This is a genomic window from Pseudomonas sp. W2I6, from assembly GCF_030815935.1.
Classification (GTDB): domain Bacteria; phylum Pseudomonadota; class Gammaproteobacteria; order Pseudomonadales; family Pseudomonadaceae; genus Aquipseudomonas.
In genome coordinates this window covers 2174784-2231301 of the sequence record NZ_JAUSXJ010000001.1, presented here as the reverse complement: position 1 = coordinate 2231301, position 56518 = coordinate 2174784, and the positions used below count along the sequence as shown (strand labels likewise).

At 60.8% G+C, this 56518-nt stretch carries 57 protein-coding genes, 2 tRNA genes and 2 pseudogenes (2 of these 61 only partly in view); 28 read left to right on the top strand and 33 right to left on the bottom strand.

All coding sequences use genetic code 11. From position 1 onward, the window contains the following. The 6 genes from QF039_RS10580 to deoR all read right to left on the bottom strand — a co-directional run. Window positions 1–401: the start of a sugar ABC transporter ATP-binding protein gene (locus QF039_RS10580; protein ID WP_003207752.1), read on the bottom strand. 1096 nt of this gene lie to the left of the window's left edge; the window shows 401 of its 1497 coding nt (coding positions 1–401); the start codon lies at window positions 399–401; the stop codon falls past the left edge of the window. Beyond that, window positions 394–1380, bottom strand: a complete 987-nt coding sequence (locus QF039_RS10575) for a sugar-binding transcriptional regulator (RefSeq protein WP_102606040.1) — start codon at window positions 1378–1380, stop codon at window positions 394–396. The genes QF039_RS10580 and QF039_RS10575 overlap by 8 nt, the downstream gene beginning before the upstream one ends. Continuing rightward, window positions 1377–2897 carry a ribulokinase gene (locus QF039_RS10570; RefSeq protein WP_087693921.1) on the bottom strand — a complete coding sequence of 507 codons (1521 nt, stop codon included), beginning with the start codon at window positions 2895–2897 and terminating at the stop codon, window positions 1377–1379. Before QF039_RS10570 ends, QF039_RS10575 begins: the two co-directional genes overlap by 4 nt. A 93-nt stretch (window positions 2898–2990) precedes the next feature. Further along, window positions 2991–4007 (bottom strand): galactitol-1-phosphate 5-dehydrogenase, encoded by a 1017-nt coding sequence (locus QF039_RS10565; RefSeq protein WP_256579610.1) that lies wholly within the window; start codon window positions 4005–4007, stop codon window positions 2991–2993. 93 nt (window positions 4008–4100) lie between these two features. Beyond that, on the bottom strand, window positions 4101–5075 hold the full coding sequence (locus QF039_RS10560; protein ID WP_177049025.1) for a substrate-binding domain-containing protein: 975 nt from the start codon (window positions 5073–5075) through the stop codon (window positions 4101–4103). Between the two features lie 171 nt (window positions 5076–5246). Then, a complete protein-coding gene (deoR, locus tag QF039_RS10555) occupies window positions 5247–6005 on the bottom strand; it encodes a DNA-binding transcriptional repressor DeoR (protein ID WP_134326557.1) in 759 nt (252 codons plus the stop codon). Window positions 6006–6148: 143 nt separating this feature from the next. On the opposite strand from deoR, the gene deoC reads away from it, so the two are divergent. Continuing rightward, on the top strand, window positions 6149–6829 hold the full coding sequence (gene deoC, locus QF039_RS10550) for a deoxyribose-phosphate aldolase (protein ID WP_003207741.1): 681 nt from the start codon (window positions 6149–6151) through the stop codon (window positions 6827–6829). Between the two features lie 138 nt (window positions 6830–6967). Here the strand turns inward: deoC and QF039_RS10545 are convergent, their stop codons facing one another. From QF039_RS10545 to arr, 5 genes are all read right to left on the bottom strand, one after another. Beyond that, window positions 6968–7369, bottom strand: coding sequence for a TonB family protein (locus QF039_RS10545; protein WP_003207740.1), 402 nt, complete (start codon window positions 7367–7369; stop codon window positions 6968–6970). Window positions 7370–7501: 132 nt separating this feature from the next. Next, window positions 7502–7924, bottom strand: a complete 423-nt coding sequence (locus QF039_RS10540; protein WP_003207738.1) for a hypothetical protein — start codon at window positions 7922–7924, stop codon at window positions 7502–7504. A gap of 104 nt (window positions 7925–8028) precedes the next feature. Next, complete coding sequence (locus QF039_RS10535; RefSeq protein ID WP_008435061.1) at window positions 8029–8397, bottom strand: VOC family protein; 369 nt, start codon at window positions 8395–8397, stop codon at window positions 8029–8031. 48 nt (window positions 8398–8445) lie between these two features. Then, window positions 8446–8652: a DUF1737 domain-containing protein gene (locus QF039_RS10530; protein WP_008435062.1), complete on the bottom strand. Its 207-nt coding sequence runs from the start codon at window positions 8650–8652 to the stop codon at window positions 8446–8448. A 71-nt stretch (window positions 8653–8723) separates the two neighbouring features. Next, a complete protein-coding gene (arr, locus tag QF039_RS10525) occupies window positions 8724–9140 on the bottom strand; it encodes an NAD(+)--rifampin ADP-ribosyltransferase (RefSeq protein WP_023658807.1) in 417 nt (138 codons plus the stop codon). 92 nt (window positions 9141–9232) lie between these two features. On the opposite strand from arr, the gene QF039_RS10520 reads away from it, so the two are divergent. Further along, window positions 9233–9691, top strand: coding sequence for a GNAT family N-acetyltransferase (locus QF039_RS10520; RefSeq protein WP_003207728.1), 459 nt, complete (start codon window positions 9233–9235; stop codon window positions 9689–9691). A gap of 51 nt (window positions 9692–9742) precedes the next feature. Here QF039_RS10520 and QF039_RS10515 read toward each other — a convergent pair whose 3' ends face one another. From QF039_RS10515 to QF039_RS10505, 3 genes are all read right to left on the bottom strand, one after another. Then, window positions 9743–10060, bottom strand: a complete 318-nt coding sequence (locus QF039_RS10515) for a hypothetical protein (protein ID WP_032899360.1) — start codon at window positions 10058–10060, stop codon at window positions 9743–9745. A 5-nt stretch (window positions 10061–10065) separates the two neighbouring features. After that, on the bottom strand, window positions 10066–10227 hold the full coding sequence (locus tag QF039_RS10510; protein ID WP_166742167.1) for a hypothetical protein: 162 nt from the start codon (window positions 10225–10227) through the stop codon (window positions 10066–10068). A 124-nt stretch (window positions 10228–10351) separates the two neighbouring features. Beyond that, window positions 10352–11251, bottom strand: a complete 900-nt coding sequence (locus tag QF039_RS10505) for a LysR family transcriptional regulator (protein ID WP_102370266.1) — start codon at window positions 11249–11251, stop codon at window positions 10352–10354. Window positions 11252–11434: 183 nt separating this feature from the next. Between QF039_RS10505 and QF039_RS10500 the strand changes: the two genes are divergently transcribed. Further along, entirely contained in the window at window positions 11435–12445 is a 1011-nt protein-coding gene (locus QF039_RS10500; protein ID WP_102368990.1) for an NAD(P)-dependent alcohol dehydrogenase, read from the top strand. 242 nt (window positions 12446–12687) lie between these two features. Beyond that, window positions 12688–13506, top strand: coding sequence for an exodeoxyribonuclease III (gene xth / locus QF039_RS10495; protein WP_102368989.1), 819 nt, complete (start codon window positions 12688–12690; stop codon window positions 13504–13506). 73 nt (window positions 13507–13579) lie between these two features. Here xth and QF039_RS10490 read toward each other — a convergent pair whose 3' ends face one another. Continuing rightward, a complete protein-coding gene (locus QF039_RS10490) occupies window positions 13580–14608 on the bottom strand; it encodes an alpha/beta fold hydrolase (protein ID WP_307517910.1) in 1029 nt (342 codons plus the stop codon). Between the two features lie 436 nt (window positions 14609–15044). Here QF039_RS10490 and QF039_RS10485 point away from each other — a divergent pair, with 436 nt between their 5' ends. After that, on the top strand, window positions 15045–15872 hold the full coding sequence (locus tag QF039_RS10485) for a hypothetical protein (RefSeq protein WP_307517908.1): 828 nt from the start codon (window positions 15045–15047) through the stop codon (window positions 15870–15872). A 165-nt stretch (window positions 15873–16037) separates the two neighbouring features. On the opposite strand, the gene QF039_RS10480 is transcribed toward QF039_RS10485, so the two are convergent. The 3 genes from QF039_RS10480 to QF039_RS10470 form a co-directional block, all read right to left on the bottom strand. Further along, window positions 16038–16124: transfer RNA gene (locus QF039_RS10480), tRNA-Leu, on the bottom strand. Between the two features lie 822 nt (window positions 16125–16946). After that, complete coding sequence (locus QF039_RS10475; RefSeq protein WP_177039929.1) at window positions 16947–17555, bottom strand: LysE family translocator; 609 nt, start codon at window positions 17553–17555, stop codon at window positions 16947–16949. 176 nt (window positions 17556–17731) lie between these two features. Then, window positions 17732–18055 carry a helix-turn-helix domain-containing protein gene (locus QF039_RS10470; protein WP_177028201.1) on the bottom strand — a complete coding sequence of 108 codons (324 nt, stop codon included), beginning with the start codon at window positions 18053–18055 and terminating at the stop codon, window positions 17732–17734. A gap of 85 nt (window positions 18056–18140) precedes the next feature. Between QF039_RS10470 and QF039_RS10465 the strand changes: the two genes are divergently transcribed. Both QF039_RS10465 and QF039_RS10460 read left to right on the top strand, forming a co-directional pair. Next, window positions 18141–18461 carry a hypothetical protein gene (locus QF039_RS10465; protein WP_177070483.1) on the top strand — a complete coding sequence of 107 codons (321 nt, stop codon included), beginning with the start codon at window positions 18141–18143 and terminating at the stop codon, window positions 18459–18461. 239 nt (window positions 18462–18700) lie between these two features. Further along, window positions 18701–19081 carry a DUF1090 family protein gene (locus tag QF039_RS10460; RefSeq protein WP_177021944.1) on the top strand — a complete coding sequence of 127 codons (381 nt, stop codon included), beginning with the start codon at window positions 18701–18703 and terminating at the stop codon, window positions 19079–19081. Window positions 19082–19248: 167 nt separating this feature from the next. On the opposite strand, the gene QF039_RS10455 is transcribed toward QF039_RS10460, so the two are convergent. The 3 genes from QF039_RS10455 to QF039_RS10445 all read right to left on the bottom strand — a co-directional run bounded on the left by QF039_RS10455 (window position 19249) and on the right by QF039_RS10445 (window position 21844). Then, a complete protein-coding gene (locus tag QF039_RS10455; RefSeq protein ID WP_177020016.1) occupies window positions 19249–19836 on the bottom strand; it encodes a hypothetical protein in 588 nt (195 codons plus the stop codon). Window positions 19837–20164: 328 nt separating this feature from the next. Continuing rightward, entirely contained in the window at window positions 20165–20701 is a 537-nt protein-coding gene (locus QF039_RS10450; protein ID WP_032899364.1) for a spore coat protein U domain-containing protein, read from the bottom strand. Between the two features lie 264 nt (window positions 20702–20965). Then, window positions 20966–21844, bottom strand: coding sequence for a GlxA family transcriptional regulator (locus QF039_RS10445; protein WP_307517898.1), 879 nt, complete (start codon window positions 21842–21844; stop codon window positions 20966–20968). A gap of 252 nt (window positions 21845–22096) precedes the next feature. On the opposite strand from QF039_RS10445, the gene QF039_RS10440 reads away from it, so the two are divergent. The 4 genes and pseudogenes from QF039_RS10440 to QF039_RS10425 all read left to right on the top strand — a co-directional run. Next, window positions 22097–22912 carry an alpha/beta hydrolase family protein gene (locus QF039_RS10440; RefSeq protein ID WP_307517896.1) on the top strand — a complete coding sequence of 272 codons (816 nt, stop codon included), beginning with the start codon at window positions 22097–22099 and terminating at the stop codon, window positions 22910–22912. Beyond that, window positions 22896–23030, top strand: a complete 135-nt coding sequence (locus QF039_RS10435) for a hypothetical protein (protein WP_307517894.1) — start codon at window positions 22896–22898, stop codon at window positions 23028–23030. The genes QF039_RS10440 and QF039_RS10435 overlap by 17 nt, the downstream gene beginning before the upstream one ends. A gap of 121 nt (window positions 23031–23151) precedes the next feature. Next, the gene (locus QF039_RS10430) at window positions 23152–23490 is read left to right on the top strand and encodes a hypothetical protein (protein ID WP_008435088.1); all 339 of its coding nucleotides are present in this window, start codon (window positions 23152–23154) and stop codon (window positions 23488–23490) included. Between the two features lie 28 nt (window positions 23491–23518). Next, window positions 23519–23617, top strand: a pseudogene (locus QF039_RS10425) (DUF159 family protein); the annotation flags it as partial. A gap of 63 nt (window positions 23618–23680) precedes the next feature. Here QF039_RS10425 and QF039_RS10420 read toward each other — a convergent pair. From QF039_RS10420 to QF039_RS10400, 5 genes and pseudogenes are all read right to left on the bottom strand, one after another. Continuing rightward, complete coding sequence (locus QF039_RS10420) at window positions 23681–23863, bottom strand: hypothetical protein (RefSeq protein WP_023658797.1); 183 nt, start codon at window positions 23861–23863, stop codon at window positions 23681–23683. Then, a complete protein-coding gene (locus QF039_RS10415; protein WP_003207680.1) occupies window positions 23860–25011 on the bottom strand; it encodes a PepSY domain-containing protein in 1152 nt (383 codons plus the stop codon). The genes QF039_RS10420 and QF039_RS10415 overlap by 4 nt, the downstream gene beginning before the upstream one ends. A gap of 69 nt (window positions 25012–25080) precedes the next feature. Continuing rightward, window positions 25081–27158, bottom strand: a pseudogene (locus tag QF039_RS10410) (TonB-dependent siderophore receptor). Between the two features lie 668 nt (window positions 27159–27826). Further along, window positions 27827–27900, bottom strand: a tRNA-Cys gene (locus QF039_RS10405). 214 nt (window positions 27901–28114) lie between these two features. Beyond that, complete coding sequence (locus QF039_RS10400; RefSeq protein WP_307517887.1) at window positions 28115–30412, bottom strand: acylase; 2298 nt, start codon at window positions 30410–30412, stop codon at window positions 28115–28117. A 243-nt stretch (window positions 30413–30655) separates the two neighbouring features. Here QF039_RS10400 and QF039_RS10395 point away from each other — a divergent pair, with 243 nt between their 5' ends. Next, window positions 30656–31033 carry a fe2+ zn2+ uptake regulation protein gene (locus tag QF039_RS10395; RefSeq protein ID WP_307517885.1) on the top strand — a complete coding sequence of 126 codons (378 nt, stop codon included), beginning with the start codon at window positions 30656–30658 and terminating at the stop codon, window positions 31031–31033. 1 nt (window position 31034) lies between these two features. On the opposite strand, the gene QF039_RS10390 is transcribed toward QF039_RS10395, so the two are convergent. Beyond that, window positions 31035–31229 (bottom strand): hypothetical protein, encoded by a 195-nt coding sequence (locus QF039_RS10390; RefSeq protein ID WP_003207574.1) that lies wholly within the window; start codon window positions 31227–31229, stop codon window positions 31035–31037. Window positions 31230–31402: 173 nt separating this feature from the next. Between QF039_RS10390 and QF039_RS10385 the strand changes: the two genes are divergently transcribed. Beyond that, window positions 31403–31540, top strand: coding sequence for a hypothetical protein (locus tag QF039_RS10385; protein ID WP_003207572.1), 138 nt, complete (start codon window positions 31403–31405; stop codon window positions 31538–31540). Between the two features lie 58 nt (window positions 31541–31598). Here the strand turns inward: QF039_RS10385 and QF039_RS10380 are convergent, their stop codons facing one another. The 5 genes from QF039_RS10380 to QF039_RS10360 are packed head-to-tail and all read right to left on the bottom strand — an operon-like array spanning window position 31599 to window position 36032. After that, window positions 31599–32357, bottom strand: coding sequence for an ABC transporter permease (locus QF039_RS10380; protein ID WP_177122370.1), 759 nt, complete (start codon window positions 32355–32357; stop codon window positions 31599–31601). A gap of 14 nt (window positions 32358–32371) precedes the next feature. Beyond that, the gene (locus QF039_RS10375; RefSeq protein WP_307517881.1) at window positions 32372–33571 is read right to left on the bottom strand and encodes an ABC transporter substrate-binding protein; all 1200 of its coding nucleotides are present in this window, start codon (window positions 33569–33571) and stop codon (window positions 32372–32374) included. After that, the gene (locus tag QF039_RS10370; protein ID WP_177020011.1) at window positions 33558–34361 is read right to left on the bottom strand and encodes an ABC transporter ATP-binding protein; all 804 of its coding nucleotides are present in this window, start codon (window positions 34359–34361) and stop codon (window positions 33558–33560) included. The genes QF039_RS10375 and QF039_RS10370 overlap by 14 nt, the downstream gene beginning before the upstream one ends. Next, window positions 34358–35419, bottom strand: a complete 1062-nt coding sequence (locus tag QF039_RS10365) for an acyl-CoA dehydrogenase family protein (protein WP_003207563.1) — start codon at window positions 35417–35419, stop codon at window positions 34358–34360. The genes QF039_RS10370 and QF039_RS10365 overlap by 4 nt, the downstream gene beginning before the upstream one ends. Before the next feature lie 52 nt (window positions 35420–35471). After that, window positions 35472–36032 carry a carboxymuconolactone decarboxylase family protein gene (locus QF039_RS10360; protein ID WP_003207562.1) on the bottom strand — a complete coding sequence of 187 codons (561 nt, stop codon included), beginning with the start codon at window positions 36030–36032 and terminating at the stop codon, window positions 35472–35474. A gap of 102 nt (window positions 36033–36134) precedes the next feature. On the opposite strand from QF039_RS10360, the gene QF039_RS10355 reads away from it, so the two are divergent. Then, window positions 36135–37040 carry an AraC family transcriptional regulator gene (locus QF039_RS10355; RefSeq protein ID WP_087692364.1) on the top strand — a complete coding sequence of 302 codons (906 nt, stop codon included), beginning with the start codon at window positions 36135–36137 and terminating at the stop codon, window positions 37038–37040. On the opposite strand, the gene QF039_RS10350 is transcribed toward QF039_RS10355, so the two are convergent. After that, the gene (locus QF039_RS10350) at window positions 37031–37948 is read right to left on the bottom strand and encodes a LysR family transcriptional regulator (RefSeq protein ID WP_307517875.1); all 918 of its coding nucleotides are present in this window, start codon (window positions 37946–37948) and stop codon (window positions 37031–37033) included. The genes QF039_RS10355 and QF039_RS10350 overlap by 10 nt on opposite strands. A 118-nt stretch (window positions 37949–38066) precedes the next feature. Here QF039_RS10350 and QF039_RS10345 point away from each other — a divergent pair, with 118 nt between their 5' ends. The 14 genes from QF039_RS10345 to QF039_RS10280 form a co-directional block, all read left to right on the top strand. Then, complete coding sequence (locus tag QF039_RS10345) at window positions 38067–39062, top strand: aldo/keto reductase (RefSeq protein ID WP_307517872.1); 996 nt, start codon at window positions 38067–38069, stop codon at window positions 39060–39062. A gap of 165 nt (window positions 39063–39227) precedes the next feature. Further along, window positions 39228–41222, top strand: a complete 1995-nt coding sequence (locus QF039_RS10340) for a methyl-accepting chemotaxis protein (protein ID WP_087692367.1) — start codon at window positions 39228–39230, stop codon at window positions 41220–41222. A gap of 81 nt (window positions 41223–41303) precedes the next feature. Then, window positions 41304–41759 carry an SRPBCC family protein gene (locus QF039_RS10335; protein ID WP_003207553.1) on the top strand — a complete coding sequence of 152 codons (456 nt, stop codon included), beginning with the start codon at window positions 41304–41306 and terminating at the stop codon, window positions 41757–41759. A 154-nt stretch (window positions 41760–41913) separates the two neighbouring features. Beyond that, window positions 41914–42360 carry a DUF411 domain-containing protein gene (locus tag QF039_RS10330; protein ID WP_003207550.1) on the top strand — a complete coding sequence of 149 codons (447 nt, stop codon included), beginning with the start codon at window positions 41914–41916 and terminating at the stop codon, window positions 42358–42360. A 3-nt stretch (window positions 42361–42363) separates the two neighbouring features. Beyond that, on the top strand, window positions 42364–42795 hold the full coding sequence (locus tag QF039_RS10325) for a YqaA family protein (RefSeq protein ID WP_307517868.1): 432 nt from the start codon (window positions 42364–42366) through the stop codon (window positions 42793–42795). Window positions 42796–42850: 55 nt separating this feature from the next. After that, on the top strand, window positions 42851–43864 hold the full coding sequence (locus QF039_RS10320) for an alpha/beta hydrolase (protein WP_307517867.1): 1014 nt from the start codon (window positions 42851–42853) through the stop codon (window positions 43862–43864). 26 nt (window positions 43865–43890) lie between these two features. Further along, window positions 43891–44844 (top strand): D-2-hydroxyacid dehydrogenase family protein, encoded by a 954-nt coding sequence (locus QF039_RS10315; protein ID WP_307517865.1) that lies wholly within the window; start codon window positions 43891–43893, stop codon window positions 44842–44844. A 440-nt stretch (window positions 44845–45284) separates the two neighbouring features. Beyond that, entirely contained in the window at window positions 45285–46844 is a 1560-nt protein-coding gene (gene glgA / locus QF039_RS10310) for a glycogen synthase GlgA (RefSeq protein WP_307517863.1), read from the top strand. Window positions 46845–46860: 16 nt separating this feature from the next. Continuing rightward, window positions 46861–48612 (top strand): malto-oligosyltrehalose trehalohydrolase, encoded by a 1752-nt coding sequence (gene treZ, locus QF039_RS10305; RefSeq protein WP_307517861.1) that lies wholly within the window; start codon window positions 46861–46863, stop codon window positions 48610–48612. Next, on the top strand, window positions 48609–50693 hold the full coding sequence (gene malQ / locus QF039_RS10300; RefSeq protein ID WP_307517860.1) for a 4-alpha-glucanotransferase: 2085 nt from the start codon (window positions 48609–48611) through the stop codon (window positions 50691–50693). The genes treZ and malQ overlap by 4 nt, the downstream gene beginning before the upstream one ends. Then, window positions 50690–53446, top strand: a complete 2757-nt coding sequence (locus QF039_RS10295; protein WP_307517858.1) for a malto-oligosyltrehalose synthase — start codon at window positions 50690–50692, stop codon at window positions 53444–53446. The genes malQ and QF039_RS10295 overlap by 4 nt, the downstream gene beginning before the upstream one ends. A gap of 23 nt (window positions 53447–53469) precedes the next feature. After that, window positions 53470–53736 carry a DUF2934 domain-containing protein gene (locus QF039_RS10290; RefSeq protein WP_307517856.1) on the top strand — a complete coding sequence of 89 codons (267 nt, stop codon included), beginning with the start codon at window positions 53470–53472 and terminating at the stop codon, window positions 53734–53736. Window positions 53737–53859: 123 nt separating this feature from the next. Then, a complete protein-coding gene (gene glgX / locus QF039_RS10285; RefSeq protein ID WP_003207536.1) occupies window positions 53860–56019 on the top strand; it encodes a glycogen debranching protein GlgX in 2160 nt (719 codons plus the stop codon). A 1-nt stretch (window position 56020) separates the two neighbouring features. Then, on the top strand, window positions 56021–56518 hold the 5' portion of the coding sequence (locus QF039_RS10280) for an acyl-CoA dehydrogenase family protein (protein ID WP_307517854.1). 501 nt of this gene lie beyond the right edge of the window; 498 of the gene's 999 nt are visible here — the first part of the coding sequence; it begins with the start codon at window positions 56021–56023; its stop codon lies off the right edge, out of view.

The window sequence follows — 56518 nt, the reverse complement described above, 5'->3', positions numbered from 1 at the left end:
AAGTTGGCCCCGACCCGCAACAGTGCGGCCTTGGCCAACGCACTGCGCTTGCCCCGGGAAATAATCCCGAAGCGCTGGGGCGCATAGCCGAGCATCAGGTTCTCTTCGACGGTCATCTGCGGGATCAGGTCGAGCTCCTGATAGATCATCGCGATCCCGGCCTGGCGCGCCTGTTGCGGATTCTTCAGTTCCACCCGCCGGCCCGCCACCGACATCTCGCCGCCATCCGGGCGATGGGCGCCGGCGACGATTTTCAACAGGGTACTTTTGCCCGCGCCATTGGCACCCAGCAGGCAATGCACCTCACCGGGCCGAACGTCGAGGGAGGCATCGGTCAGCGCCACCACATTGGGCGGAAAACGCTTGCTGACATGACGGATATCCAGGGCCAACTCACTCATGATCCTGCTCCAGCAAATAGCGGGCGGTGGCCGCGTCAGTGGCCAGCACATTGACATAGCCGGCCTTGACGCTGGCGTGGACGATGCGGTGCTTCTGCGCGCCGACGCACACGGCAATGGACCAGGCCTTGTCGCGCAAGGCGGCCAACGGCAGGCCCAGGGTGCGGGCGTCGAGTTCGGGCATCACCGGTTCACCGTCCATGCCGATAAAGCGGCCCATGATGTCGCCGACGGCGCCCAGGCGTTCCAGCTCTTCGAGCAATGGCCGGTCGATGTAACCCGACTCCATCAACACCGAATGGTCAGACAACTCCCCCAGGCTGAAACACGCCACCGGCGCCTGTTGCCCGAGGCGCAATACCTGGGCGATCACCGGGTCCTGCTCCAGCGCTTCGCGGGTATGCACATGCCCGAGAATCGCCGGCACCGGCAGCAACGTGGCCTGGCCACGGGCAGCCTGGGCGAAGCGCTCGGCGACGTTATGGCTGGACTCGCCCATCGAACGGGTATTGATCGCGCCGTTCAGCAGCACCACGTTGACCCCCTCGTTCCAGCGCGGCACCAGCCACTGGGCCATTTTGGTCAGGGTGCGACCCCACGACACGCCGATCAGCGCCGGCATCGGCTGCAAGTTGCACAGGTAACGGGCGGCGGCCTGGGTCACCACGTTCAGCGCGGTGTCGGCATCTTCCACATCCAGCACCAATGCTTCACGCAGGCCGAAACGCCGTTGCAAGGCCACTTCCAGCTGCGGCAAGCGCGCCGAGCGGGCGACGATATCGATGCGCACCACCCCGCAATCCCGCGCCTCGCGCAGCAAGCGGCTGACTTGCCAGCGGGTCAGGCCGGTCTCCCGGGAGATATCGCTTTGGGTCTTTTCCAGGTCGTAATACAGCTTGGCCACCTGGACCATCAAGTCATCACGCTGGGAATCGGCCGACAACCGCGTGGCAAACGTTTCTTCAGGATGGGCGCTCATGCTGCCGGCCTTACGCCGAGCGTGCGGTTCGCCGGTGGCTTGCAACTGATGGGCGCGACGCTGTCGGTGGCGGCGCGGTAGCGGCCCAACAGCTCGATGTATTGCTCGTGGGCGTAAGGGTCGGGCTCGATCAGCCGGCCGATGGTGGTGAAGTCGGTAGCGGCTTCCTGCAAGGTGCCGAACTCGCCGAGGGCGCAGGCGGCAGCGGCGGCGGTGCCGATCAGGGTGAGGTTGTCGTGGGGCACCATTTCGAACGGCACACCGGTGGCATCCACCGTGGCCTGCAACCACAACGGGTTCTTCTGGAAACCACCGGCGGCGACCACCCGAGTGATCTCGATGCCCTCGGAGCGCCAGGTGTGAAAGATGTTCGCCGAGCCCAGGGCAATCGCTTCCACCGAGGCGCGGTACAGGTCATGCCGGTCATGGTTAAGCGACAGGCCCATGATCGCCCCGCGCATGTCCGGCGAGCGGTACGGTGTGCGGTTGCCCATCCAGTAATCGAGCACCAGCAAGCCGGTGGAGCCGGGCTGCAGTTCTGCGGCCTGGCGGATCAGGCGCTGGTGCCCGGCATCGTCGAGGCCGAACATCTTTTGCGCCAGCCAGTTGAGGATCGAACCGGCGGAGACTTGCCCGCCTTCCATCAACCATTGGCCGTCGAGCAAGGCGCCGGGGTACGGGCCCCAGATGCCCGGTACGTCGATGCGTTGCGGGGTGTGCATCAGTTGCACCACCGAGGTACCGCCGATAAACAACAGCTCGCCGGCGCCAGTGGTGCCGGCACTGAGCATTGCCATGTGGGCGTCGATTCCGCCCTGGGCCACCAGCGTGTCGCGGCTCAGGCCCAGATGATTGGCAGCATCGGCGCTCAATGGGCCGATCCGCCCACCAACCTTGATCACTTCCTGAGGGAGTTTTTGCGCCAGTTCAGGCACGCCCAGTTCAGCGTACAATTCCACCGGAAAACGCTGCTGCAAGGTGTCGTAATTCCACTTGCAACTGGCATTCAATTGGGAGGCGACCCAGCGCCCGGTCAACTGAAAGTTGATCCAGTCCACGGCCTCGCAAATACGCTCGGCGCGCTGGTAAACCTGAGGCTCGTGCTCGGCCAGCCACATGGCCTTGGGCACCAGCCATTCCACCGCGTCACCGCCCTGGTTCATCATCGGGTGGCTGACGTGGGCGGTGCGCGCCGACTCGGCAGCGGCGCGGCAATCCATCCATAACAACGCCGGGGCCAGGGGTTGGCCGTCCGCCTGGGCAACCACCACGGTGGAGGCTGTGGTGGCGACGCACACCGCCGCCACCTGCGGGTGCCCGGCCTGGGCCATCAACTGCCGGCAGGCCTTGCCCAGCGCCGACCACCAGTCCGCCGGCGCCTGCTCGGCCCAACCCAACTGCGGGTATTGCGTGGCATACGGCGCCTCGGCGACGTGTACCAGTTTGTGGCTGTGCAGGTCATACAAACCAGCCCGCACCCCACCTGTTCCGAAATCCAGTCCCAACAACAAGGTCATCGGTAGTTCTCCTGCGTCTTGTAACAACGCTTTTTGTTTTAAGCCCGGCAACGCACAGCGTCGTCGGGCTTGGCGACACACAGCTGACGCGGCTCAGGGACGGAAAATTACCTTGGCCGCGACTTCGCTGCGATCGGCATAGCGCTTGAACATCGCCGGCAATTCATCCAGCGGCAAGTCGTGGGTAATCATGAACTGCCACTGCAATTCACCGGAAGCCAGCTTGTCGATGGAGGCCGTCCACTCATCGCCCGGGAACGGTGCCGAGAACGAGTTCCAGGCGCCGTGCAGGGAGATTTCCTGGCGCAGGAAGTGCGAGAACGTCGCAGTGCTGAGGGCCACGTCACTGGTGGGAATGCCGATAAACACCACATGCCCGCCAGCCTTGGTCAGTTGCACGGCCTGGTTGATCGAGCTGGGATGGCCTGCCGCTTCAATCACCAGTTGGCAACGGGGCAACTCGGCATCCGCCGCGCCGCTGAGCAGGGTGTGGGTGGCGCCGGCTTCGCGGGCCATGGCGAGTTTCTCTTCGGCGATGTCGATGGCGACGATGTCCTTGGCCCCCATGATCCGCAGCCACTGGATCGCAAACAGGCCGATCGGCCCGCAACCTACCACTGCCCCGCTCTGCCCGGCCTTGAAGTCGGCTTTCCAGATCGCATGCAGGGCAATCGCCGCCGGGTCCACCAGGGACGCGGCAATCGGGTCCATGCCTTGGGGCACCTTGATCAGGTTGCTCAGGGGCACATTGACGTACTCGGCATACGCGCCGTCGCGGCGGCTGCCGAAGTAATCGTAGCGCTCCGAGCGGGACGGAAAGCCTCGGGCATATTGGTCGCTGCTGACGTCCGGGATCATCGGCGGCACGGTCACCAGTTCGCCGATGGCATAGCCGTCGACACCGCTGCCGATCTCTTCGATAAAGCCTGCGAATTCATGGCCGCAAATCAGCGGCATCACATGGGCGCCCTTGCTCAGCATGCGCGGGATATCCGAGCCGCACACGCCGCAGGCGGCGACCCGAACCAGCGCGTGGCCGGCCTTGACCGCAGGTTTTGGAACATCTTCGACCCGGATATCGCCCGGTTGGTACATGACGGCAGCTTTCACAGTGAATTCCTCTGTTGAGTGACGAGTGCGTTCGACCAGGCACCTCCCGCAAGAGGTGCCCGCAAAAATCCATAGCGTGGCGGCGCAGATCCGTCAGAGCGCGCCGGGGCGGTATTCGCCGAAGGTTGAGTCATGCTTGACCTCGGCCACGTTGGCCTTGGTCACCACCTGGGTGCCGGCGTCGACAAAGTTCGGCACCGACTTGCCGGCCGCCAGGGCCCGCGCCGCCTCGATGGCGACCTCGCCCAGGTAGCGTGGGTCGTTGAGGGCGGTGGCCACGTATTGATCGCCGCTCTGGATGGCATTCAAGGCCTCGGACAAGCCGTCGATCCCGGCCACGAGGACGTCTTTCTTGCCGCTTTCGGTGAGCACTTGCAGCGCGCCCATGGCCATGTCGTCGTTATGCGCGATCACCGCCTTGAGGTCCGGGTGCGCTTGCAGCAAATCCTGCATTGCCGTGACTGCGTTGGCGCGCATGTACTCGCTGTAGGGGCCGTCGATGATCTTGAAGTCGGAGCCGGCCAAAGCGGTGTGGAAGCCCTTGCGGCGTTCTTTCATTACCGTACCGCCGGCGTCGCCCTGGATCTCGATGATCTTGCCCTTGGTCACACCGCGCTGCTTGAGCGCTGCAAGCAGCGCCTTGCCGGACAGCTCGCCCATCTCGGCATTGTTACGGCCAATGGTGGTGGCGACCGGGGCATTGATTGCGCGGTCGACGGCAATCACCGGCACCTTGGCGCGTTTGGCGGCGTCGAGGGCCGCGCCCACGGCGTCGGGGTTCACGGCGTTGATGATGAGGATGTCGACCTTGCGGGTCAGCAGGTCCTGGATATCGTTGTTCTGCTTGCTGATATCGCCGTTGGCGTCGAGGAAGATCAGCTCATCGCCGCCCTTCGCCGCTGCAGCCTTGGCGCCGTCGCGCAGTTGTACGTAGAAGGGAGATTGCAGGGTGACCTGGCTGAAACCGATCTTCAGATCCTTGGCCTGGGCGTTCAGCGCCAGCGCCGAGGCCGCGACAGCCAGTGCAAGGGCCAGCACATGAACAGGTTTACGGGCTATCTGGAGCATGGTGATTCCTATTTTTATTGTTGTCAGGATTCGGGCACGGCCTTCGGGGAGGCCGTGCTCACAAATGTGAACCGCGATCACATTTGAAAAACTATGCCTTGCTCCGGAGAGTGTCAAGGCCAATTTGTTAAATTCCGAACAAATGAAATAAAAATCACAATGCTGTTTGAGTCAGATCAGCAGGATCGCCCCGCTGTCCCTGATCACCTGCTGCTGTGCCGCCTCGAGCCCGGGGTCGCTGATCACCCGCTGGAAGTCCGACAGCTCGGCAAAGTGTGCCGCACGTACTTCGTCGAACTTGCTGTGGTCGGCCACCAGCACGCAGGTCTGCGCCCGCGCCATGACCCGGCGCTTGACCTCCACTTCGTTGAGGTTGTAGCAGGTCACACCGTGGGCGGCGCTGACGCCGGCCGCGGAAATGAACGCCCACGCCACACGGATGCCATCCAGGATGCCCACCTCGGCATGGCTCTCGAAGACCATGTTGCGCCGGTGAAAAGTGCCACCGCAGAGGATGATGGTGCAGTGGGGCTTTTGCTGGAGCTTGAGCAATACGTTGAGGGAATTGCACAGCGCGGTGAACTCCAGGTCATCCGGCAACGCCTCGATAATGAACGGCGTGGTGGTGCCGCAATCGATAAACACCGTGTCGCCGGGGCGCACCAGGCTGGCGGCCAGCACGCCGATCTGACGCTTCTCGGCGACGTGGCGCTGGTCCTGTTCGGCGACCTGGTAATCGGGCTCCGGCGGCCCGCTGCGGGTTACGTGCCCGCCCAACAGGCGCAGGCCCTGTGGGCTGTCTGCCAGGTCGCGGCGCAGGGTCATTTCCGATACACCCAGCAATGCGGCCATGTCACGCAAGTGAATCGCCGACTCGCCCTGCAAGGCCTTGTGCATGGCCCGAAATCTTTCGCTTTTCTTTGAATCCACTGCGTTCCAACCCTCGTTGAATGCGTGCCCTTGATCAGGACAGTCACAAATTCCATTTACAATGTTATTTATTTCACATCTAATGCATCCAACTTAACACAAACCGCCTTTTCCCAGCACCTCATCCTTACAGGACACTTGCCATGCCGACTGATCCGTTGCCGCTCGCAGCCTATATCGACCACACTCTGCTGGCCGCCGATGCTTCCCAGGCGAGCATTCGCCAACTGTGCGCCGAGGCCCGCGAGCATGGCTTCAAGTCCGTGTGCGTCAACAGCGCCAACGTGCCGCTGGCCGCCGAATGCCTGCGCGACGCCGCGCCATTGGTCTGTGCCGTCGTCGGCTTCCCCCTGGGTGCGGGCTTGAGTGCGGCCAAGGCTTATGAGGCAAAGCTTGCGATCGAGGCCGGTGCAGGCGAGATCGACATGGTGCTGAACATCGGCTGGCTGAAGGATGGCCTGCTGGACCAGGTACGCGACGATATTGCCCAGGTGCTGGCGGCCTGCGGCGCGGTGCCGCTGAAAGTCATCCTCGAGACCGGCCTGCTCGATGACCAGCAGAAAACCCATGCCTGCAGCCTGTGCCGCGAGCTGAACGTGGCGTTCGTCAAGACCTCCACCGGTTTCGGCCATGGCGGCGCGACATTGGCGGATGTGCGCCTGATGCGCGGCGTGGTGGGGGCGCAGATAGGCGTGAAAGCGTCGGGCGGCGTGCGCGACCTGGCGACGGCCCAGGCGATGATCGAAGCCGGTGCTACGCGCCTGGGCAGCAGCTCCGGGATCGCCATCGTCAGCGGCGCAAAGGCGGCCGCGGGCGCCTACTGAGTTGAGTGCAGCGCTGGCGCCCTTTCACAACCCTTTCACAGTCGGGCGCCTATGGTCATCTCAGCTCCTGGTGAAAACCTTTAAGCCCGCGCTCCCCATCGCGGGCTTTTCTTTGCCCGGAATTTATCCGCAGGTCAGCTACAGCCGGCGTGGCGGTGAGCCGGCGCAGGCCACGCCCTCCAGGCAGAATACAAACGGGGCTACCACTTGAATTTCGCCTTTGAGCAGCATTGAGGGTGGAGGCGCAGGCACTGGCGACGCCGCCGGAACGAATCTCTCCACGGCGCTGACGAACAGATCCGAACCTGTATGGCTGATGACTTTGTGCCGTATCAGGTTGCCTTTGGCGTCGACCACGAATTCAACCCTGACCAGGCCGGTCAATCCTTGCAGGCGAGCTTCTTCGGGGTACGACTTGAAGTGATTGAGGTGAGTGAGCAACTGGTATTCCCATAAGCGTTGTTCTGCCAGTTGTTCCCGGGTGGGGCCGCTCGTGCAGGCACAAAGCAGTAAGACAAGTGCGATCCAGCTGTATTTCATAAACGCAGTTCCGTTGACGTTTGGTGTGCAAGGTGAGGCTAATCAAGGCTCGGTGCGTCAGCGTGTTATCCAGGTCGAACAGAATGGCCCGTGGGTACACGAATGCTTCTTGTGGAAAACCAAATCTGCCTCTCAGGCGGTGGTACTGACGATGGAACCGGTACCGCTTCCACCGTCGGAAGTCAGTGCCTGCAACAACGCCGAAGACGCAGACTGCAATGCAGCTGCCGTTGCGGCAATCTGCGCCTGGGCGGCAGCCACGGCGGCCGCTTTGGCGTCTGCGCTTTGATTGCTGGCCTGGGCCTTTTGCATGTTTTGCTGCTGCTCTTGAAGCTGCTTTTGCAACTCCGCAATCTGCTTTTTCAGCGCCTTGACGGTGTCGGACTCCTGCGACGTGGATGCCGCCTGGCCGCCACCTGCAGCGGGCGCACTTTTGGCACCCGTGTCCGGGTTGAGACTCAAGGTTCCAGAGTCTTCGGTCTTGGAGCTATCGCTGACGCTGGCCGGACTTGGGTTGGCGGGTACTGAAGCGAGACTGCTGACGTTCGTGATCATGTCAAATATCCAATTCCGGTATCGATGTTAATTGATCGGCGCTTAAGCTGATTACTTTAACCCGTTATCGACCCTACCGAACCTGGCGACAACAGCGGACCAATTCAGCGGCAAGGTCTCGAAAAGACGTTGACCAGGCTTCCATCCGGATCACGCAGCAATACCGAAGTGTTGCCCCATGGCATGACTGTCACCGGCATCACCACATCAGCCCGACCGATACGCAGCAGGACGGCCTCCACATCGTCCACTTGAAACTCCAGGATCGCCGAACGGTTGCTGGCGGCGACTGCCAGTCCATCGTTGTGAAGGCGGACCAGGCGCTCATCGGCTATGGCCAGGACGACGCCGTCGAGGTGAATTTCAGCGAACCCGTCAGCCAGGTGCCTTGGCTCGACAGTCGAGAGGTTGTGATAGAACTGAACGAGCCGTTCAAAGTGGTTGGTAACGAGACGAACAGACGAGAATTTCATCATTTGACCTGACAGGAGTGAGAGAACTCACCTTAATTCAAGCCCGCGTCAGTTCCTGACAGTAGTGTTGTTATCGGCGTTCCAAACGACAGCCTGTGCCACCACCACGTACTCGCCATTGAAGGTTGCCGCTGGCGAGCCGTAAAGCTGGTAACCCAGCGCAAGCGCTTCAGAGACCCGGTGACAGAAGGAGGCATCGTCCTTGCCTGTCAGGATCCGATAGGTAGGTAGGCCTTCAGGAGGGGAATTCTGCATGGGAGCACCTGCTGGAACAGTTAAGGAAAGCCACTTGGCGATCGGGTGACGCCGGCTTGTGCCCGATGATATCAGTCAATGATCACGTCGCGACCCTCGGCCTTCAAGCGCGCGAGATTGTCCTTCATCTGCTGCAACCGTTCAGGCGGATGCCCGTGCCATTTCGTGACCTCCGCCACGACGCGCAAAGGGTCAGTGGAGCGATAGGAAAGCGTGGGATTGCCGGGAAACTTCTTATCCGTCACGTTGGGGTCATCCATGATTGCCCCCGTTGGCTCCACAACATAAATCCGTTCCCGCCCACTGCCGAGCGCCAGCTCAGCCCCCCAGATGGCGGCATCCAGCGTGCCCGCAAAGTAAACCCAGGACAGTGCTTTACCTTCTGTAAAGTTGGACGGGTAGCCGACGCGGATCAGATCGCCCGGCTCCAGGTCGGCCCGGGTACCGTGAAAGAACTGACGGATGAACATGCCAGCGGTATTTGACATGGGCTCGTTGCTCCGTGGATGAATGTTATGTTTGGATGCGAATGCCCCCATCGGCTGGGTTCCTCTATACCACCGCACCTCAGGAAACCGTTGTGACGAATCTGACCATACGACGCGCCAGTATCGACGACTTGCCTTTCATTGTTTTGCTGCTGGCAAATGACTCCCTGGGGGCTGTTCGAGAAGATAGCAGTCTTCCGCTTCAGAGTTCCTACACACGAGCGTTTGAGGCCATCGACGCAGACCCGAACCAGTTTCTTGCCGTCGCTGTGGCTGATGAAGAGGTGGTCGGTACTCTCCAACTTTCTTTCATTCCGAATATTTCTCATCGGGGCGCATGGCGAGCTCAAATCGAAGCCGTCCGCGTGCACGAGCGAATGCGTGGGAGCGGATTGGGCCGGCAATTCTTCGAATGGTCGTTTGAGCAAGCACGTCAGCGCCACTGCCAACTGATCCAGCTTACCTGTGATCGTACGCGGCCAGATGCTCATAGGTTTTATGAGTCCCTGGGATTCTTGCCAACCCACACAGGCTTCAAGATGAAGCTGTGACCATTTGAGGCGAGCTGGCCCGGCGTTTGATTGCCGGGCCAGAGGGCGGAGTCAAAGCAATACAGTAGCAAGCATGCCCAAGGCGCCGAGGACAAACCCGATGAGTGCGCCACGCCCTGGTGCTTCATGGAACAGCGCCCAGACCACCACGGGCTCAAGCAGCAACAGGGAGGTGACTGAGACCACGGTGACGACCCAGATATCACCGACCGCCACGTACCCCAGCCAATACGCACCCAACAGGCAAAGCCCGGCAAAACACATCAGCACAACGGGAAGGACGAACGCCTCCCATGAACCATGCCCTGTCTGGGCAAGCCTGGCGGTTACCACCTCGCTGTAGATTGCACAAAACTCCCCCACCACCATCAACCCTAGAGCAGAAACTCCGAGTAGTTCTTTGGACATATCAAAAACTCCTTCGTATTCAACGCAATATTTTTCAGCTCCCAGCGAGCAATGCCGCTGCCAAGGAGCGTGTTGCAGTGATACGAAGCAGCCTTGAACAGGCCTGAATTACCGAAGTGCTTTTCCATGCTCATGTCCTTCAAAGGGTGAGTCTCAGCGCCCGGAAAAGGGCGCTCGCTGCGATCATACGTTCCGACAGCCCGCCTGAACAACCTGCCCCCTCTCGGTCTGCCGCGAAGTGCTTGTGCTGGATCAGTGAGCGTTGAACCAGTCGGGGTGCACAACCGGAAAGTGCTTTTTCAGCCAATCCACAAATGCATTCACCTGGGGTGCAAGATGGGATCGGCTGGGGTAAAGCACGGAAACCAGGCGCGGTGTCGGACGAAGTGCGCCGAGTACTTCAACCAGTTCTCCACTGGCGAGGTACGCCCCGACGGTAATCCCCGGTGCTTGAATAATGCCGAAGCCTGCAACGCCGCATTGAACGTATGCGTTGGACTCGTTCACGGTGATACCGCCGCGTGGAGTGTGTGGATGGTCCTCGCCCGCCATCGAGAAGTGCCAAGGCAGCGGCCTGTTGTTTTGACCCGAAAGAAAGCCGACGCACCGGTGGCCGGCAAGGTCCGCCAGGGTTTCCGGTACCCCGTAGGCCTGGAGATAACTTGCAGATGCACAGGTCACCATGATTGCGCTGCCTATTTCCCTGGCTACCAGGCTGGAATCCGGGAGATCACCGATTCGCAATACGCAATCGATGCCTTCCGCCACCAGGTCTACCCTGCGGTCGGTCACGCCGAGTGCCAGTTCGATCTCGGGAAATGCCTCGGTAAATTGCCTGAGGCTTTCCATGAACCCGTGCTGGGAAAACGCTGTGGGAATATCAATCCGAAGCCGCCCACTCAGCGTCGAGCCACTGCGGTCGAACATGGAAGTGGTTTCTGCGATGGTGGCCAGAATCTCTTTGACACGCTCGTAAAATCGTTCGCCCTCAGCCGTCAGCTTGACTTTACGCGTCGTGCGCTGGAACAGGCGCACACCCAGGGACGCCTCCAGTTCCTGAATAGTGCGCGTGACATAGGGACGGCCGGTCTGCGTCGCCTCCGCGACTTTTGTGAAGCTGCCCAACTCCGCCAGCTTGGCAAATACCTGCATCGACTGTAGAAGCGCCATACGTCTCGTCCCCGGGAAGCCGGTGAAGGGTTGATTGTTACTCTCCAGAATAACAATGCTGTTGGATTCTGCCCATTTATGCCGCGCTGCGAAACCTCAACAATGGCCCCAACAACAAGGAGGCACTTGCCTCCCCTGCCCATTCACCGTTGCTGGAGACAGAAAATGAAAGCGTGGCTTCTGAAAGATTTCGGTTTGGACAACCTGGTACAAGGGGACGCCGAGACCCCCGTCCCCAAGGCGGGAGAGCTGCTGGTAAAGGTGGGGGCCGTTTCGCTGAACTTCCGGGACAAGGCCATCGTCGATGGCATCTACGAGCCCCACAAGGTGCCCAAGCCATTGATTCCCGTCAGCGACGCGGCAGGCGTTGTCGTAGCAACAGGTGACGGTGTCAGCCGTTTCGCTATTGGCGACCGGGTCAACTCGCATCTCTACTCCCGCTGGCTGGACGGCATGCCTGGGCCGGATGAACCCGACTACTGCTTCGGCTCGCCTTTGCCCGGCGGCCTGGCGCAATACATGATCATCCATGAGGACAGCGCAGTACGTGTCCCCGACAACCTGTCGGATGAGGAAGCCGCGACTCTTCCGATTGCCGCATTGACGGCCTGGTACGCGCTGGTTGATTTCGGCCAGGTCGAGGCGGGCCAAACGGTGCTGGTTCAAGGTACCGGTGGGGTTTCGGTTTTCGCTGCGCAAATCGCAACCGCCCTCGGCGCCAAGGTTATTGTCACCTCCAGTCGGGATGAAAATCTGGAGGCTATGAAAAAACTGGGGGCGGTCGCCAGTGTGAACTATCGCACGCATCCTGGCTGGGCAGAGGAAGTCCTGAAACTCACCGATGGCAAGGGCGTGGACCTGCTCCTGGACGTCGCAGGCGGAGATGGCATCAATCAATCGATCGCCGCGACCAGGGTCGGTGGACGTATCGCCCAGATCGGATTCCTGACGGGCCAGACGTCTGCATTGAACCTGATGCCGATGATATTCCGGCAAACAACCATTCGCGGCATTGCCGTAGCGCCGCGCTCATCGTTCGACCGCATGAACGCGTTCCTTAGCGAGCACAGGATTCGCCCGGTAATCGACCGTGTGTACGCCTTCGATCAAGCGCGCCAGGCATACGAACACTTGGCGAGGGGCGCCTTTGGCAAAGTGGTCATCAAGGTCGGGTAAAGTCGACCGCCGGGCGTTTCACACAGGCAGGTGATTGCTGCTGGATTTGCCCAGGCGGTTCACGAATGACACCAATGGTCGTTCAAAGACCGGTTCCTGTTATTTATGGAGCAACACAGGTTTGGTGTAGTCGAAAAGAGGCTTTGCGACTAAACCGGTATAGGGGACATCGCCAAATGAGCAAGGGTAGTCCCCCTACCCCCACGGTGGCCGAACACCCGGCACATTGAAGGACCGACGCCATGCAGAACCTCAAGATCGCGACATTCAACGTCAACGGCATAAAGACGCGACTGCCCAACCTTCTGCAGTGGCTGGAAAAGGAGCGCCCGGACATCGTCTGCCTGCAGGAACTGAAGGCGCAGGACAACGCGTTCCCCGCTGGAGAACTTGAGGCGGCGGGCTATGGCTCATTGCACCATGGCCAGGCATCCTGGAACGGAGTGGCAATTCTCGCGCGGGATTCCGAACCTCTTTTGATCCATAAGGGCCTGCCGGGAGCCAAGGACGACTCGCAGTCTCGATACCTGGAAGCGGCTGTCCATGGCGTGATTGTCGGATGCCTGTACCTGCCCAACGGCAACCCTCAACCCGGGCCAAAATTTGATTACAAGCTCGCGTGGTTCGAGCACCTGATCTCCCACGCTGCAACACTGCAGGCCAGCGAACATCCGGTGGTCCTCGCGGGTGACTACAACGTGGTGCCCACCGACCTGGACATCTACAACACCCGCTCATGGCTCAAGGATGCCCTCCTCCAGCCAGAAAGCCGTGAGTGCTTTCAAAGGCTGCTTTCCCAGGGCTGGATCGACTCGCTGAGGCACCTGTACCCGGAAGAGCGGGTGTACACGTTTTGGGATTATTTCCGTCAGCATTGGCAGAAGAATTCCGGGCTGCGCATCGACCATCTGCTGCTCAACCCGGTACTCGCGCCGTACCTGAAAAACGTCGGCGTAGATGCATGGGTACGGGGTGAAGAGCATGCCAGTGATCATGCGCCGACGTGGATCGAGATCTCATCACGGCAAACCCGGTCAAGAAAGAAGCCAAAACGCAGTTGATCACAAGCCACGACGCTGACTACCGGCACGCGTGCCGGTCCCCGACTCACCCATCCCAAGGTGTGATCCGGGCTTACTGATGGGGCACGAATTTCGCGAGCATCAGCCAGCGACTTATGGCCGCAACGAGTTCGGTCTTGCACTCCACCGGCAGCCAATGCCCGCCAGGCAGGCTCGTCACTGTGAGGTCTGCGCAGGCCGCGCGCATTGGATCGCCCAACTGATTGCCGTTGATGGTATTCATCGGGTCGTAATCACCGTTCACAAACAGGACGGGCATGGACAGGCGGCCGCCATCGGGTGCGCGATGGGCATATTCGATGTTGGCGTCGTCGTTCAGATACCACGCGCAGGGCGTGCGGAAACCATGCTCCTCGAACGTGCGCACCAGTACCGCGAAGTCCGTCTCGGGCCAGAGCGCCGGGTCTGGCGGGGTCGGGGGAGCCCGGTGCGCTTCGCCAAACCGCCCGCCTTTGCGGGTCACTTCGGCATTGGAGGCGACCCTGGCGATGCTTGCAGGGTCGCCTCTTCGATAAATCGACGCCAGCGATGCTGCTTTGTCCGCGTCAAGATCAGCCACGGCGGACGCAAAATGCGTGTTGTAGTAGCGGTAATAGTCCCATTGGCCGTCTGGATACTGGTCGACCGGGTAAATCCCTCGGTCAACCAGCGGTATGAGCGTCGCCAGCGCGTTCGTGGAAGGAAAGTACGGAACCGAAACCAGCACAACGCCGCGGCTGCGCCAAGGTTCATGGGCGACCAGTTCACCGGCCACGACGCTGCCCCAATCGTGGCCCACCCAGATGGCGGGCGTTCCACCGAGATGGTCATGCAGCTCTGTCATGTCTGCCACGATGTTTTCAATCGTGTACGCATTGATCGCGGCCGGCGCCGAAGAGCCGCCATAGCCGCGCATATCGGGTGCGACGCAGTGCCAGCCTTGGGCAGCGAACGCTTCCATCTGTGCACGCCAGATCAAACCGAGTTCGGGCCAGCCATGCAGGAACATCATCAATGCCCCGTCGGCAGGTCCCGATTCCAGATAATGCGTTGTGTGACGGGGCGTACTGAAGATGCGCGAAGTCAGCTTGAAAGTGGACATAGGATCTCCTCATGTCATTCCGGCGCGATGTCTCACTGTAGGTCACCTCGGGTGAATGAGCACCACTGCCCGCATATTTTCAGGTCGCGCTTATCCTGGGAGCGGGAGCAAAAGAACTGAAGCAACCACACGTCAATCAACGTTGTAGAAAATTTGAATTAGCCAGTTGCCCGGCCGGTCAAGAATTATGAACGCAGTAAATCTGACGAGGTAACAGCAATGACTATCCAGGCAGAGACACTCGTACAACTGACCGAAGCCCTGCAAGAGCGAGGCATGCATCTGGTTTCAGATGTTCACTTCACTCGCGCGCCCTATCGGCAGAATCACCTCTGGATCTGCACCGTAGCGTAACGATCCCTTATGATGCTTGCCTGCCAGAAAGTCGCCAACCGCGACAGATGGATCAATGCGAACACTCTTATGGATAAGCCCGATGCGGATCAACGTTCTGACAATTTCCCTGGCCACCTTGATGATGACCGGGTGTGCCAACCATGGCGCCAAGCCTTCGACGCACGCGCTGGCGACTCAAGATAACGTAGTTGGCATCTGGGCCATGGTTCCTCTGCGCAACGGAATTGCCAACGTGGTCGAATACAGCGCAGATGCCAAGGCCACCTTGCATCCATTCAACTGCGCTGAACCCGGGAAGCACCAGGAAAAAGAAGTGAGCGACTTCAAGGTGTCCGACGATGGAAAGGTCATCCATCTCAAATCACCTTCAGACAACTTCGACCTGAAGGTCCTGGCATTCGACCCGCAGACCATGACGCTGAGCATGGATGTTTCGGATACGAGCCTGACCTTCAACTACGTGAAAGTCAGTAACGTCGCACCGCTGTGTGCCCTTTATCCAAACGCCGCCGCTGAAGCTGCGCGCAAAACCCCTTTCAAGGCCAGTGACTTTGTAGCGGATCCCGGGATACCTGCCCACTCCGGTATGGAGCGATATATTGGCAAGTGGGCAAATGACAAAGGCGAGCTAGAGGTAGAAGTCATCATGGCTCCCAACGGCAGTGCCTACCTCTACATGGCCTCCAGCAAAAACTGGCACTTTCTGTACAACGAGGTGCATTGGGTAGGCGACGAACTGCATTTTGAAAGTTATGCCTATTCAGACCTTCCCTCTCTTTACAGCCACCCTTTCCATAAATCCAAGACCCACAGCATTCTTCAGCCGAGCGGCGACGGAGGATTACGTTATTCGATCTTTATCGATAAGCGCCGGTACGAATTTCTATTGAGCCGGGCGAAGAACTGAGGTTGAGGTAGCGCACTACTGTTGCGATGACCCGGCGGTGCATCTGCAACGCAGAAGGCAAGGAAGCCTCGCAAACGAAGTGGATTGCGGACCTGTTGAAAAATTGCCGACCGGAAACAAACAAGGGCTTGCATCAGCTTTCGCCCGCAAACCCTTGGTTTTAGATGGTGCCCGAAGCCGGAATCGAACCGGCACGCCCTTACGAGCGGGGGATTTTAAGTCCCATGCGTCTACCAGTTTCGCCATTCGGGCGGTAGCGCTATGCAGCAGGCCAAGCAGCGTTAAAAGCCCTTGAGCGTTGCAGCAGGCTAGGGAATATATAGATCCAGCCCCCTCGATGCAAGGTCGGGTGCAGGCTTTTTCAAACAATCAAGCGGCGCCCTGGCAAACAAAAAAGCTCGCCAGATCAGTCATCTACAGATTTTGCAGGCGGGAGCGGGCAATGGCGATACCGACCGCTTCACCAGGTGCCGCACCCGTGCCCCACCTGCATCAGGAAAAATAAGTCATTACCGCAATAACCACTGAAACCCAAACCAGGGTCATCAAAAACGACAGCGCAGCCAATGTCTTGCCCATTTGCCTACTCGCCCCGATGAAATCACTTCAAGGAACCCTCCCAGCGCCGCTTGAGAATAGCCACGCACGACGCAGTTCGCCTTCAACCTCCCACGAAAATCGTGGATACGATACTCCACGCAAAAGGTTAGTTCCTTCAGCAGTCCCGCCCACAAGTTACTGAGCCGCTGTTTATTCCCTGATACCCCAAAATGATCATCCCCGGCTTTCCTGCTCCTGCGGCGCCCCGGCCCATCTGATACGCTTTTTTCTTCTGCATCTGCCCCTGTATCGAAAACCGCCCTGCCCTGACAATACTCCCACTCCCGACACGCCCGTGGAGCCCGGCAGGAACCGTCCTGCCGGCCCGTTCATTTCGGAGGCCTTATGGCTAAGATGGCATTTTTCCTGTTCGGTTTTCTTGCGCTGACCATCGCAATTGGTCTGCTGGCCACCATCTCACCGGTCTAGGATCCATGGCCTGCTGACGCGACCCGCTGGAGGTCAGAGGGCGTGTCAGCCGGCAAAAAACATCGGATACAACGACAGCACCAACAGCCCCGCCATCGACCAGTTGAACACCCGCAACCAGCGTGGCTCGCGCAGTACATTGCGCAAGCCGCTGCCGCAGCCGGCCCATACGCAAACACTGGGCAAGTTCACCAGGGCAAACACCGCAGCAATCAACAGCACGTTGGTGACATAACCCTCGGCAGGCGTGTAGGTGGTGATCGCGCCCAGCGCCATGACCCAGGCCTTGGGGTTGACCCACTGGAAGGCCGCCGCGCCAAGAAACGTCATGGGTTTGCGCTTGTCATCGGTGTCATCGGACATCGCGCTGGAGGTTGCAATCTTCCACGCCAGGTACAGCAAATACGCCGCCCCCACATAGCGCAATACGGTGTAGGCCCACGGCAATGCCTTGAACACTTCGCCCAAACCCAAGCCCACGGCGATCACCAACAACATGAAGCCAATGCTGATCCCCAGTGCATGGGGGATCGAGCGAATAAAACCGAAGTTCACCCCGGACGCCAGCAACATGGTGTTATTGGGACCGGGCGTAATCGAGGAGACAAAGGCGAACAGCGCAAAGGCTGACAACAGGCTTGAAGACATGAACATGGGCAACATCCGAACGAAGTACTGTGGCCAAGACAGTAGAACGTTGCGTCGGTATTCGCCCCGTACAGCTACCGGGAGATACGGGCATACACTTCATCAGGCCCGGGCATTCAACAAACAGTAATAGCGCACATGCACTGCCAGCTATACATCAAGCGGTTCCTTGCCCTGTGCCATTAATCAGCGGACAGCGACGAAGTGATTTGCGCAATCGCCTCCTGATCCAGGCAGTCCAGCGTGCGGTATTGGTTGATAATCGATGTCTCCTTTTCACTCAGGTCGTCCTGGTTGATCGCCGCCCTCTCCCCCGTCAGCACGTAAATCACGTCCACCCCCTTGCGCCGAAGGGCAATCAGGTAATCGGACTTGGGCAGCCGCACTCCACTTTCGTAATGCACCTGGGCATTGGCGGCGACACCGCCAATCGCACCAAACTCCTGCTGGGAAAGCCCAAGGACCTTGCGTTCTTCTTTCAGGCGGGCGCCGAGCTTGTCGTCCATGGTGGGTACCTCAATAACCGTGTTTAACACCCACCATACGCTTATACGCAGGACCGGAGTCCATTCATATGGACACTAACGGCGAATGCACCTTGCATCACCTGGACTCATTGCTCAGGATAGCGCTCTTGAGCTGAACATCGGCAGGGAAGCAGCAGGTTACCGAGGCCGACAACACATGACGCTCCATGAAGATAGCCCGCTGCACATAGAGGTGTGCCAGCGCCAGAAACACCTCTGGTTCTGGCTCCCAATTGGTCTTTTGATGGTTTTCTTGACGGTGACCTCGACGATTTTCCTGGGTACAAATCCGCCGGAATGGATGTTTGTCGCACTCAACTTTGGCTGGGCAATCGTCGCGCTGACACTGCTGGTGAAGCTATCGGGTGTTTGTTGCGCCAAGTGAAGCACCCAGGCGTTTCAGCTTGCATCGCGCATCACTCGGGCTCGTGCCCTCACCTTGATACGTCGTCAATGCCAGACAAACAACGTGAAACAACTCACATTTATGGAGTTTCACGGTTGAAGGTCAAAATTTGACCAAATATATTTCGCCCCACCCGAGCGCTCACCTCTATACGGATATTGTTCTGCGCCTGCTCGGGCCCCCGGAGATGCGCAGGCAATAAAACATTGAGGTTTGCCATGCGTCTTTCCAAACTCGCCCCAGCCGCCGCCCTGTTCAGCCTGTTCACTTTGACCGCCCACGCCGCCGACCTGTCTGCTCTCACCGGTGCCCTGTCATCTGCCTTGGGGGGTGCCGGCAACAGCAACAACACCGTCAACGCCAATAGTGCCTCCTGCCAGCAACAGATCCGCGACCTGCAGACCAATATCAATGCGGCCAATGCCAAGGGCGATACCTTGCGCGCGACCGCGTTCCAGGCAGCACTGACACAAACCAACAAGAGCTGCAGCAACAGTACCTACAACACTCAGGCACAAGTGGACACTAACCCTCAGCGCCAGCAAAACGTGAACAAGGCTGCGGATGCGATCAACGCAATTGGCGGCTTGTTCAAGTAAGTCGGGCTGCCCTGCGAGAAGGCCCGCGATTGCGGTTTTTTCGCCCATCGTACTTACCGGCAGACAATAAAAAACCCCGTAGACGTTAATCTACGGGGTTTTCTGGTGTGGAGGATTGTCGTCCCCCTTCACCTTAGCCAATGGCCGCCGACAGCTGCCATGTTCGCTTATTTCTTGGCCCAGTTGAGGATGTACTTACCGTAAGCACCTTCAAACCCATCGACGGCAATCGAATAGGTTTCACCCTTCTTGGCTGAAAAAGTCACAGCACTGGTTACATCATTTTCCGACTGGTTATTGTTCGTGCCGGCCACCGGCATCGAATTCAGGCTCGTGCTTTTATAAACGGCAAGCACGGTGTCGAATTTTGAGCCTGTGGTATCAAATGTGAAGCTTGCATCTTCTGGCGAAGTCCATTTGCACCAGACCGAATGGTAAGGCTTGGCAAAAGGAATATGTCCAGACTCACCAGCCTGGCTGGTGGCTAGTGTAGTGTCGCCGGCAACTGTACCTTTAACACCCTCGATAACCGTGGCTTGCGAGAAATCATCTGCGCAGCTCAGCGAGCTGCTTGTGCCGTTGAGGCCCTGATAGATCAGCGTGCCGGCTCCGAGCACGACAACAGCAATGGCTATTGGGAAAATAATGCGTGGTACGGCCATGACTCTTCCTTTTGAGGCGTATAGTTTCTGAACTGCTGCCATAGCAAGCGCAGCTTTAAATGGAAAAATGAATATCGGCTGATTAACGCCCATGAAATCATGCCATGGACGTTAAAAATGGCACATCAAGCTATAAATCTCAGGAAACAAGTGGATTTTCTCTCGACCAGCCTGCCCGCCAGAGGCCCCTCGGTCACGAGGGGTGGCGATATTAACATGATGCATGCACCTGATCATCCAACTCCTGTCATCCCGTAGATGGCTTTAGGGGTGTGAATGCGATACAGGTAGAGATCAATTTAAAAATCAATAAATCTATGCCGTCTCCCGCTCAAAAATGGAAGACGGAGTTCAAAATGGAACAGCAAATAAATTATTTCCCTTGGCATCCGAAGATTGCCGCAAGCGATATACCTCATATTCAAAACGTCAGCGTGACCGCAATCGTGTCGGTATAAGTGCCGGCCGGCAAACCCACCTTGCCTGGGGATTTACCGTAAATATTCACGGTTTGCGCAACCCCGGTGCTGGCCGCGAGATTGATAGTGCCGTTGTTGGCAAGAATTTGCGTGTGGGCGGCGTCGGTGTAGATGTCATAGGGCGCAAAGTGGCCGGCACCGTCTGCCAGGGCACGCGTTCCACCGGTGGATTTGCCATCATTGGCGCCGGACGTGATGGTCAATACCGGCGAAGTACCCGCCGAGCATTGAATAGACAAAGGCGCCCCGCCGCCGCCCAGCACTTGCCCATCAGCCTCGGTATACAGGGTGTTGGCCGTACCAAAGTTCAACGCACCGAAATTCAAGCCTGTGGTGCCTCCCACGCCGTTGACCAGGCAACTGTTGATCAATATCAGCGACGCACTGATTTGCCCGGTGACAGTGGTCGCGGCCTGGGAGCCGGACACCCAGGCCAGTGTCGTCAACGCCAGTAAGACTCTTGAGATAAGTCCATTCATGAAGCTCTCCTTATGACTTGCCAACCCAGCGCGCCGGTTCAGGTCCCTGAGGTAGACCCTTGACACTTGTACAAGGATGGCCGTTGCGTAGAAGGTTAGTCAGTCAAAAGGAAACTGCCAGCCCGAGGCCAATCGCTTTCACTTGCGGGAGGTTGCCTGGAGAGCTTTTCGGCCTTGTACCCGCAGGAATCACTGGCCAGTTTTCGCTCCGTCGCTGCACGTCAGCGAACGGGAATCGGAACCCGGAAATTACAGGTACCTCCCCTATCGATGATAAGCCTTCCGGTAAGTTGTGGGGCTCACGCCCACGATCGAGAAAAAGTGCTGACGTAACGACAGGCTTGTACCAAACCCGCAAGCGTCAGCGATCGATTCGACGCTATGATCGGTTGTTTCAAGTTGCAGTTGGACGGCCTTGATTCGCTCATTCGTGAGCCACTTGCCAAACGTCGAGCCGGTCAGTTGCTTGAAGTGCCGGGTGAAACTGCGTCGACTCATCGCCAGCCTCGTCGCCACTTGATCGATTGACAACGGTTGTTCCAGGTTTGCCCGAAGCCAGTCCAGCAACTGGCCGAGACGCTGGTCGCTTGCGCCTTGAGGAACAGGCTGGCTGATGAACTGGGCCTGGCCTCCGTCGCGATGGGGGGAAACCAGCAGTTGACGCGCCAACGCGTTGGCAACCCCCCGCCCGTAGATCCGCCTGACGATATGAATACAGCAATCGAGCCCTGCGGCCACGCCTGCAGAGGTCAGGATTTGCTGCGCCTCGACATAGAGCACTTTGGGGTCCACTTCAATGCGTGGGAAATCTCGCGCCAGATGCGCCGCCCACGCCCAGTGCGTGGTTGCCCGCTTGTCGCACAGCAGGCCCGCATGGGCAAGCACGAACGCCCCCAGGCACAGGCCGACCACCAGCGCGCCTCGTTCATGGGCTGCCTGAAGCGTTTCGAGGAGTGCGCTCGGCGGCCTTTCGGTGACGTCCCGCCAGCTGGGAATGATGACGATGTCAGCTCCTGCAACCTGGTCCAAACCATGGTCACAGTGGATCGCGAAACCGGCGTTGGTAACCAGCGCCCCTTCTTCACCCGCACACACCCACCAATTCGAACCAGGGCGAATCCCCCACTCGGCGATCTTTACCAAATACGAGGCACGGCACAGAAAGGTGAAAGGGGCTGATGCCGTTAAAGGCGATGACTGCAACTTTCACACTTCTTTTCATAGGGCGGGCCTGATCGAGATTGGCCCGATTCTAATGAAAAATGGTCATTGGGCCAATGGTGTGAGTTCCCGGATGCGCTCACTCTGATCGCAGCTGCATTTCACCGGGAAATGCGCAAATCAGAGCTCAGGGCCTCAATGAACATCGCCACCTTTTGCACGCTGGGAGCACTTATGACCACTCTTTCGATGACCGCACCGGCACACGCCAGCGAACCGGTGCCCTCCATCCCCTATACCAGCGAGTCCACTGGCTATCATTGGTCCAGCGTGGACGGCGTGAGGGTTTTTTATCGCGAGGCCGGCCCCAGGGACGCGCCGACCCTGGTGCTGCTCCATGGCTACCCTTCGTCTTCGCGCATGTGGGATTCGCTGATCCCGCTGCTTGCTGACCGGTATCACGTGATCGCACCCGACTACCCCGGGTTCGGCAGAAGCGACGCGCCCTCGGCCGCGACTTACACCTACACGTTTGACCATCTGGCCGACACCATGAGCAAGCTGCTCACGCAATTGCAGATCCATGAATACACCCTGTTTATGCAGGACTACGGCGGCCCGGTAGGCTTTCGGATGATCCTCAACGCGCCGCAAAAACTGCACGGCATCATCATCCAGAACGCCAATGCCTATGACGAAGGCCTGGGTGCCAAATGGGCGAACATCGCCAAGTACTGGAAGGCTCCCGCCGAACATCCCGAACAAGTCGATGGGTTCACGGGGTACGAAGGCACGAAGCAGCGCCACCTGGGCACCAGCCCTCATCCCGAGCGTTACAACCCTGATGCTTGGGAGGACGAGTTTGCCGCCTTATCCCGTCCGGGCCAGCGGGCGATACAGTCGGCGTTGTTGCTGGACTACCAGAACAACGTGGCCCTCTTACCCAAAATGGCAGCAATGGTTGAAAGACAATCAACCGCCGATGTTGGTCATGTGGGGAAAATACGACCCGTCGTTCATTGTGCCGGGAGCCATGCGCTACAAGGATGATGTGCCGGGGGCCGAGGTTCATATTCTGGACGCGGGGCATTTCGCACTGGATGAAAAGACCGAACAGATTGCCAGCCTGACGCGTCAGTTCATGGCGCGTATCACCGCCGGTAAATAGTAAAGAGTGGGAGGCCCGCGCCCGACTGATCGTCGGGTAACCCTGCAGTTCGTCGCCTCAAGCATTCCACTTCACCCAATCTCGAATACTGTATACACATACAGCACTCGAAATACCTCCTATGAATATCGACGAAGACACCTGCGGGTGGCTTGGCATCCCCACGCCTCTCGAAATGCACAAACAACATGCCCGGCTGCTCGAGAACGAGATCCAGGAACTGAACCTGCAACTGCGCAAGGCCCGGGCGGATATCTTCGGCCTGGTCGCGATGCTGACAGAAGCACAGGCAAAGAACGAAGAGTTTGCCGGATACCTCAGGCTGCGCGGTGCCGAAGCTGCAGCGATGAGGAAGCAGATCGCCAACCTCACCACTTCAGATCGACTCAGCACGCGCGAGGCCGAGAGGCTGCGCAGTGTGCTGAACGAACTGATGTCTCACCCGAAAACCATCGTCTAAGCTCAGGTTTCAGGTTGAGGGCTTGGCCATGTGCGGAAGACTTTCCCAGTACAGCGGCATTCACGACTTCGTCGCAGCGCTGAGCATGCCCAATGCCCTGGCGAACTCCGTGGGTGAGTTGCCGCTAGGAGAAAATCGACCTGCAACCGAGTGGAAGCGCTGTTGATGACGGCGCTGAGGATCGCGCCAATCATCGTTTGGCTGAACGCAAACGCAGCCAAACCACCCCGACCAGCCCCAACGGCACCCCCAGGCTGAGCCATGAAAGCAGGTCATAGACGCCGTCACCAATCAGCGCCGAGAGCAATCCGAACAGGCTTAAAACAAAGAGCAACAGCGGCCAGCGAAAGATCATCCACAGTCCGCGCCTCATGATCGGCCCCCCATTTCCGGCCCGCTGGCATGCAATTCATCCAAGCGTTTTTGCAACGGTACCTTGCGACGGCTCAGCCACAGGTAGAGCCCACTGCCGAGGATGACGATGCTGATGAGATCGAGCAGCGTCCAGATGATTTTCAGCGGCACACCACCGTAATCACCAAAATGCAGCGGCTGCGAAACCAGCAAGGTTTTCACGTACAACGGCATCTCACGCATGTCGGTCAGCTCGCCGGTACTCGCATCCACCAGGGCCGGCTTGAGCAATCGCGCAGTGAGCGGCGTGGTGCCGCGCATGAACACTGCGTAATGGTGCTGGCTGCTGAACTGAGTACCGGGAAAGGCGATGAAGCTGGGCTCCATGCCTGGCGCCGCCTTACGCGCGGTATCCAGCGCTTTTTGCAACGACCCGAGGCGCTCCAGCGGCGGCGCATCCTTGTAGGGCGCGGTCATCTGCGCCAACTGGTCACTCTGCCAAAAGTCGAAAATGGGCAATGCCAGCGTATTGATCACGCCTGTCAGCCCCACCACCAACACCCAGGCGAGGGTGACGATGCCGAGCACGTTATGCAGGTCCAGCCACTTCAAGCGTGAACTGCGCCCGTTGCGCACGGTGGCAAAGTCCAGCTTGCGCATGAACGGTGTGTACACCACCACGCCGGACACCAGCGCCGCGACCAACAGCAGCCCCATGAAACCGAGGAACAGATAACCGGGCAACCCCATGAATAAATCGGTATGCAGGCGCAACATCAGGTTCATGAACCCTTCGTCTGGCGGCACCGCGGGAAATAACTCGCCAGTGCGTGTATCGAACGACTGCGAATGCCCCTCGATCGGTGGCGGCATAATGCTCGTTGCCGTGTACACCGTACCGAGCGGACTTTCCGGATCGAAACCGACAAAACGCACGACCTCCCCCGGCTGCGCCACCAATGCACTGGCAATGACGGTGTCGTAGTCGATTGGTGGTGTATCGGCGGTCAGCGGGCGCAGGGGCGGCGGCGGCTCGAAGTAGTGCTCAATCTCTTCATGAAAGATCAGTGGCAGCCCCGTCAGGCACAGCAACAACAGGAAAACGGTAGCGATCAGGCTGGTCCATTTGTGGACCAGAAACCAGATACGCAAGGTGCGTGCAGTCATGCTCGGTGGTTTTCCTTAAAGCGCCAGGCTCGCCGCGCGTCACGAGGCACAGCGAGCCCCCAGGCGGTATCAGTATTTCCAGGTAACAGACGCTACCAGGTTACGCGGGGCGCCGTAGCTGGCGGTCGTGGCACTGTTGTACAGCGATAGCAGGTATTTGCGATCGGTGACGTTGTTCAGGTTCAGCGACGTGCTCCAGTTGCTGTCGATGTCATAGCTGGCCATGAAATCGAGCAACGCGTAGGCGTTCTGGTGGATGGCACTGTTCGTGTCGTTTTCCACTGCACTCTGCCAGCTTACCCGTGTACCGATCTTGGCTTGGGGCAAACTTGGCAAGCGATAGGTGAGCATGCCCCGCACGCTATGAGTTGGCACATACTTACGGGCCTTGTCGCCATCGTCGTTGTCGATGCGCACGTAGGTATACCCGGCGAGCACGTCCAGGCCGGGTAGCGCTTCGCCAGAGGCTTGCAGCTCTACTCCGTGACTCTTGTAATCCATGGGGTCGTAAACGGACCGGCCACCCACCAGGCCGACATACTCCGCGACATTCTGCTGTTCGGTCTTGAACGCCGCGGCGGTGACGTTGAGGCGGTCATCCAGCAAGCTGCCCTTCACACCGGCTTCCATGCTTTTGCCTTCAAGCGGAGCAAGCAGTTTGCCGTCCCTGCCCAGGTTGTACTGAGCGCTGTAGATTTTCGTCCAGCTGCCATACACGCTCCACTGCTTGTCCAGGTCGTAGACCAGGCCGGTGTAAGGCGTCACCTTGCCATGTGCGCGGGTGTAGTAGTCGGAACCATAGCTGTCGCCGGAAGCGTCCAGGCTGATCATCCGCGCGCCGGCGATCCAGTGAAGATCATCGGCCAGACTGAATCGGGCACCGGCGTACACGCTTTTCTGAGTGTCCGTGAAATTCTGGGTATTGGCGTCGCTGGTAAACAGGAACAACGGATGCGCCAGATTGCCCGCCAGCACATCCGAGAATGAAACGTCGTAGTAGCCATCTGCAGCCGCATCGTATTCCCGGGCCTTCTGATGGGTGCGGCCATAGGCGGCACCGAGGGTCAACTCATGCTCTCGGCCAAACAGGCTGAACGGGCCGGAGACCTTGGCCTCGCCCAGCAACTGATGAGCCTCGCTGGTGGTATTGGCGGCAAACACTGAGGCGTCATCACCGCTGACCCCGGCGACATACATCATGTTGGTGTCTTGCTTTTCGGTGATGCCCGTGGCGGTGACCGTAGCGTTCCAGCCGTTGCCAAAATCATGCTTGAGCTCAGCGAATGTGTGCGCTGGGTACGCAGGTTCCAATAGGTCCATGGCTGGCCGATGCTGGAGCTGCGGCTGCCATAGTGAATGGCGTTGCCATCGTTATCCACCAACGGCAAGTTACCCCAGGTGCTGCCGTTTGAATTGCTGTCGTGCTGGGAGAAACCCACGGTTACGGTGTCGGCATCGGACACATCGAACGCCAACAACCCGGCAGCGACGTTGCGCTCATGGCTGTATCGACCCATCCACGAGTTGCCCTTGTCGTGGGAGTAAATGAAGCGGCCGCGTACGCTGCCGGTATCCGTCAACGGCCCGGAAACGTCCACGTCCACACGACGGCCATCCCATGAGCTGACGCTGGTATCGATTTGCGCCTGGAAGGTCTCGGTCGGACGTTTGCGTACGAAATTGACCGTGGCCGACGGGTTGCCAGCCCCGCTCATCAAACCATTGGCGCCATGCAGGATGTCGATCTGCTCGAACTCGGCCAAGTCCTGATCACCGACCAATACGGTTCCCACGAAGGGCATGCCCACGCCATCGTATTCAAAGTTGTTGATATCGAAGCCGCGCGAGGTGAATTCCGTACGATCGGTTTCGGTTTGCTCCACGGTCACCGAGGGCGCAGCACGCAGCGCATCCTTGATGCCCGTAATCTTGAAGTCATCCAGGGCTTGCCGAGTGATGGTGGTCACGGCCTGCGGGGTTTCCTTGTCCGTCAAGCCCAGACGGGTAGTGCTGGACGACGGGTTGCTTTTGTAGCCCACGGTTGGACCGTCAATAGGTTCACTACTCGCTTCGATCTGGGTAGTCGGCAACGTCAAGTCTTCGGTGGCGTGAACGAGGGACGCAGCGCTGCAAGCGCCAGCAAGCAACAGACTGGCAGAAAAGTGATGTTTCAAAACGAGGATTCCTACGACGAGTGGGTCAAGCGCGTTAACATTTCGAGAATGCTAATAGGAATCTAACTCAATTACCAAGTTATGTCGGACATTTTTTTCACATTTCGAAACATTTACTGTCGGGTACATTTGGCTACATTTGTCGTTTGAAAATGGGAAGGCGCGGAACACTGAAGATTCGCCGTTGAGAAGATTTCGGCCGCGGCTCAGGCCGCGAGATTGAATGAGGGCGACTGATTCTGCACCGAGTGGCTCCGATTCCACATCGAGCCATGTACTACCCAGTAGATTCGTCGGGAGCTGAAGCTGATGAAGCGCGAAGGCCTGTCAGCAACCTCACTCCAGTAAGAACCCATCCGCACACTCCTTTTTATGGGCACAAGGGTATTCACATGCCTCAGAAAGAAGGTTCAGGAACAGCGTCTGACTGAGATTGGCTGGGGAGCCAGGGCGCTAGTACCGTAGTCGTGGAAGGAATCGCCGGGGTCAATTCATGAACTCCGGCCGAAGACCGCAAAGAAGATTGATGCCTGCGTTGGAGCTATCGCTAAACGACAAAATGGAAAAGATCCGGGTGGCGGTTCTTTTTTTCGAGCTCAATAAAAAACCCCGTAGACGTTAATCTACGGGGTTTCTAAGAGTGGAGGCCGAGGTCGGAATCGAACCGGCGTAGGCGGATTTGCAATCCGCTGCATAACCATTTTGCTACTCGGCCTCAAACGATCAATGCCTTACAACCGACATTCACCGCATACAAACTTGAGTGGGCTATGTGAAGCTTGCCTCTACTCTATCTCATTGAAAACATTGAAGTTTTTAATGCTTCAGTGCGTTCGATGGGCGCAATTATGTACTCATTTGCCAGGGCTTGCAACCCCTTGATTTCAAAAAATATTCTCTCAAGGGGCAGGTATTCCTGGTGGGCTACCCTACCGCCCGGCTTCTTCCTTGTCACGGATAACCTGCAATTGGTACTGCGGGTCCGCCTTGATCTGCTGTTCGGTAAACGGCAGCGGGCTGAGTTTTTTCTCGGAAAACGCCTGGGTCTGGTCATTGAAGTATTTCGACGCGGGGTCGCTGGACAAGGAGAATGCCAGCACACCTTCGGCATTGGGCCCCTTCTCGTCGAACGTCACGATCTGCAAGTAACTGCTGCCGCTGACTACCTCGCGCTTGCCATCGGCCCGAGGCACGCTTTGCATGGCGTTATAAACCCCCAGCTCTTGCGGGCCGCCGTGGATCGGTGTCTGGCCCGAGACCTGAATATCACCCCAGCGGCTGTCCGCCGTCAGCCCGCGCTTGGCCACGTCGGCAGCTGATGCGAGCATCGCTTCATGCAGCGCCTTGGCCACGTTTGCCCGATCGACCGCCAGTCCACGTGGTGTGGTCAGGGGTTGTGCCGGATCGAAACCCACCTTCCACGCGTCCGGCGCTTGCGCCAGTTGCTCCGCCAGGTTGATGAAGTGCACCAGGCCCAGGCCGCTGTCGAGGTTGGCGCGCTGGTCCCAGTTTTTCAGGCTGTCGCACACCGATTTCACGCTGGCATCGGCACCCGCGCAGAACTTCAGCAAGTCCGGCATCACCTGGCTGGCAAGATACACCTGGTTGTCCATGACCATATTCTGCAGGTCGGCGACCTTGATCGGTTGCTTGTCGAGCTCCTGCAAGCGTTGCAAGGCAAAGCGCGCACGCGGGCCCAAGCCGATCTTGTCCTGGCTGATAACGGGCGAGAACCCGGTCAAGGGTGCCTTGGGGTTGACCAGCCAGGCCGAGTCATTGGAGTGCTGCACGTAGTCGGTGCGCTCCAGTTGCGGCAGTTGCTCGGCGGGGAAGATCCCGGCCTGGGCGGCACGCGGGTCCACGTCCCAGGCGCAGGCGCTGCGAGAGCCGTCGAGCATGATGAATTGCAGCCCGACCCGTGGGTCACTGCACTGTGCGAGTTTTTTCGCGCTGACGTTCGGCACCACCGACAGGTTCATGTACAGGCTTTGACCCTGGTCATCCGCTGCCACCGTGTTGACCCACGGGATACCCTGCAGGGTGTGTACCGAGGTTTGCAGTTCCTTGAGGTTCGCCGCGCGGTTCATCGCGTACCACTGTTGCAGCACACGGTCGTTGCCCAGGTTGGCATCCCGCAGGCTGAAGGCATATTTGGCGTCCCAGTCGAGTTTGCCCGGCCATTGCACGATGGGGCCGAACTGCGAGCTGTAGACCGTGCGGGACTGTTCCCGGGTACCGCCGTCGGCAGTTTTTACCGCTACCTTGATCGTGGTTTTATCCATGGGCACGGACTTGCCGTCCAGCAAATAGCGAGTCGGGTCCTTGGGGTCCAGAGTCAGGCGATACAGGGTGAAGTGCTTGGACGTATCAACGGTGTGCGTCCACGCAACGTGCTGGTTGAAGCCGATATTGATCACCGGCAGGCCCGGCAACGCAGCGCCCATCACATCCAGCTGGCCGGGGATGGTCAGGTGCATCTCGTAGAAACGCATGCCGCCCACCCACGGAAAATGCGGGTTGGCCAGCAGCATGCCGCGGCTGTTGAACGAACGGTCACGCCCCACCGCCACCGCGTTGCTGCCACGGTCCAGGGCGAAACGTTGCTGGTTGGCCGCCGCGACCTCAAACGCCTTGCTGTCCACCTGGGCGACGGTGTTGGGCGGCGTGGCCCCCACCAGGGCCTCGGCAAATTGCCCGACGCCACCTTCCACCAGCAGCCGGCGGGTCAGCTTGACCAGGTCTTCGGCCGTGATCGGCCGTACCCAGGCCGCCTGGCACTGCGCCGGCAAACCCTGGGCAGTGCGCTCCTTGAGGTAGTGGTTGTAACCGGCAACATACCCTTCAATGCGCTGCTGCATCGCCGGGGGCTGGGCCTTCCAGAATGCCGCAACGGCCTGGGGGGTGTTCAGCCAGGTGAAGAACACGTCGTTGGCAAGGTTGTTACGCCCTTCCAGGGTCGCCTGCTCGGGACCAAAGTACCTGGCACGCTCGCCATTGACCGTTACCACCTCATTGGCCAGCAGGCACAGGTTGTCCTGGGCATAGGCATAACCGATGCCGAACCCCAGCCCACGCTCATCGTTGGCCCGGATATGCGGGACACCAAAGCTGGTGCGACGGATCTCGGCGGTGGCCTGTTGCTCCTGCACCCGCGCCGTGGCCGAAAGACTCAGCCCCAGCAACGCCCCTGCCACACACACCCTGAACAACCCGTTGGAAATAATCACGCAGACTCCACAGCCAAATTAAACACCGCGACGAGGGACAGCTTCGCCAACACCTCAGTTAAGACGTAAATACCGGGAATAATTTTAGCAGCCGCAGGCGTTTATTCGGACAGGTCGGTATGTCTCCAGGATGTTACCGACAAAATTTCTACATCCCCCGCTTCATGATTTGTGCAGCTCGTACGTCTTATTAACTAAGAGCGCCATCATTTTCCTGATCAGGCTCTGATAAGGAGTTTCTGCATGTACAACTCGCAACTGCCCACGGAAGGACACTCACCCATGCATGACGGAGGTTTTGCCACCGGCAACCAGGCGTTCGGCAAGGCGCCGGAACATGGCAACCAGCGTATTCGTCATTTGCTCAAATGTTTTGGCCTGCGCACCAGCCTGATCCGGCTGAAGGTCATCGACGCCCTGCTGACCGCCGCCGACAACCAGCGCACCCTCGGCGTGCGCGGCGTGCACAGCCATTTGCTGGAGCTGGGCATCCCGTTGTCGTTTCTCAGCGTGCGCGAGGTGCTCAAGCGCCTGTGCACCGAAGGCGTGATCACCCTGAACGCCGACAAGAGCTACAGCCTGCACGAGCAGGCTGCCAAAGCCCTGGAAGGCCGGGCCTGACTCAAAGGTTGGGCTTGACCTTGCGACGCATCACACCGTTGATCACCACCACGGTTACCGCTACCGCAATCGCGATGTACTGGAACGTCTTTTCGCTGATGACCCCGTTGTTCTGCAAGTAGGACAGGCCAAACATCGTCCCCAGCACCAGCAGGGAGATCAGAATCGAGTATTTCAAACGTTGCTTTTGGGTCATGACGGGTTCCTGAAGCTAAAAAATTGTGTCCACTTTGTATCGACTACCACACCAAGCACATACCTGTTAGCGGGGATGGATTGGGGTCGGCGGGGTCTCATGTTACAGGCGATGAAAAACTTTGGCTTGCCCAACGCCTGATTGAACCTGAGAGCACCCTAGAGGATTTTGAAATGCTTCGTCGAATCACACTGCTGATTCCCTTGCTGATCATGTTGAGCATGAGCGGCTGCATTATTTTCCCCCACGGCGGCGGCGGTTGGCATGACCATCGCTACAGCGAAGGCGGACCGGGGTATTACCATCGCTGATCACGCGGCATAACCAACAAACCCGACATCACGTCGGGTTTGTTGTAAAAGGCCGAGCCTAACTGTTGGCCCCATGCACCCAACGCTGATGCAGCCACCGCGCAAACGCATCCAGGGCAAACCCCAACAGACCGATCAACAGCACCATCGCCATCAGCTCGGAATAGGCTAGCCGGTCACGGGTGTCGAGGATGTAGTAACCCAGCCCGGCACTGACCCCGAGCATCTCGCACGGCACCAGCACGATCCACAGGATCCCGATGGCCAGGCGCACGCCGGTCAGCACGTGCCCCATGACCCCGGGAATAATCACCCGGCGCAAGGTTTCCCAGCGCGTGGCGCTCAGGCTCTTGCTCAGTTGCAACCAGCGCGGATCGAGCTGACGCACACCCGCCGCCGTATTCAGCAGAATCGGCCACACCGCTGCGAACGCCAGCAGGAAGTAGATCGGCTGGTCGCCCACGCCCATCAACATCACCACGATGGGCATCCACGACAGCGGCGAGATCATCCGCAGAAACTGGAACGCCGGCGTGGTTGCCGCCTCCAGCTTGCGCGAACTGCCCACCAGCAAGCCCAGCGGTACACCAATCAGCAATGCCAGGAACAGCCCGACGAAGATCCGCTTGAGGCTCACGGCGATGTTCAGGTACAGCTCGCTGCGGCCCAGCAACTCCCACAGGCTGGCGAGGGTCGCCGACAGCGAAAACCGCGCAGACAAACCGTCCGCGCTGCCAAAGACTTTCACCCCCAGCCACCAGAGCAACAACAACCCCGCCAACCCGCTCAAGCCAAGCAACCAGCCCGGCAACCCCAAGGTTTTGCCGTTGTTCAAACGCCAATCTCCTCGTTTCGCTCAAAGCCCTCAGGCAAGCCGAAGGTCTTCATGCCGCCCACCGCCGCGATCGCATTACGCACGAAGCGGTCGTCCACCAGGTCCTTGGCGACAAACGCCGGGTCCAGGTCGGCGAGGAATTTCTTGTCGCCCTCGATGAGCGTGTCTTTCAGACGGCGTACCAGTTCCTCGGTGTAGCTGGGGAATGGATACGGCTGGAAGTCGATGCGGTGCTCGTCCCAGTTGGCGTGCTGGATCGCGCCGTCAGCCAGGTAAGCCGCACGGTCGCTGGCAGCCGGCGCCAGGACTTTGCGCAGCACTGGTTCGGCATGCGGGGTGTAGCGGTTCTCGCCGTCCTTGGACAGCAGCTTCACCGCCTCTTCACGGTTGTCACGGGTCCAGACCTGGGCCTTGACGATCGCATTCACCACCTTCTGCGACCATTGCGGGCGGTTGGTCAGGTCATGCTCGTGCATGAACACCACGCAGCACGCATGGTTGCGCCACACATCGCCGGTAAAGCGCTGTACGCGGCCCACATTGAGGTTTTCCGCCAGGGCGTTGAACGGCTCGGCGACGATGTAGCCGTCGATGCGCTTGCTGGCCAGGGCCGGCGGCATGTCCGAGGGCGGCAACACGATCAGGTTGACCTCGTTTGCGGCAATCGCACTCCCGGCGGCACGGGCCACCGGGGTCAGGCCGTTGTCGCGGAACAGCTGCTGCACCACCACGTTGTGGATCGAGTACCAGAACGGAATCGCCACCGACTTGCCGCCCAGTTGCTTCACGTCGGTAATGCCCGGCGACACGGTCAAGCCCGAGCCACCCACATGGTTCCAGGCCACGACCTTGGCCGGGACCTTGCTGCCATACCGCGCCCATACGGTCATCGGCGACAGCAGGTGAATCACGTTGACCTGCCCGGAAATGAACGCCTCGATCACCTGGGCCCAACTGCGCAGCAGTACCGGGCGCTCGGCCTTGATGCCTTCGGCCTCGAACAGGCCATTGTTGTGGGCCACCAGCAACGGCGTGGCGTCGGTGATCGGCAAATAGCCGATGCGTACCGGTGCGTCCGGCTCACTGGCCGCCCGGGCCTGCAAGCTGCTCAGCAGTGGCAAGGCTCCGGCGGCACTGAGCACGGCCGAGAGTTTGAGAAAGTCACGGCGCGAGTGAGTGAGGTCATCCAGACACATGGCAAGGCTCCAGCAGTTCAGGGGGTTGGGGGTCGGTGCGGCTCGCCCGCCGTAGGGTTTTGAGAATCTCGATGCGCAGGGTACCGATGGCTTCCACCTGTTCTTCCCGCGGTTGCGGCAAGTCGATGCGCCATTCGCCGAGGGTCCGCGCCGGGCGGTTACCCAGTAGCAGAATCCGGTCGGACAACAGCAGCGCTTCGTCGATATCGTGGGTGATCAGCACCGCCGCCGAACCTTGCTCGCGATTGACCTTGAGCAGCAGGTGCTGCATGTCGGCACGGGTCACTTCATCCAGGGCACCGAAGGGCTCGTCCAGCAGCAATACCTGCGGCTGGCGTGCCAGGCAACGGGCCAGCGCCGTGCGCTGGGCCATGCCGCCGGACAGCGCCGCCGGGAATTGCTGGCGGGCGTGTTCCAGGCCTACGGCGTGGATCGCATGGTCGACGCGGCTGCGACGTTCTTCAGGGCTGAGGTACGGCTGGCGGGCAAAGTCCAGGCCGAAGGCGACGTTCTTTTCCAGGCTCAGCCACGGCAGCAGGCTGGGGTCCTGGAACGCCACCGCCACCCGCGGGTGCGGGCCATTCAACGGCTCGCCCAACAGGCGGATGCTGCCGCCCTGGGGCGCTTGCAAACCGGCGAGCACCCGCAGCAGGCTGGACTTGCCAACGCCGCTGGGGCCGAGGATCGACACCACTTCGCCGGGCTGCAATTGCAGGTCGAAACCTTCCAGCACCGGGTTGCCCGCATAGCCCAGGCAAATTCCCTGGGCGTGCAATACCGCCTGGCTCATAGATTGGCCTGACGGTTCAACTCGGTGCGCAACTGCACCAGGCTCGGGGTCACGATCGGCACAAACGCCGACTCGCGCCAGCGCCGGGCAAAACCGCTGCCGTGGGCCGTCAGGTAGGCCTTGCCGCCGCTGGCTTGCAGCTCCAGTTGCACAGCGCTGGCAGCAATTTCCGCAAGGGCGATGCGCAGGCGGAACAACGGTACCGGCTCGGTGCCGAAGCGGCCGGCCAGCAGGCCTTTCTTCAGGTCGTTGACCGCCTGTTCCAAGGAGGTACGCAACACTTCCAGCTCTTCACGCAATACGGTGCGGCTGGAGCCCAGGTGATTGGCCACCTCCGCCAGCGAGCGCCGCGCCAGGCCGATGGACATGCCGCATTGCAAGCCCAGAAACGCCGGGCGCACGGCCGGCAGGAACTTGCGTGCATCCTCATGCAACAACCAGTCGCGGCTCAGCTCTACGGCTTCAAAGCCGAGGGCCGCGGTATTGCTCGATTGCAGGCCCAGCAGTTCCAGGTCGCGGGAACGTTGCAGGCCGGACACCGAGTCCGGGATCGCCAGGATAAACGGCGCGCCGCCCTGGGCATGCTCGATGGCGGCAGCCACCACAAACCCGTTCTTGCGCAGGTTGGTCACCCAGTGCAGGCGGCCATTGAGATTCCAGCCGTCGTCGGTCGGCTCGGCGCTGATTTGCAGCGACTCGATGCCAGACAAAAACTTCATCGCGTTGGACAGCCCGGTCGCCCCGGCCAGCTTGCCGCTCAGCAGGTCCGGCAGCAGTTGCTCGCGCAGGCGCTGGTTCGGGCTTTGCAGCAGGTATTCGATAAACGAGCGTTGGCCCCAGCACACAAACGCCGACGCCAGGGAATGGCTAGCTACGTCGGCGATAGCTTCCACCGCGCCGGTGACATCGCCGCCCAGGCCACCGAGGTCCTTGGGCACACCGATACGTAATACATTGGCCTCTGCCAGCCGTGGCAGCACTTCCTGCGGATCGCAACTGCCCACATCCAGGGCCTGCGCTTGAACATCGAGCCAACGGCTCAAGATTGGGTCAAGCATTCATGTTTCTCCTTGTTGCAGCATGTTTACCATCGCGAACGCTTGCGCGCCTTCAGCTAGCCGGTTTTTCCCAACGGTATTGCGCCAGTTCCGGGTTCAACGGGGTACGGGCAAACACGTTGGCGAAGTTGCACAGGGTGGCCAGGCTCACACCCAGAATAACCTCAAGGGCATGACCGTCGGTGTAGCCTGCCTCACGGAACGCGGTGTAGCCGGCGTCGCTGACATCACCGCGGGTGGCGATCACTTCACGGGTGAACGCGGCCAGTGTCTCATAACGCTCGTTGGGCAGTTCACCGCGCTGGCGCAGGGCGTCGATCACGTCTTCCGGCAGCTTGGCCTTGTTGCGCGCTACGGCAGTGTGCCCGGCGACGCAGAAATCGCAACCGTGATTGGTGGCGGCAATCAGTTGCACCACTTCGCGGTCGGCCAGGCTCAGGTCAGACTTGGCGTTCAGGCCCGACACGGTGATGTAGGTTTCCAGGGCTGCCGGGGCGTTGGCCAGCACCGCCAACAGATTGGGGATGAACCCGGAACCCTTCAGGGCATTTTCCAGAAAGGGCTTGGCCGCCTCAGGAGCGGTTTCCAGGGTTAGCATCGGTACGCGGGACATGGAGTGGTCTCCTCATGGATTCGTGTACCAAGTCTGTTGGTTATAAAAAATCCGCTCAATAGTCTAAAGTAGCGATTACTTGCTCTAGAGTCTTTCCGTTAGATGAATTCGTCCAGTTCACTCGTCGATTGGTTATTAGATAGCCTTGAACTCAACACCAGCCTGTTTCACGTCGGGCGTTACTGCGGCGACTGGCACGCCAGCACCCATGGCCTGGCAAGCGCGAGTTTTCATCTGGTGGTGCAAGGGCAGTGCTGGATGCACATCGACGGCGACTCGACCCCTTACCCATTGAACAACGGCGATGCAGTCTTCCTGCTGCGAGACCTGGCGTACCGCTTGTCCAGCGATGGCACCGCCACCGGCGCCCAGGAATGCCCGCGCAAACCGATGCTGCCACTGGACAGCCAGGCCAGTGACGGCGTGGGCCTGGTGTGCGGGTTCTTTCACTTCCAGTCCGGGCTGTCGGCGATGATTGTCGACACCCTGCCCGCCTGGATCATCCTGCGGGCCGGTGATCCATCGCTGACCGCCGCGCGCAACCTGTTCGAACTGATCCTGCAGGAATGCGAGCGCACGCCGGCGCCCTCGCCCGCCCTGCTGGAGCGCCTCTGCCACCTGCTGTTCCTGTATGTGCTGCGCCAGCAAGTGCTGGACAACACCGACCTCGGCGGCCTGGCGGCGCTGGCTCGGCAACCGGCATTTGCCAACCTGCTGGAGCAGTTGATCGCACGCCCGGCCGAGCCCTGGACCCTGGAAAGCATGGCGGCCTGCACCGGCCTGTCGCGCTCGGCGTTCTTCAAGCGCTTCAATGAACTGTGCGGGCAGTCGCCGGGGCAAGTGCTGCTGATGATGCGTGTGCGCCACGCCTGCCAACTGTTCAAGCAGGACCAGACCGTAGCGGACGTGTCCCTCGCCGTGGGCTATCAATCGGTGGCGGCGTTTACCCGGGCCTTCCATAAGGTCACCGGCTTCCAGCCCGGCGCCTACCGCAAGGCTCAAGGTTGACGCAGCAACCCATTGCCCGGCCGGGCACACAACTCCACCAGCCAATCGACAAACACCCGCACCCGTTGCGACAGCTGGCGATGCGGCGGGTACAGCGCCGTCAGCGGTAACCTGGGCGGCGGCTGATGCGCCAGCACCTCCACCAGCGTGCCCGCTTCCAACTGGCGAACGGCGTGGTAGTACGGCGTCTGTACCAGGCCGTAACCCGCCTCACAGGCCGCCAGGTAACCATCGGCACTGTTGACCGCCACTTGCTTGGGCAGGTCGACCAAGCGGATGTCGCTGCCGATCTGAAACTCCAGGCCATAGCGTTTGCCGCTGGTGCTGGAGAAATACTCCACCACTTGATGGCCGGCCAACTCATCCAGCGTCGATGGTACGCCGAACTGCTGCAAGTAGCCGGGGCTGGCGCAGGTCACCTGATCCATCATCGCCAGCGGCCGGGCCACCAGCGACTCGTCCAGCGCCAGGCCGCCGCGCAACACGCAATCCACGCCTTCGCGGATCAGGTCCACCGGGCGGTCATTGAGGCCGATTTCCAGATCGATCTGCGGGTAACGCGTGGTGAACTCGGGCATTGCCGGAATTACCAGGAAGCGCCCGATCCCCGACGGCATATCAATGCGCAACGTGCCGCGCGGGTTGCGCCGGCTGGTGGAGAACACCGCCTCGGTTTCCTCAAGGTCCGCCAACAGGCTCACGCAACGCTGGTAGTAAGCGGCGCCGTCCAGGGTCGGGCTGACCTGGCGCGTGGTGCGCTGCAACAGTTGCACCCCAAGGTGCGCCTCCAGTTGCTTGATCAGGATGGTCACCGAGGCACGCGGCAGTTGCAGGCTGTCGGCCGCCCTGGCAAAGCCGCCCAACTCGACAATCCGCACAAACACGCGCATGGCGTTGAAACGGTCCACTGGCTGGTTTCCTACCTGGATTATTTAGAATTTCATAATAGTGATAGTGGTTTTAGCCGGTTTATCCCGCTTTTGTCGAGGGCAACAATGGAGCCCTTCCCACACAGGAGCTGGACCCATGCACACACGTCAACTCGGCAAAAACGGCCCTCAGGTTTCCGCCATCGGCCTCGGCTGCATGGGCATGACCGATTTCTACACCACCGGCACCGACACCACTGAAGCCATATACACCCTGCACCGCGCCCTGGAACTGGGGATCAACCTGCTCGACACCGCCGACATGTACGGCCCCCACACCAACGAAGCGCTGATCGGCAAGGCCATCGCCGGCAAGCGCGACCAGGTGTTCCTCGCCAGCAAGTTCGGCATCGTGCGCGACCCGGCGAACCCGGCACTGCGTGGCGTCAACGGCCGCCCGGAGTACATTCGCGAGGCCATCGACGGCACCTTGAAGCGCCTGGGCGTGGAAACCCTGGACCTGTATTACCAGCACCGCATCGACCCCGTAGTGGCGATTGAAGAAACCGTTGGCGCCATGGCCGAATTGGTCAAGCAAGGCAAGGTGCGTTACCTGGGCTTGAGTGAAGCATCGGCGGCCACCCTTGAGCGCGCCCATAAAGTGCATCCCATCAGCGCCCTGCAAAGCGAATATTCGTTATGGAGCCGCGACCAGGAAGACAACGGTTGCCTCGCGGCCTGCCAACGCCTGGGAATCGCGTTTGTGCCCTACAGCCCACTGGGCCGAGGCTTCCTGACCGGCGCGCTGAAAAGCCCGGATGACTTTGCGGCGGATGACTATCGCCGGTTCAGCCCGCGTTTCCAGGGTGAAAACTTTGCGAAGAACCTGCTGCTGGTGAAACAGGTACAAGCCCTGGCTGCCGACAAGGGCGTGACCGCCGGGCAACTGGCGTTGGCCTGGGTGCTGGCGCAAGGGGATTACCTGATCCCGATCCCGGGGACCAAGCAACGCAAGTACCTGGAAGAGAACGTCGCGGCACTGGAGGTCAAGCTCAGCCCGACCGAGTTGGCGGCGCTGGAGGCCATATTCCCGGCCAACGCCACAGCCGGGCTGCGCTACCCGGAAGCGGTCATGCAGATGCTGGACAAATAATCCTGCCACGCCGGATCGGGGCTGGTTCGCCAGCTCCGCCCCTTAAATCCCTGCCCTGGGTTTTCTTGCACGATAGTGCCTCAAGCTCGCCCGTCCCAAGCCGATAGCCCTTCGAAGCTCTAACAAAGCCGCGTCGCACAATAAACGCTTCGTAAGGACGACCCCATGCCCTCATTGCGCTCTATCCAAGCCCGCTACACCCTGTTCCTGGTGCTGTTCGTCCTGTTGTTATTCGTCTTGACGGTGGTGGGCATCGGGCAGTTGGTGGCCCCCAAGCTGCGCCACACCGAAGAACAGGTGGCCCTCAATCGCATTGCCGAAGTGGCCGAGCAGATCCAGGGCGAGCTGAACAAGGTTCAGGCCCAGCAACGCAGCATCACCCAAACCATCCCGCTGCTGGACAGCGACGCCATCGACAAGGTGCTGCCAGGCCTGGTGGACCAGTACGGCGAATTGAAAGTGTTCGGCGGCGGCATCTGGCCCCTGCCCAACCAGCGCACGCCGGGGCGCAACAAGCACAGCACCTTCTGGCACCGCGATGCCTCGGGCAAGCTGGCGGTGAACACCTTCTGGAACAGCGACGCGGCCCCCAACTACTACGACCAGAGCTGGTACAAGGGCGGCCTCGCTTCGCCCCGCGGCCAGTGCGCCTGGGCGGCGGCCTACAAGGATGACGCCAGCCAGGAACCGCGTACCAACTGCGCGATGGCGATCCAGCGTGACGGCGCAGCCTATGGCGTCGCCACCATCGACGTGACCCTGGGTTTCTTCAATGACCTGGTGGCCAGCAAAGAAAAAGACCTCGGCGGGCAAATGCTGATCGTCGAAGGCGACGGCAAGATCATCAGCAACAGCACGCGCATCAGCGGCCCCGTGGTGTTGAAGAACATCAGCGAATTGGCCGGCACCTCGGCCTTTGCCGCCCAGGTCAGCGCCGGCCTGGCCCATCGTGATCAAACCCTGCAACGCAGCGAGTTCGACAACCAGGGCGTGGCCAGCACGTTCTTCATGCGCCCGATCGAAGGCACCCCGTGGTTCCTCGCCACTGCGCTGCCGACTTCGCTGATCACCGCCCAACGTGATGACGTACTGGGCACGTTGGCGATGCTGCAAATCCCGATGATCCTGCTGTTGGTGCTGTTGGCGGTGTACGCCATCCGCCAGCTGGTGCACCGGATGACCGCGCTGAAGACCAATATCGACGCACTGTCCAACGGCGATGCCGACCTGACCCGGCGCATCACCATTCGCGCCGAGGATGAACTGGGGGCGATTGGCCATTCGGTGAACCGCTTTATCGTCTACCTGCAAAACATGATCGGAGAAGTGACCCTGGCCACCGGCGCCATGTCGTCGAGCCTGGCGCAATTGCAGCAGACGTCGGCCCAGACCAACCAGATCCTGGTGCGCCATGCCTCGGAAACCGACCAGACCGTCACGGCCATCACCGAGATGAGTTCCACCGCCGACACCGTGGCCGAGAACGCCGCCGAAACGGCTGCGTTCACCCAGCGCGCCAATGAGCACGCCGACCGTTCGCGGGTGGTGGTCGGGGAAGCTTCCCGCAGCGTCAGCGCGTTGATCGGCGAGGTCTCCAGCGCCACCCACACCGTGGAAAACATGCGCCAGGATGCCGCCCGCATCACCGAAACCCTCGGCGTGATCGGCGCCATCGCGGGCCAGACCAACCTGCTGGCACTCAACGCGGCCATCGAAGCCGCCCGGGCCGGCGAACAAGGCCGGGGTTTTGCGGTGGTGGCCGACGAAGTCCGCGCCCTCGCCGCCCGTACCCAGGCCAGTACTTCGCAGATCAATGAAATGCTGGCGCGCCTGACCACGGGCGTGAGTTCCTCGGTGACGGCCATGGAAGCCACCCAGGCCAGTTGCCAGTCTGCGGCTGACGCCACGGCCCGGGTGAACACGGGATTGGACGAGATGGCCGGCTCCGTCAGCCATATCAACAACCTCAGCACCCAGATCGCCACCGCCGCCGAACAGCAAAGCGCAGTGACCGAGGAAATCAACCGCAGCATGGTGCACATCCGCCACATGGTCGAAGAGCTGGTGCAAAGCGGCCACGCCACGGAGCACAACACCCAGAGCCTGCTGGATGCCAATGGCCGGGTTATTGCATTGATGGGTCGCTTCAAGGTGCGTTGAAAAAATAGCCTGAAAGCTCCCGTGCAATGCGCGGGAGCCGGACTATTCTGACAGTTCGCTCCGCCACACAGGAGGTGTGTCATGCACGCAGTTGAGCACCCGATCCGTCTGGAGCGGATCAGTCAGGAACGCTATATACAAGCCTCTATCGACGATGTTTACGACTACGTTACCCAACCGGATCGCTGGCATGAATGGCATCCGACATCCCTGGGCGCCGACACCGGTATCGCCGGCTCATTGCCTGCCGGTCATCGTTTCACTGAAACCATCGACCTGCTGGGTGTGCGGGTTCCCATGAGCTATCGCGTGCAGATTGCGCAGCGACCGCGGGAGTTCAAGACCGCGTTCACCTCATTGGCGGTCGATGGCTGTATTCATTATCTGCTGCAAGTACAGGGCAACGGCACGCTGTTCAAGCGCATCCTCACCTATGAAACCGAACTGCAACTGACCACCCTGCATGAGCGCATGATCGCACTGTCCAACCAGGCCCTTGACCAGCTCAAGCAGCGCCTTGAATCCCCGCCAGCCTGACAAAACCGTCATATCCCTCTCAGTTTTCCGACAGCACCAGGCGGTTATTCTGGTGCTGTCGGTTTTTCGTAAAACTTCGTAACACACCCGGGAAACCCTTTTCCAAAAAGCAGGGAGAATGCCCCGCTGTTGCCCTTTATCCGATGAGATGACGATGAAAACCACCCTGCGACTGGCCGCACTGTCGGCCCTGCTCATGAGCACCCTGGCCCAGGCTGCCGAGCTGATCCCGATTGACGTGCACCGTGATGCCAACTGCGGTTGCTGCAAAAAGTGGATTGCCCACCTGGAAAGCAACGGGTTCAAGGTCAACGACCATGTGGAAAGCAACATGAGCGAGGTCAAGCAACGCCTGGGCGTGGCGCCACGCCTGGCGTCTTGCCATACCGGCGTGATCGACGGCAAGTTCGTCGAAGGCCATGTGCCAGCCGACCAGGTCTTGGCCCTGCGCAAGCGCGACGACTTGCTGGGCATTGCGGCGCCAGGCATGCCCATGGGCTCGCCTGGCATGGAGATGGACGGCAGCAGCGATGCCTATCAGGTCATCGGCCTGACTCGCGATGGCAAAGACGTGGTGGTGGCTGACTATCCGGCACGCTGATTGATGCTTGCCGGTTACCTGGGACTGTTTTTCGCCGCCTTCGGCGCCGCCACGCTGTTGCCGATGCAATCGGAGGCGGTGCTGGTGGGGCTGTTGATCAGCGGGCACTACAGCCTGTGGTTGCTGCTCGGGGTTGCAACGGCCGGCAACGTATTGGGCTCGGTGGTCAACTGGCTGCTGGGCCGCTCGGTCGAGCGCTTCAAGGATCGACGCTGGTTTCCGGTCAGCCCCAGGCACCTGGAAAAGGCCCGTACCCACTACCAGCGCTGGGGCCATTGGTCGTTGCTGCTCAGTTGGGTGCCGATCATTGGTGACCCGCTGACCCTGGTGGCCGGGGTCATGCGCGAACCGTTCTGGCGGTTCCTGGTGCTGGTGAGCCTTGCAAAAGGGGCGCGCTACGGGGTACTGGCCATGCTCACCCTGCACTGGATTTAATCTCCCGTTAATCCCCTCGCCACAGCATCCGGGCACTGTTCCCGGAGCTCTAACCATGTCCAAGATCCGCTCTCTGTGCGTCGCCAGCCTGTTGCTCGGCAGCGCCCTGCCCGCCTTCGCCGCCGAAGAAGGTCCGACCTACGGCCCCGAGCTGCAAGGCTTCCAATACCCGTACCCGGTAGAGCACTTCACCTTCCAGTCCCAGGGCAAATCCCTGCAGATGGGCTACATGGACGTGCCGGCCAAAGGCAAGGCCAACGGGCGCAGCATCGTGCTGATGCACGGCAAGAACTTCTGCGGCGCCACCTGGGATGAATCGATCAAGGCCCTGAGCGACGCCGGCTACCGGGTGATCGCTCCCGACCAGATCGGTTTCTGCACCTCCAGCAAGCCGGACAATTACCAGTACAGCTTCCAGCAACTGGCGATCAACACCCATCAACTCCTGGAAAAACTTGGTATTCAGAAGGCTACCCTGCTCGGCCATTCCACCGGCGGCATGCTTGCCACACGCTACGCCCTGCTCTATCCGCAGCAAACCGAACAACTTGCCCTCGTAAACCCGATTGGCCTGGAAGACTGGAAGGCCATCGGCGTGCCCTACCGCAGCGTTGACGAATGGTACGAGCGCGAGTTGAAACTGACCGCCGAAGGCATCCGCCAATACGAGCTCGACACCTACTACGTCGGCCGCTGGAAGCCTGAATACGACCGCTGGGTCGATATGCTCGCCGGCATGAACAAAGGCCCCGGCCACACCCAGGTGGCGTGGAACTCGGCGCTGATTTACGACATGATCTTCACCCAGCCGGTGTACTACGAGTTCAAGGACCTGCAGATGCCCACCCTGCTGCTGATCGGCACCTCCGACAACACCGCCATTGGCAAGGACCTGGCGCCACCGGCGGTCAAGGCGAAGCTCGGCAACTACGCGGTGCTGGGCAAGCAAGTGGCCAAGCTGATTCCCCACGCCACCCTGGTGGAATTCCCGGGCCTGGGCCATGCGCCGCAAATGGAAGAGCCGGCACAGTTTCACAAGGCACTGTTGCGAGGGCTGAACGCCCTTTAATCCAACCTTTTTCGAGGCATGCGTGAATGTCGGTACAGATCGCAGTGATTGATGATTGGCAGAATGTGGCCAGTGGCGTGGTGGACTGGTCAGTCCTGGCGTCGGTCGGCCAGGTGCACTTCCTCCACGATTACCCGGCGGACACCGCCACGTTGATCGAGCGTTTGCAGGGGTTTGAGGTGATCTGCATGATGCGCGAACGCACCACCTTCGACCGGGCTCTGTTGCAAGGCTTGCCCAGGCTCAAGTTGCTGGTGACCGGCGGCATGCGCAACGCCGCCATCGACATTCCTGCGGCCAAGGCCCTGGGTATCCAGGTAGGCGGCACTGACAGTTACAAGCACGCAGCCCCGGAACTGACCTGGGCGCTGATCATGGCGTCTACCCGCAACCTGCTGGCCGAAGCCAATTCCCTGCGCGCCGGGGGTTGGCAAGTGGGCCTGGGCGGCGATTTGTACGGCAAGACCCTGGGGATTCTCGGGCTGGGCAGCATTGGCCAGAAGGTCGCCAAATTTGGCCAGGCCTTCGGCATGCGCGTGATTGCCTGGAGCGAAAACCTTACCCCAGAGTGCGCTGCCGAAAGCGGCGTGACCTGGGTCAGCAAGCGCGAGTTGTTTGAACAGGCGGACGTGTTGTCGATTCACCTGGTGCTCAGCGACCGCAGCCGCGGGCTGGTGGACGCCGAAGCGTTGGGCTGGATGAAACCTACGGCGCATCTGGTGAATACGGCACGCGGGCCGATTGTCGACGAAGCCGCCTTGATTGACGCCCTGGCCAATGGCCGGCTGGCGGGCGCGGCACTGGACGTGTATGCCCAGGAGCCGCTGCCAGCCGGGCATGCGTTCCGACAACTGCCCAATGTACTGGCAACGCCGCATGTCGGTTATGTCAGCGAGCAGAACTACCGCCAGTTCTACCAGCAGATGATCGAAGACATCCAGGCCTGGGCCAAAGGAGTGCCCCTTCGCGCACTAAGCTAGTGCACACATTTCACCTCCCACTCCCCCCGCGTAGCAGCTGTCAAGCCCCAGCGAGGCTGCGTCGGGCGCACTGCCGATCCTGAACCGGAGCGCGCTCGACAGCTGCTACGGGGCTCATGAAAAAAATTTGTCCTACAAAAATACCCCACAGACCCCACAGGCTCTGGGATCTGTCCTAGACTCATGACCGATGGGTCCGATCCAAAACAAAAACCCCGCAAAAAATCGAAACTTTCCAACTCTGCCACAGGTCAGGTTTAAGGTAAGGCGAGTGCTGACGGTTCATACCGAACGCCCGTCCATCCACTCTATTTAAGACTCCAGCACAACTGGCATAAGGCTTGCCAGTCTGTGTAGCGCTTGTGCGCCTGGCCGCAGGACGCGGTCAACCTTCGCTGATTGCCATATGCCATCAGCCGACCAGAACTCGGGAGAGAACTATGATCAGTGCCGCTGTAGATACTCAGGGAGAGCGTTTTAGTCAGCCGGTTGGCGGGCCGACCTCATTGGCCGACCTTCCCAACACGGCGCGGCCGGTCCCACGTGTGAATCCCAATCGCAAAAAAGTGCTGTTTGTCACTTCCGAAATTGCTGACCTGGTGAAAACCGGCGGCCTGGGTGATGTGTCCGCCGCCCTGCCCCGCGCCATGGCGCACCTGCACGATGTGCGCGTGCTGATCCCCGGCTACCCGCAGGTGCTGGAAAGCGACAACCCCATCCATATCATCGGCGAGCTGGGCGGCCACGCTGCGCTGCCGCCGTGCAAGATCGGACGCATGGACCTCAAGGACGGCCTGGTCATCTACGTGCTGATCTGCCCCGAGCTCTATGAGCGCGAAGGCACGCCCTACGGCGCCAACAACGGCCGTGACTGGCCCGACAACCATATCCGCTTCGCCCGCCTGGGCCTGGCCGCCGCCGATATTGCCGCCAACCTGGCGCAGATCCACTGGTGCCCGGACCTGGTGCACGCCCATGACTGGCCAGCAGGCCTGGCGCCAGCCTATATGCACTGGCGTGGGTCACGCACTCCAACGCTGTTCACCATTCATAACCTCGCCTACCAGGGCGTGGTCAGCCTGGCCTCGTGCCCGGAGCTGGGCATTCCCGAACACGCCTTGCAGCAAGAAGGCATGGAGTTCTACGGCAAGCTGTCATTCCTGAAGGCCGGAATGGCGTATTCCAGCCATATCACCACGGTCAGCGCCACCTACGCCCAGGAAATCACCACCCCCGAATTTGGCTGCGGTCTGGATGGCTTTCTCGCCAGCAAGACCCAGCAAGGCTTGCTCAGCGGCATTCCCAACGGCATTGATGAAAGCTGGGAGTCGTCCACCGACCCGCACCTGACCCACCCTTTCAACATTGGTGACTGGGAAGGCAAAGCCCTGAACGCCGCCCATGTGCGCAACCTGTTTGGCTTGCACGACTCCACCGGCCCGCTGTTCGCCGTGGTATCGCGCCTCGTCTACCAGAAAGGCCTGGACCTGACCGAAGCGGTCGCCAGTTTCATCGTTGAAAATGGCGGCCAGATCGCGATCATCGGCCGTGGTGAGCCGGAAGAAGAACAAGCCATGCGTGCCCTGGCCCTGCGCTTTCCCGGCCAGATCGGCGTGCGCATCGGCTTCAACGAGACCGACGCGCGCCGCATGTTCGCCGGCAGCGACTTCCTGTTGATGCCATCCCGTTACGAACCCTGCGGCCTGAGCCAGATGTATGCCCAGCGCTTCGGCTCGTTGCCGGTTGCACGCAACACCGGCGGCCTGGCCGACACCATTGAGGATGGCGTCACCGGCTTCCTGTTCAACGAATCCACTGTCGAAAGCTACGAAGCGGCCCTGAGCCGCGCGTTCAAGGTCTTCGCCTTCCCAGGCTTGCTCAACGCCATGCGTTGCCGGGCTATGGCCGCACCGTTCAACTGGTGCCAGGCAGTGGAACCCTATGCCGAACTTTATGAGCAACTGGTAGCGAAAGCGCTGGGAAGATCGGGGAAACAGTAAAAAGAGGTCTTCATAGATGCCGTCACGGACTCTGGAAACCTGGCCCCACGGCGCGATCATGCTGGATGCGGAACACACCCGCTTCGCGTTATGGGCGCCAGACGCGTTTTATGTCAGCGTTGAATTTGAGGAAGGAAAATCGGTAGCGATGCTGCCCCAGGCCGATGGCTGGTTTGTGGTGCAGCTGCAATGCCCGCCGGGCACCCGCTACCGCTACAACATCGACGGCGAACAGGACGTTCCCGACCCGGCTTCCCGGGCACAGGCCACGGACGTTCACGGCTTCAGCGTGGTGGTCGACCCCCTGGCCTATCAGTGGCGCCAAAGCCACTGGCAAGGCCGGCCGTGGCACGAAGCGGTGATCTACGAGATACACGTGGGCGTACTGGGGGGCTACGCCGAGGTCGAGAAACAACTGCCGCGCCTCGCCGAACTGGGGGTCACCGCCATTGAGCTGATGCCCATCGCGCAATTCCCCGGCGAACGCAACTGGGGTTACGACGGTGTCCTGCCCTACGCTCCCCAATCCTCCTACGGTTCGCCCGAGCAGCTCAAACAGCTGATCGACAGTGCGCACCACCATGGCCTCGCGGTAATCCTCGATGTGGTCTACAACCACTTCGGCCCCGACGGCAACTACCTCGGCACCTACGCCAAGGGTTTCTTTCGCGAAGACGTGCACACGCCCTGGGGCGCCGGCATCGACTTTGATCGCCGGGAGGTCCGGGATTTCTTCATCGACAACGCCCTGATGTGGCTGCTGGAATACCGCTTCGACGGCCTGCGCCTGGACGCCGTGCACGCCATCAACGATCCCGAATTTCTGCAGGAGCTGGCGCAAAAAGTACGCCAGCAAGTCGACACGGGGCGGCATGTGTGGCTGGTGCTGGAAAACGAATTCAACCAGGCCAGCCTGCTGGAAAGCGGTTTCGACGCCCAGTGGAACGATGACGGCCACAACGCCCTGCACGTGCTGCTCACCGGCGAAACCGACGCCTACTACAGCGATTTCGCCCAGGACCCCACGGGAAAACTGGCGCGCTGCCTGAGCGAAGGATTTATCTACCAGGGCCACACCACGCGCCACGGCCACACGCGCGGCGAGCCTAGCGGGCACCTGCCGCCCAGCGCCTTTGTGCTGTTCCTGCAGAACCACGACCAGATCGGCAACCGCGCCCTGGGCGAACGCCTGCATCAACTGTGTTCGCCCCAGGCCCTGAGCGCCGCGACGACCTTGCTGCTGATGTCGCCGATGATCCCGCTGATGTTCATGGGCGATGAAGTCAACGCCGAGGAGCCGTTCCTGTTCTTCACCGACCATCACGGCGAACTGGCCGAGGCGGTACGTGAAGGCCGGCGCAATGAGTTTGCCGACTTCGCCGCGTTCAGCGACCCCGAACGCCGCGAACGCATTCCCGACCCCAACTCCCTGCAGACCTTCCGCCGCTCGGCACCCGCCCTCGCCGACTGCGGCGACTCGCAGCTCTACCGGCACCTGTTGAGCCTGCGCCACCAACATATCGTGCCGCACCTGCCCGGCAGCATGGCCCTGGGTGCGCACGTGCTAGCGGAGGGCGCGGTCACGGCGCGCTGGCGCCTGGGCAATGGCAGCCTGTTGCAGATCGACCTCAACCTGAGCGCCGATTCTCTGAACTACCCGGCTGCCGAGCACCTCCTATTTGTGACGCAGGCCAGCGGGGCCGAACAATTGGCTCCCCTCAGCGCCCGCGTCAGCCTCACCCATTCCCCTGTTGGAGAGCACCCTTGAGCGACGCGCAATTGGAAATACTCGCCAGCCGAGCGGGCCTGGCCGTCGATTGGATCGACGCGAATGGCCGCCCGCAACATGTAAAGCCCGACGCCCTGCGCGCCGTGCTCAAAGGCCTGGGCCACCCGGCCGACAGCGACGCCGAGATCGAAGCCAGCCTGCTGGACCTCGAACGCGTGCAACAAGACAAGCACCTGCCGCCCCTGATGACCGTCGACAGCGGCGCCGGCCTGGACCTGGCGCGCTACTTCGCCCCCGGTACGCCGTGCCAGATTCACCTCGAAGATTCCAGCGTGCTGGACCTGAGCCTGGACGATAACGCGGTGTTGCCCGGCTCGATTCCGGTCGGCTACCAACAAGTGCATATTGCCGACCAGCATTTCACCCTGGCCGTGGCACCGACGCATTGCTACACCGTTGCAGAAGCGGTCGACACCCAGACCGCCCGCGCCTGGGGCCTGAGCGCCCAACTGTATTCCCTGCGCCGCAGCGGCGACGGCGGCTTTGGCGATACCCAGGCCCTGGAACAACTGGCCCGCGCCGCCGCCGAACGCGGCGCCGACGCCCTGGCCATCAGCCCGATGCACGCGATGTTCAGCGCCGACACCGAGCGCTTCAGCCCCTATTCCCCGTCCAGCCGCCTGTTCCTCAACAGTTTGTACGCCTCCCCCGGCTGCATACTCGGCGAACGTGCGGTGCAAAGTGCCATCGAAGCCAGCGGGCTGGCCGACGAATTGTATGACCTTGAGCAACAAAGCCTGATCGACTGGCCGGCCGCGGCCAAAGCCAAGCAGCGCCTGTTGCGCACTCTGTATGACGACTTCCGCCAGGGCGACCACCCGCAACATGCCGACTTCCTGAGCTTCCGCCAGGCTGGCGGTGAAGCCCTGGAAAACCACTGCCGCTTCGAAGCCGTGCAAGCCGAACGCGCGGCCAACGGCGAGAGCCTCGACTGGCGCCACTGGCCAGAGGACTGGCACAGCCCGCAAAGCCCGGCCCTGGTGCAGTTTGCCGAAGCCAATCGGGACGAAATCGGCTTTTACGCCTTCAGCCAATGGCTGATTGCCCGTTGCCTGGAACGCGCCCAACAAGCGGCGCGCGGCAGCGGCATGGGTGTCGGCCTGATCGCCGACCTCGCAGTGGGCGCCGACGGCGGCGGCAGCCAGGCCTGGAGCCGCCAGGATGAACTGTTGGCGGAACTGACCGTGGGTGCGCCACCTGACATCCTCAACCGTGCCGGCCAGGGCTGGGGTATTTCCGCGTTTTCCCCCGAAGGCCTCAAGCGCAACGGCTTTCGCGCGTTTATCGAAATGCTGCGGGCCAACTTCGCCCACGCCGGCGGCTTGCGCATCGACCATGTGATGGGCCTGCAACGCCTGTGGGTGATCCCGATGGACGCCTCGCCACGGGACGGCGCCTACCTGTATTACCCGGTGGATGACCTGCTGCGGCTGTTGGCCCTGGAGTCGAGCCGCCACCAGGCGATCGTCCTCGGTGAAGACCTCGGCACCGTACCCGACGGCCTGCGGGAAAAACTCATCGCGCGCTCGATCCTTGGGATGCGCGTGCTGCTGTTCGAACAAGACCACGGCGGCCAGTTCAAGCCCATCCTCGATTGGCCGGACAACGCGCTGGCCACCACCAGCACCCACGACCTGCCGACCCTCAACGGTTGGTGGCACAGCCGCGATATCGACTGGAATGTCCAACTGGGCCTGATCGATGCACCCACCGTCGAGCAATGGAGCGAACACCGCCTGCGGGAACGCCAGGCACTGCGCCAGGCCTTGAGCCAGGACCCGCAGAACTTCATCGACGAAGTGCGCAACGAAACCGACCACGTCATCGACGCCAGCGTGCGCTACCTGGGCCACACCCGCGCACCCTTGGTATTGTTGCCGCTGGAGGACGCCCTGGGGGTCGAGGAACAATCCAACCTGCCCGGCACCACCGACACCCACCCGAACTGGCGCCGCCGCCTGCCGGGCGATGCCGCCACCCTGCTCGATGATGAAAACGCCGCCCGCCGCCTTGAGTTGCTGGCCGTGGCGCGCATCCAGGCCCAAGAGCGTGACCGATGAAAGCATTGACGCTTCGGGCTACCCAGCGCCTGCAATTTCATAAGGGCTTCACCCTCGACGACGCCGTGCCGCTGGTGCCGTACTTCGCCGAGCTGGGCATCAGCCACCTCTACGCCTCGCCATTGCTGAGCGCCCGCGCCGGTTCGATGCACGGCTATGACGTGGTCGATCCCACCACCGTCAATCCCGAGCTGGGCGGCGAACCGGCGCTGCGGCGATTGGTTGCGGCATTGCGCGAACATGACATGGGGCTGATCCTCGATATCGTGTCCAACCACATGGCCGTCGGCGGTGCCGATAATCTGTGGTGGCTGGACTTGCTGGAATGGGGTCGCCTGAGTCCCTACAGCGAATTCTTCGACATTCAATGGCACTCGCCAGACCCGCTGCTCAAGGGCCAACTGCTGATGCCGTTCCTTGGCAGCGACTACGGCGAAGCCCTGCAGTCGGGTGCCCTGCCGCTGCGCTTCGACCCGCAGCACGGCAGCTTCTACGTCGAGCATTACGAACATCGCTTCCCGATCTGCCCGCGGGAATATGGCGAGCTGGTGCCCGTCAAGTCACTGGCCGATCGCTTCAGCAGCCTGGCCTACCAGCCGGACGCCTATCCCCAGGCCGCCGCGCTGAAACAGGAACTGATCGAGGCCGCCCGCGACCCCGAAACCCTGAAGGCCATCGAAGCGAACCTCGACCTCTACGACGCCCGCCAGCCCGAAGGTTTCGCCCGCCTGCACCACCTGCTGGAACAACAAAGCTATCGCCTGGCCAGCTGGCGCACGGCAGCGGACGATATCAACTGGCGGCGGTTCTTCGACGTCAACGAGCTGGGCGGCCTGCGGGTTGAACGCAGCGCGGTGTTCGAAGCGACCCACGGCAAGATCTTCCAGCTGATCAGCGAAGGCCTGATCGACGGCCTGCGCATCGACCACATCGACGGCCTCGCCGACCCGCGCGGTTACTGCCGCAAGCTGCGCCGCCGGGTGGACTCGCTGGCGAGTGGGCGGCACTTGCCGATCTTCGTCGAGAAGATCCTCGGCGAAGGCGAAACCTTGCGTGAAGACTGGCGCGTGGACGGCACCACCGGCTACGAATTCATGAACCAGCTGTCATTGCTGCAACATGACCCGAAGGGCTTCGAACCCCTGGCCGAGTTATGGACCCGCCACACCGAGCGCCCGTCTTCATTTATCGAAGAAGCCTGGCTGGCCCGGCAGCAGATCCTCAACGGTTCCCTGGCCGGGGATTTTGAAAGTGTGGCCCAGGCCCTGCTGCAAGTGGCCCGGGACGATGTGATGAGCCGCGACCTGACCCTGGGTGCAATTCGCCGCGCGTTGCAGGAACTGATCGTGCATTTCCCGGTGTACCGCACCTACATCAGCGCCCGGGGCCGCAGCGAACTGGATGACGTGTTTTTCCTGCAAGCCCTGGCCGGTGCCCGCAGCACCTTGAGCGAAGGCGACTGGCCGGTGCTCGACTACCTGGAAAAATGGCTCGGCGGCCAACCCTGGCGCGACCGCCCCCTGGGCCGCAAACGCAAGATGCTCAAGCACGCCTGCGTACGCTTCCAGCAACTGACCTCGCCGGCGGCGGCCAAGGCCGTGGAAGACACTGCGTTCTACCGCTCGGGTGTGTTGTTGTCGCGCAATGACGTGGGTTTCAGCACCGAACAATTCAGCGCCCCGCTGGAAGACTTCCACGCGGTCAACCAGCAACGACTGCGCACCTTCCCCGACAACCTGCTGGCCACCGCCACCCACGACCACAAGCGCGGCGAAGATACCCGTGCGCGCCTGGCGGTGCTCAGCGAGGCCGCCGACTGGTATGCCGAGCAGGTGGAGCAATGGCGCCCCCTCGCCGCCCGCCTGCGCAGCGATGCCAACACGCCGTCCGCGGGTGACGAACTGATCCTCTATCAGGTGCTGCTGGGCAGTTGGCCGCTGGACCTGCACCGCGGCGATACCGAGGGCCTGGCGGACTATCACCAGCGCCTGTGGCAGTGGCAGCAGAAAGCCCTGCGTGAAGCCAAGCTCAACAGCAGCTGGAGCGCACCCAACGAGTTGTACGAACAAGGTGTCGAAGCGTTCCTGTCACGGCTGCTGCTGGAGGACGCCGGCAAGACCCTGCGCGATGCCATCGGCGAGGCCGCCCAGGCCATCGCCCCGGCCGGCGCGCTCAACGGGCTGGCGCAATCCTTGCTTCGCCTCACCGTGCCGGGCGTGCCGGACCTGTACCAGGGCGATGAGTTCTGGGACTTCACATTGGTAGACCCTGACAACCGCCGCCCGGTGGACTACCCCGCACGGCGACAGGGGCTGCACACGCCGCCGGACATCGGCGAGCTGATGTTCAACTGGCATGACGGGCGTATAAAACAGGCGTTGATCAGCCAGGTCCTGGGGTTGCGCAAGGCGCATCCGCAACTGTTTCGCCAGGGCACGTACGAGCCTCTGGAAGTGGTGGGCGAACACGCCGAGCGGGTGGTCGCTTTCTACCGCGAATACCAGGGCAAACAGCTGCTGGTGGTGGTGCCACGCTGGCCTCACCGGCTGCTTGAAAACGGTGTGTACCCCCTGATCAACGCGCAGATTTGGGGCGATACCCGGGTCCGATTACCGTTCGCCGCTCCAACCCAAAATTGGAAGGGACTTTTCCGAACAGGCGCAGTCACACCAAACAAGGAGCTCATGATCAGCGCTGCCCTGGGGGATTTCCCGGTCAATGTCTTTATCAATCCTGATGATCAAGAAAGCTGAAATTTTCTGTGAGGAGCATTGCGATGAGTACTGAAGACAAACGCATCCGCGAATTGGCACATCAGATCTGGGAATCTGAAGGTAAACCCCATGGCGAGGACGCACGACACTGGGAAATGGCGCGCAAACTGGCGGAAGCCGAAGCGCTGACGCCATCCAAGGCACCGAAGGCCGCCGCCAAGGCCAAGCCAAAAGCCAAGCCCGCAACGGCAGCGCCGAAACCGGCAGCCAAGCCGAGCGCAGTGCCGGCGGCGAAGAAGCCTGCTGCGAAGAAGCCCAAGGCCCCCTGACCCAAAGATCCTCCTGCAGGTGCGCCCGCACCGCAGGAGGCTATCCAACTACCGATATCTACCCGGCATCACGCCGGAATGGCCCCGTTCGGCCCGGAAAAACCCTTTTGCAGGAGCATCTCAATGAGCAAACCCAACAAGCCCAACTCGACGCCGGAAAACGAGCCGTCGCGGATTCGTGAAGGTTTGCCCTTCCCTCTCGGCGCGACCTGGGACGGTCTGGGGGTCAACTTTGCGCTGTTCTCGGCCAACGCCACCAAAGTCGAACTGTGCATCTTCGACGACAGCGGCGAAGTCGAGCTGGAGCGCATCGAACTGCCGGAATACACCGACGAGACCTTCCACGGCTACCTGCCCGACGCCCACCCTGGGCTGATCTACGGCTACCGCGTGTACGGTCCCTATGACCCGGCCAACGGTCATCGCTTCAACCACAACAAATTGCTGATCGACCCCTACGCCAAACAGCTGGTGGGCGAGCTCAAATGGTCCGAGGCCCTGTTTGGCTACACCATCGGCCATCCGGACGCCGACCTCAGTTTCGACGAACGCGACAGCGCGCCCTTCGTGCCCAAGTGTAAAGTCATCGACCCGGCCCACACCTGGGGCAACGACCAGCCAGTGCGCACGCCGTGGGATCGCACGATCATTTATGAAACCCACCTGCGCGGCATCACCATGCGCCACCCTTCGGTGCCTGAGGAAGTGCGCGGCACCTGCGCCGGGCTGATGGTCGACGATGTGCTCAAGCACATTCGCCAGTTGGGTGTGTCATCGGTCGAATTGCTGCCGGTGCACGCCTTCGTCAACGACCAGCACCTGCTGCAAAAAGGCATGACCAACTACTGGGGCTACAACAGCATCGCCTTCTTCGCCCCGGACCCGCGCTACCTGGCCAGCGGCAAGATCGCCGAGTTCAAGGAAATGGTCGCGCACTTGCACGAAGCCAAGCTGGAAGTGATCCTGGACGTGGTCTACAACCACACCGCCGAAGGCAACGAGCAAGGCCCGACGCTGTCCATGCGCGGCATCGACAACGCCTCGTACTACCGCCTGATGCCCGATGACAAGCGCTTCTACATCAACGATTCCGGCACCGGCAACACCCTCGACCTGAGCCACCCGTGCGTGCTGCAAATGGTCACCGACTCGTTGCGCTACTGGGCGACCGAGATGCATGTCGACGGTTTCCGCTTCGACCTGGCGACCATCCTTGGCCGCTACCGCGACGGTTTCGACGAGCGCCACAGCTTCCTCGTGGCCTGCCGCCAGGACCCGGTGCTGCGCCAGGTGAAAATGATTGCCGAGCCGTGGGACTGTGGCCCCGGCGGCTATCAGGTCGGCGGTTTCCCGCCGGGCTGGGTGGAATGGAACGACCGTTTCCGCGACACCGTGCGCTCGTTCTGGAAAGGTGACGACGGCCAACTGGCCGACTTCGCCGGACGCATGACCGCCTCGGGCGAGATGTTCAACCAGCGCGGCCGCCGGCCGTACAGCTCGGTGAACTTCATCACCGCCCACGACGGTTTCACCCTGCACGACCTGGTGTCCTACAACGACAAACACAACGAAGCCAACGACGAGAACAACCAGGACGGCAGCAACAACAACCTGTCGTGGAACCACGGTGTCGAAGGCCCTACCGACGACCCGGAAATCAACGCGCTGCGCCTGCGCCAGATGCGCAATTTCTTCGCCACCCTGCTGCTGGCCCAGGGCACGCCAATGCTGGTGGCCGGTGACGAGTTCGCCCGGACCCAGCACGGCAACAACAACGCCTACTGCCAGGACAGTGAGATCGGCTGGATCAATTGGGAACTGGATGAAGACGGCAAGGCCCTGCTCAAGTTCGTCAAGCGCCTGATCAAGTTGCGCCTGGCGTACCCGATCCTGCGTCGCGGGCGCTTCCTGGTGGGCGACTACAACGAAGATATCGGGGTCAAGGACGTCACCTGGCTCGCGCCGAGCGGCGATGAAATGACCATCGAGCAATGGCAGGACAGCCATGGCCGTTGCCTGGGCATGCTGATGGATGGCCGCGCCCAGGAAACCGGGATTCGCCGCCCGGGGGCCGATGCCACGTTGTTGCTGGTGGTCAATGCCCACCACGACATGGTCAATTTCCGCCTGCCACCGGTGCCGGATGGCGGCTTCTGGACCTGCATGCTCGACACCAACCAGCCGGCAGTGCGTGGCCAGGAACGCTTCGATTTCGATCACGAATACGCGGTCACCGGGCGTTCGCTGCTGCTGTTTGAATTGCAGCATGAGGACGAGGTGTGACATGGCCTTGCATGAGTTTCTTCGCGGCTACCGGGATTACCCGGACACCCAGGCCCTTGGCGCTGCGCTAAGGGCTTTGGTGGAGGAAGGCCTGGACCAGTTGCCCTTGCCGGGCAGCGGGCAAACGTTGGAACGCTTCAGCCGGCTGGCGCAAGTCGCCGGCCATGACCTGCGGTTGTGCAAGTTGTTTGAAGGCCACACGGACGCCCTGGCGATCATCGCTGAACTCGACAGCCCCTTGCCGCCGGTTGGCAGCACGTGGGGCATGTGGGCGGCCGAGCCGCCCACCGCCAAGGTGCGGATCCGGCGTGACGGCCAACGTGTGCGGCTGGAGGGCCGCAAGGCCTGGTGCTCGGGCGCGGCGGTGGTCAGCCACGGGTTGCTCACGGCGTGGGATGAAGAGGATCGCCAGCAACTGGTTGCAGTGCAAATGCACCAGCCCGGCGTAACCGTCACCGATGAGGGCTGGGCCGCCGTGGGCATGGCGGCTACCGGCAGT

Bases quoted from the DNA above. Each gene is read 5' to 3' on its own strand.
- QF039_RS10340 (WP_087692367.1), top strand. From the start codon at position 39,228: ATGCCCTCATTGCGCTCTATCCAAGCCCGCTACACCCTGTTCCTGGTG.
- QF039_RS10435 (WP_307517894.1), top strand. From the start codon at position 22,896: ATGCGCTACAAGGATGATGTGCCGGGGGCCGAGGTTCATATTCTGGAC.
- QF039_RS10315 (WP_307517865.1), top strand. From the start codon at position 43,891: ATGTCGGTACAGATCGCAGTGATTGATGATTGGCAGAATGTGGCCAGT.
- QF039_RS10535 (WP_008435061.1), bottom strand. From the start codon at position 8,397: ATGAAATTCTCGTCTGTTCGTCTCGTTACCAACCACTTTGAACGGCTC.
- QF039_RS10515 (WP_032899360.1), bottom strand. From the start codon at position 10,060: ATGGTGGTGGGGGAGTTTTGTGCAATCTACAGCGAGGTGGTAACCGCC.
- QF039_RS10330 (WP_003207550.1), top strand. From the start codon at position 41,914: ATGAAAACCACCCTGCGACTGGCCGCACTGTCGGCCCTGCTCATGAGC.
- QF039_RS10530 (WP_008435062.1), bottom strand. From the start codon at position 8,652: ATGCAGAATTCCCCTCCTGAAGGCCTACCTACCTATCGGATCCTGACA.
- QF039_RS10345 (WP_307517872.1), top strand. From the start codon at position 38,067: ATGCACACACGTCAACTCGGCAAAAACGGCCCTCAGGTTTCCGCCATC.
- QF039_RS10430 (WP_008435088.1), top strand. From the start codon at position 23,152: ATGAATATCGACGAAGACACCTGCGGGTGGCTTGGCATCCCCACGCCT.
- QF039_RS10545 (WP_003207740.1), bottom strand. From the start codon at position 7,369: ATGAAATACAGCTGGATCGCACTTGTCTTACTGCTTTGTGCCTGCACG.
- QF039_RS10370 (WP_177020011.1), bottom strand. From the start codon at position 34,361: ATGAGCCAGGCGGTATTGCACGCCCAGGGAATTTGCCTGGGCTATGCG.
- QF039_RS10395 (WP_307517885.1), top strand. From the start codon at position 30,656: ATGTACAACTCGCAACTGCCCACGGAAGGACACTCACCCATGCATGAC.
- QF039_RS10540 (WP_003207738.1), bottom strand. From the start codon at position 7,924: ATGATCACGAACGTCAGCAGTCTCGCTTCAGTACCCGCCAACCCAAGT.
- QF039_RS10460 (WP_177021944.1), top strand. From the start codon at position 18,701: ATGCGTCTTTCCAAACTCGCCCCAGCCGCCGCCCTGTTCAGCCTGTTC.
- xth (WP_102368989.1), top strand. From the start codon at position 12,688: ATGCAGAACCTCAAGATCGCGACATTCAACGTCAACGGCATAAAGACG.
- QF039_RS10570 (WP_087693921.1), bottom strand. From the start codon at position 2,897: ATGACCTTGTTGTTGGGACTGGATTTCGGAACAGGTGGGGTGCGGGCT.
- QF039_RS10385 (WP_003207572.1), top strand. From the start codon at position 31,403: ATGCTTCGTCGAATCACACTGCTGATTCCCTTGCTGATCATGTTGAGC.
- deoC (WP_003207741.1), top strand. From the start codon at position 6,149: ATGCCGACTGATCCGTTGCCGCTCGCAGCCTATATCGACCACACTCTG.
- QF039_RS10390 (WP_003207574.1), bottom strand. From the start codon at position 31,229: ATGACCCAAAAGCAACGTTTGAAATACTCGATTCTGATCTCCCTGCTG.
- QF039_RS10475 (WP_177039929.1), bottom strand. From the start codon at position 17,555: ATGTTCATGTCTTCAAGCCTGTTGTCAGCCTTTGCGCTGTTCGCCTTT.
- QF039_RS10335 (WP_003207553.1), top strand. From the start codon at position 41,304: ATGCACGCAGTTGAGCACCCGATCCGTCTGGAGCGGATCAGTCAGGAA.
- QF039_RS10485 (WP_307517908.1), top strand. From the start codon at position 15,045: ATGCGGATCAACGTTCTGACAATTTCCCTGGCCACCTTGATGATGACC.
- QF039_RS10360 (WP_003207562.1), bottom strand. From the start codon at position 36,032: ATGTCCCGCGTACCGATGCTAACCCTGGAAACCGCTCCTGAGGCGGCC.
- QF039_RS10420 (WP_023658797.1), bottom strand. From the start codon at position 23,863: ATGAGGCGCGGACTGTGGATGATCTTTCGCTGGCCGCTGTTGCTCTTT.
- QF039_RS10375 (WP_307517881.1), bottom strand. From the start codon at position 33,571: ATGTGTCTGGATGACCTCACTCACTCGCGCCGTGACTTTCTCAAACTC.
- QF039_RS10440 (WP_307517896.1), top strand. From the start codon at position 22,097: ATGACCACTCTTTCGATGACCGCACCGGCACACGCCAGCGAACCGGTG.
- QF039_RS10500 (WP_102368990.1), top strand. From the start codon at position 11,435: ATGAAAGCGTGGCTTCTGAAAGATTTCGGTTTGGACAACCTGGTACAA.
- treZ (WP_307517861.1), top strand. From the start codon at position 46,861: ATGCCGTCACGGACTCTGGAAACCTGGCCCCACGGCGCGATCATGCTG.
- QF039_RS10320 (WP_307517867.1), top strand. From the start codon at position 42,851: ATGTCCAAGATCCGCTCTCTGTGCGTCGCCAGCCTGTTGCTCGGCAGC.
- QF039_RS10575 (WP_102606040.1), bottom strand. From the start codon at position 1,380: ATGAGCGCCCATCCTGAAGAAACGTTTGCCACGCGGTTGTCGGCCGAT.
- QF039_RS10560 (WP_177049025.1), bottom strand. From the start codon at position 5,075: ATGCTCCAGATAGCCCGTAAACCTGTTCATGTGCTGGCCCTTGCACTG.
- QF039_RS10455 (WP_177020016.1), bottom strand. From the start codon at position 19,836: ATGGGCGTTAATCAGCCGATATTCATTTTTCCATTTAAAGCTGCGCTT.
- QF039_RS10355 (WP_087692364.1), top strand. From the start codon at position 36,135: ATGAATTCGTCCAGTTCACTCGTCGATTGGTTATTAGATAGCCTTGAA.
- QF039_RS10415 (WP_003207680.1), bottom strand. From the start codon at position 25,011: ATGACTGCACGCACCTTGCGTATCTGGTTTCTGGTCCACAAATGGACC.
- QF039_RS10365 (WP_003207563.1), bottom strand. From the start codon at position 35,419: ATGCTTGACCCAATCTTGAGCCGTTGGCTCGATGTTCAAGCGCAGGCC.
- arr (WP_023658807.1), bottom strand. From the start codon at position 9,140: ATGTCAAATACCGCTGGCATGTTCATCCGTCAGTTCTTTCACGGTACC.
- QF039_RS10295 (WP_307517858.1), top strand. From the start codon at position 50,690: ATGAAAGCATTGACGCTTCGGGCTACCCAGCGCCTGCAATTTCATAAG.
- QF039_RS10510 (WP_166742167.1), bottom strand. From the start codon at position 10,227: ATGGAAAAGCACTTCGGTAATTCAGGCCTGTTCAAGGCTGCTTCGTAT.
- glgX (WP_003207536.1), top strand. From the start codon at position 53,860: ATGAGCAAACCCAACAAGCCCAACTCGACGCCGGAAAACGAGCCGTCG.
- QF039_RS10505 (WP_102370266.1), bottom strand. From the start codon at position 11,251: ATGCAGGTATTTGCCAAGCTGGCGGAGTTGGGCAGCTTCACAAAAGTC.
- QF039_RS10465 (WP_177070483.1), top strand. From the start codon at position 18,141: ATGCACCTTGCATCACCTGGACTCATTGCTCAGGATAGCGCTCTTGAG.
- QF039_RS10450 (WP_032899364.1), bottom strand. From the start codon at position 20,701: ATGAATGGACTTATCTCAAGAGTCTTACTGGCGTTGACGACACTGGCC.
- QF039_RS10290 (WP_307517856.1), top strand. From the start codon at position 53,470: ATGAGTACTGAAGACAAACGCATCCGCGAATTGGCACATCAGATCTGG.
- glgA (WP_307517863.1), top strand. From the start codon at position 45,285: ATGATCAGTGCCGCTGTAGATACTCAGGGAGAGCGTTTTAGTCAGCCG.
- QF039_RS10490 (WP_307517910.1), bottom strand. From the start codon at position 14,608: ATGTCCACTTTCAAGCTGACTTCGCGCATCTTCAGTACGCCCCGTCAC.
- QF039_RS10325 (WP_307517868.1), top strand. From the start codon at position 42,364: ATGCTTGCCGGTTACCTGGGACTGTTTTTCGCCGCCTTCGGCGCCGCC.
- QF039_RS10470 (WP_177028201.1), bottom strand. From the start codon at position 18,055: ATGGACGACAAGCTCGGCGCCCGCCTGAAAGAAGAACGCAAGGTCCTT.